The sequence below is a fragment of the Paraburkholderia sp. J94 genome (assembly GCF_905220285.1).
GTDB lineage: Bacteria > Pseudomonadota > Gammaproteobacteria > Burkholderiales > Burkholderiaceae > Paraburkholderia > Paraburkholderia tropica_A.
This window is the reverse complement of sequence record NZ_CAJMZH010000010.1, coordinates 113205-170875: the sequence shown is the minus strand read 5'-3', so window position 1 is coordinate 170875 and position 57671 is coordinate 113205. Positions and strand designations below refer to the sequence as shown.

At 61.6% G+C, this 57671-nt stretch carries 41 protein-coding genes, 2 pseudogenes and 1 riboswitch (1 of these 44 only partly in view); of the genes and pseudogenes, 11 read left to right on the top strand and 32 right to left on the bottom strand.

The genetic code is table 11. The features are described 5' to 3' along the window. Positions 1 to 642 carry the 5' portion of a fatty acid desaturase family protein gene (locus U4Y88_RS22630; protein WP_321786510.1) on the bottom strand. 369 nt of this gene lie to the left of the window's left edge, so 642 of the gene's 1011 nt are visible here — the first part of the coding sequence; the start codon lies at positions 640 to 642; its stop codon lies off the left edge, out of view. 5 nt (positions 643 to 647) lie between these two features. Beyond that, on the bottom strand, positions 648 to 1652 hold the full coding sequence (locus tag U4Y88_RS22625; RefSeq protein ID WP_321786509.1) for an ABC transporter substrate-binding protein: 1005 nt from the start codon (positions 1650 to 1652) through the stop codon (positions 648 to 650). 55 nt (positions 1653 to 1707) lie between these two features. After that, positions 1708 to 1820, bottom strand: a riboswitch (guanidine-I (ykkC/yxkD leader). Between the two features lie 309 nt (positions 1821 to 2129). Between U4Y88_RS22625 and U4Y88_RS22620 the strand changes: the two genes are divergently transcribed. Next, positions 2130 to 2894 carry an SDR family NAD(P)-dependent oxidoreductase gene (locus U4Y88_RS22620; RefSeq protein WP_321786507.1) on the top strand — a complete coding sequence of 255 codons (765 nt, stop codon included), beginning with the start codon at positions 2130 to 2132 and terminating at the stop codon, positions 2892 to 2894. Positions 2895 to 3030: 136 nt separating this feature from the next. Here U4Y88_RS22620 and U4Y88_RS22615 read toward each other — a convergent pair whose 3' ends face one another. Next, complete coding sequence (locus tag U4Y88_RS22615; protein ID WP_321786505.1) at positions 3031 to 3330, bottom strand: hypothetical protein; 300 nt, start codon at positions 3328 to 3330, stop codon at positions 3031 to 3033. Between the two features lie 524 nt (positions 3331 to 3854). Between U4Y88_RS22615 and U4Y88_RS22610 the strand changes: the two genes are divergently transcribed. Next, positions 3855 to 5573 (top strand): site-specific integrase, encoded by a 1719-nt coding sequence (locus tag U4Y88_RS22610; protein ID WP_321786503.1) that lies wholly within the window; start codon positions 3855 to 3857, stop codon positions 5571 to 5573. Between the two features lie 303 nt (positions 5574 to 5876). Here the strand turns inward: U4Y88_RS22610 and U4Y88_RS22605 are convergent, their stop codons facing one another. From U4Y88_RS22605 to U4Y88_RS22570, 7 genes are all read right to left on the bottom strand, one after another. Continuing rightward, positions 5877 to 7085 (bottom strand): glycosyl hydrolase, encoded by a 1209-nt coding sequence (locus U4Y88_RS22605; RefSeq protein ID WP_321786500.1) that lies wholly within the window; start codon positions 7083 to 7085, stop codon positions 5877 to 5879. A gap of 15 nt (positions 7086 to 7100) precedes the next feature. Further along, positions 7101 to 7961, bottom strand: coding sequence for a hypothetical protein (locus U4Y88_RS22600; RefSeq protein ID WP_321786498.1), 861 nt, complete (start codon positions 7959 to 7961; stop codon positions 7101 to 7103). A 10-nt stretch (positions 7962 to 7971) separates the two neighbouring features. Next, positions 7972 to 10662, bottom strand: coding sequence for a type VI secretion system Vgr family protein (locus U4Y88_RS22595; protein ID WP_321786496.1), 2691 nt, complete (start codon positions 10660 to 10662; stop codon positions 7972 to 7974). Positions 10663 to 10989: 327 nt separating this feature from the next. Beyond that, on the bottom strand, positions 10990 to 11796 hold the full coding sequence (locus U4Y88_RS22585; protein ID WP_321786494.1) for a PoNe immunity protein domain-containing protein: 807 nt from the start codon (positions 11794 to 11796) through the stop codon (positions 10990 to 10992). Between the two features lie 401 nt (positions 11797 to 12197). Then, on the bottom strand, positions 12198 to 13061 hold the full coding sequence (locus U4Y88_RS22580; RefSeq protein WP_321786492.1) for a hypothetical protein: 864 nt from the start codon (positions 13059 to 13061) through the stop codon (positions 12198 to 12200). A 65-nt stretch (positions 13062 to 13126) separates the two neighbouring features. Then, positions 13127 to 14917 (bottom strand): hypothetical protein, encoded by a 1791-nt coding sequence (locus tag U4Y88_RS22575; protein WP_321786491.1) that lies wholly within the window; start codon positions 14915 to 14917, stop codon positions 13127 to 13129. A 6-nt stretch (positions 14918 to 14923) separates the two neighbouring features. After that, positions 14924 to 16678 carry an OmpA family protein gene (locus U4Y88_RS22570; protein WP_321786489.1) on the bottom strand — a complete coding sequence of 585 codons (1755 nt, stop codon included), beginning with the start codon at positions 16676 to 16678 and terminating at the stop codon, positions 14924 to 14926. A gap of 758 nt (positions 16679 to 17436) precedes the next feature. On the opposite strand from U4Y88_RS22570, the gene U4Y88_RS22565 reads away from it, so the two are divergent. Both U4Y88_RS22565 and U4Y88_RS22560 read left to right on the top strand, forming a co-directional pair. Further along, entirely contained in the window at positions 17437 to 18441 is a 1005-nt protein-coding gene (locus U4Y88_RS22565) for a CAP domain-containing protein (RefSeq protein ID WP_321786487.1), read from the top strand. Positions 18442 to 18855: 414 nt separating this feature from the next. Next, a complete protein-coding gene (locus U4Y88_RS22560) occupies positions 18856 to 19839 on the top strand; it encodes a hypothetical protein (protein ID WP_321786485.1) in 984 nt (327 codons plus the stop codon). A gap of 160 nt (positions 19840 to 19999) precedes the next feature. Here U4Y88_RS22560 and U4Y88_RS22555 read toward each other — a convergent pair. Both U4Y88_RS22555 and U4Y88_RS22550 read right to left on the bottom strand, forming a co-directional pair. Then, positions 20000 to 20140: pseudogene (locus U4Y88_RS22555) on the bottom strand (integrase core domain-containing protein); the annotation flags it as partial. Positions 20141 to 20187: 47 nt separating this feature from the next. Next, positions 20188 to 20991, bottom strand: a complete 804-nt coding sequence (locus U4Y88_RS22550; protein ID WP_321786483.1) for a hypothetical protein — start codon at positions 20989 to 20991, stop codon at positions 20188 to 20190. A 313-nt stretch (positions 20992 to 21304) separates the two neighbouring features. Here U4Y88_RS22550 and U4Y88_RS22545 point away from each other — a divergent pair, with 313 nt between their 5' ends. The 3 genes from U4Y88_RS22545 to U4Y88_RS22535 all read left to right on the top strand — a co-directional run bounded on the left by U4Y88_RS22545 (position 21305) and on the right by U4Y88_RS22535 (position 23771). Further along, positions 21305 to 21988 carry a putative quinol monooxygenase gene (locus U4Y88_RS22545; protein WP_321786481.1) on the top strand — a complete coding sequence of 228 codons (684 nt, stop codon included), beginning with the start codon at positions 21305 to 21307 and terminating at the stop codon, positions 21986 to 21988. Positions 21989 to 22311: 323 nt separating this feature from the next. Continuing rightward, on the top strand, positions 22312 to 23439 hold the full coding sequence (gene ssuD / locus U4Y88_RS22540) for an FMNH2-dependent alkanesulfonate monooxygenase (RefSeq protein WP_321786480.1): 1128 nt from the start codon (positions 22312 to 22314) through the stop codon (positions 23437 to 23439). Continuing rightward, the gene (locus U4Y88_RS22535) at positions 23436 to 23771 is read left to right on the top strand and encodes a hypothetical protein (RefSeq protein WP_321786479.1); all 336 of its coding nucleotides are present in this window, start codon (positions 23436 to 23438) and stop codon (positions 23769 to 23771) included. The genes ssuD and U4Y88_RS22535 overlap by 4 nt, the downstream gene beginning before the upstream one ends. Before the next feature lie 69 nt (positions 23772 to 23840). Here U4Y88_RS22535 and fabI read toward each other — a convergent pair whose 3' ends face one another. The 10 genes from fabI to U4Y88_RS22485 all read right to left on the bottom strand — a co-directional run bounded on the left by fabI (position 23841) and on the right by U4Y88_RS22485 (position 36921). Then, positions 23841 to 24623, bottom strand: a complete 783-nt coding sequence (gene fabI / locus U4Y88_RS22530; protein WP_321786477.1) for an enoyl-ACP reductase FabI — start codon at positions 24621 to 24623, stop codon at positions 23841 to 23843. Between the two features lie 28 nt (positions 24624 to 24651). Next, positions 24652 to 25833 carry an acetate/propionate family kinase gene (locus U4Y88_RS22525; RefSeq protein WP_321786474.1) on the bottom strand — a complete coding sequence of 394 codons (1182 nt, stop codon included), beginning with the start codon at positions 25831 to 25833 and terminating at the stop codon, positions 24652 to 24654. Between the two features lie 3 nt (positions 25834 to 25836). Then, positions 25837 to 26775, bottom strand: coding sequence for a phosphate acetyltransferase (locus U4Y88_RS22520; RefSeq protein ID WP_321786472.1), 939 nt, complete (start codon positions 26773 to 26775; stop codon positions 25837 to 25839). Further along, on the bottom strand, positions 26772 to 29141 hold the full coding sequence (locus tag U4Y88_RS22515) for a DUF3141 domain-containing protein (protein WP_321786470.1): 2370 nt from the start codon (positions 29139 to 29141) through the stop codon (positions 26772 to 26774). Before U4Y88_RS22515 ends, U4Y88_RS22520 begins: the two co-directional genes overlap by 4 nt. A gap of 454 nt (positions 29142 to 29595) precedes the next feature. Next, on the bottom strand, positions 29596 to 29778 hold the full coding sequence (locus tag U4Y88_RS22510; protein ID WP_321786468.1) for a DUF3562 domain-containing protein: 183 nt from the start codon (positions 29776 to 29778) through the stop codon (positions 29596 to 29598). A gap of 60 nt (positions 29779 to 29838) precedes the next feature. Beyond that, positions 29839 to 30516, bottom strand: a complete 678-nt coding sequence (locus tag U4Y88_RS22505) for a carbonic anhydrase (RefSeq protein ID WP_321786466.1) — start codon at positions 30514 to 30516, stop codon at positions 29839 to 29841. A 17-nt stretch (positions 30517 to 30533) separates the two neighbouring features. After that, positions 30534 to 31850, bottom strand: coding sequence for a DUF2254 domain-containing protein (locus tag U4Y88_RS22500; RefSeq protein ID WP_321786465.1), 1317 nt, complete (start codon positions 31848 to 31850; stop codon positions 30534 to 30536). Between the two features lie 70 nt (positions 31851 to 31920). After that, positions 31921 to 32610 carry a response regulator transcription factor gene (locus tag U4Y88_RS22495; RefSeq protein WP_321786463.1) on the bottom strand — a complete coding sequence of 230 codons (690 nt, stop codon included), beginning with the start codon at positions 32608 to 32610 and terminating at the stop codon, positions 31921 to 31923. A gap of 399 nt (positions 32611 to 33009) precedes the next feature. Then, positions 33010 to 34185: a monovalent cation:proton antiporter-2 (CPA2) family protein gene (locus U4Y88_RS22490; protein ID WP_310632157.1), complete on the bottom strand. Its 1176-nt coding sequence runs from the start codon at positions 34183 to 34185 to the stop codon at positions 33010 to 33012. A gap of 357 nt (positions 34186 to 34542) precedes the next feature. Next, positions 34543 to 36921, bottom strand: a complete 2379-nt coding sequence (locus U4Y88_RS22485; RefSeq protein ID WP_321786461.1) for a CHASE2 domain-containing protein — start codon at positions 36919 to 36921, stop codon at positions 34543 to 34545. Between the two features lie 446 nt (positions 36922 to 37367). Here U4Y88_RS22485 and U4Y88_RS22480 point away from each other — a divergent pair, with 446 nt between their 5' ends. Beyond that, the gene (locus U4Y88_RS22480) at positions 37368 to 38165 is read left to right on the top strand and encodes an EAL domain-containing protein (protein ID WP_321786710.1); all 798 of its coding nucleotides are present in this window, start codon (positions 37368 to 37370) and stop codon (positions 38163 to 38165) included. A gap of 19 nt (positions 38166 to 38184) precedes the next feature. Here the strand turns inward: U4Y88_RS22480 and U4Y88_RS22475 are convergent, their stop codons facing one another. The 3 genes and pseudogenes from U4Y88_RS22475 to U4Y88_RS22465 form a co-directional block, all read right to left on the bottom strand. Next, positions 38185 to 38397, bottom strand: coding sequence for a hypothetical protein (locus U4Y88_RS22475; RefSeq protein WP_310632153.1), 213 nt, complete (start codon positions 38395 to 38397; stop codon positions 38185 to 38187). Positions 38398 to 38709: 312 nt separating this feature from the next. Beyond that, positions 38710 to 39510, bottom strand: a complete 801-nt coding sequence (locus U4Y88_RS22470; RefSeq protein ID WP_321786459.1) for an OmpA family protein — start codon at positions 39508 to 39510, stop codon at positions 38710 to 38712. 103 nt (positions 39511 to 39613) lie between these two features. After that, positions 39614 to 42646 (bottom strand): annotated as a pseudogene (locus tag U4Y88_RS22465) (YadA-like family protein); the annotation flags it as partial. An 832-nt stretch (positions 42647 to 43478) separates the two neighbouring features. Between U4Y88_RS22465 and U4Y88_RS22460 the strand changes: the two are divergent. Further along, positions 43479 to 44210, top strand: coding sequence for a response regulator transcription factor (locus U4Y88_RS22460; RefSeq protein ID WP_321786455.1), 732 nt, complete (start codon positions 43479 to 43481; stop codon positions 44208 to 44210). 133 nt (positions 44211 to 44343) lie between these two features. Here U4Y88_RS22460 and U4Y88_RS22455 read toward each other — a convergent pair whose 3' ends face one another. Both U4Y88_RS22455 and U4Y88_RS22450 read right to left on the bottom strand, forming a co-directional pair. Continuing rightward, positions 44344 to 45051 (bottom strand): response regulator transcription factor, encoded by a 708-nt coding sequence (locus tag U4Y88_RS22455; protein ID WP_224017461.1) that lies wholly within the window; start codon positions 45049 to 45051, stop codon positions 44344 to 44346. Between the two features lie 59 nt (positions 45052 to 45110). Further along, positions 45111 to 47636 carry a CHASE2 domain-containing protein gene (locus tag U4Y88_RS22450; protein WP_321786453.1) on the bottom strand — a complete coding sequence of 842 codons (2526 nt, stop codon included), beginning with the start codon at positions 47634 to 47636 and terminating at the stop codon, positions 45111 to 45113. A gap of 298 nt (positions 47637 to 47934) precedes the next feature. Here U4Y88_RS22450 and U4Y88_RS22445 point away from each other — a divergent pair, with 298 nt between their 5' ends. After that, positions 47935 to 48819, top strand: a complete 885-nt coding sequence (locus U4Y88_RS22445; protein ID WP_321786451.1) for an EAL domain-containing protein — start codon at positions 47935 to 47937, stop codon at positions 48817 to 48819. 83 nt (positions 48820 to 48902) lie between these two features. On the opposite strand, the gene U4Y88_RS22440 is transcribed toward U4Y88_RS22445, so the two are convergent. From U4Y88_RS22440 to U4Y88_RS22420, 5 genes are all read right to left on the bottom strand, one after another. Next, the gene (locus U4Y88_RS22440) at positions 48903 to 49895 is read right to left on the bottom strand and encodes a beta-ketoacyl-ACP synthase III (protein WP_321786449.1); all 993 of its coding nucleotides are present in this window, start codon (positions 49893 to 49895) and stop codon (positions 48903 to 48905) included. A gap of 77 nt (positions 49896 to 49972) precedes the next feature. Next, positions 49973 to 50302, bottom strand: a complete 330-nt coding sequence (locus U4Y88_RS22435) for an acyl carrier protein (RefSeq protein WP_310632148.1) — start codon at positions 50300 to 50302, stop codon at positions 49973 to 49975. A gap of 18 nt (positions 50303 to 50320) precedes the next feature. Further along, positions 50321 to 54190, bottom strand: coding sequence for a type I polyketide synthase (locus U4Y88_RS22430; protein WP_321786446.1), 3870 nt, complete (start codon positions 54188 to 54190; stop codon positions 50321 to 50323). Between the two features lie 32 nt (positions 54191 to 54222). Beyond that, positions 54223 to 55500, bottom strand: a complete 1278-nt coding sequence (gene ccrA, locus U4Y88_RS22425) for a crotonyl-CoA carboxylase/reductase (RefSeq protein WP_321786444.1) — start codon at positions 55498 to 55500, stop codon at positions 54223 to 54225. Positions 55501 to 55574: 74 nt separating this feature from the next. Further along, positions 55575 to 56333 carry an SDR family oxidoreductase gene (locus tag U4Y88_RS22420; protein ID WP_321786441.1) on the bottom strand — a complete coding sequence of 253 codons (759 nt, stop codon included), beginning with the start codon at positions 56331 to 56333 and terminating at the stop codon, positions 55575 to 55577. Between the two features lie 23 nt (positions 56334 to 56356). Here U4Y88_RS22420 and U4Y88_RS22415 point away from each other — a divergent pair, with 23 nt between their 5' ends. Beyond that, entirely contained in the window at positions 56357 to 57607 is a 1251-nt protein-coding gene (locus tag U4Y88_RS22415) for a carboxymuconolactone decarboxylase family protein (protein ID WP_321786439.1), read from the top strand. Positions 57608 to 57671: the final 64 nt, after the last annotated feature.

Below are 57671 nucleotides of genomic sequence, written 5' to 3'. Positions count from 1 at the left end.
GGCAAACGCGTCGTAGGTGTGCTGATAGGCGTCCGCAAAGCGCAGGACCGTGAGGCAGATGAACCACGCCAGCAAGTACAGCAGCAGCGCCTTGGGCGACACCCAGCCGAGCACGCCGAAAAGCGCCGCGCGGATCAGCGTGACAACGACGACGCGCCGCCGTTGTGCGCGCTGGTCTGCGTGCAGGAAGGGCATGGCCATCACGTAGCCGTGCATCACCAGTTCGATGGCGGGCACATAGAGCCATTCGAGCAGCACGATGGCGCGGCGCAAGCTTGCTGGCAGCTTCAACAGGAACGCCTTGGCATCGAAGGCCACGATGTCGGCCCGATCGACATGGTGGCGCATGTGCTTGTGACGCAGCGCGCTGAACGGCGCATAGCAGGCGCCAGTCAGCCACGCCATGGCCGTACCCAGACGCGCGTTGGCCGCGGGCGTGCGAAAGAGCGCAAGGTGGGCGGCATCGTGCAGCAAATAGGCGCCGATGATCATTGCGTGCGCGAGGAGAACGACGCCGATGGCCGCGACCCAAACGACATGCGAGCACAGCATCACCACGCCGAACGCATAACCGCCTAGTGCATAGGCAATAGCGGCGCTATTGGGCACCAGCGCGTCCCGATAACGGTAGATCGCGGCCATGGCGCTTACCTCGCGAGCTGGGTGACGAATTGTGCGTCGATCGTCTTTTCGGTCGGCGGCACCGCACTGATCTGCCCTTTCTTGAGCAGCAGATTGCCAATCACCGCGCCGCTCGTGTAGTAGGACCGCGTGGTCGGCCCCTTCACGAAGCTCTGCGGCATCTCCGCTACGGGGATGTTGTAGACGCCGTCCATTTGCGCCTTCACGTCCGCTGGCGTGACGCCTAGCACCTTGGCGATGATTTTGTTGGCTTCTTCAGGGTGGCTCTTCATGTAGGCCAGGCCCTCTGCGTAGGCTTGCAGAATGCCCTTCACTTCGACGGGATGCGCGTCGATGAACGACTGGTCGAATACCAGCACGTCCGCGATCAGGCCCGGCGCATTGCGCGACGAGTAGACCACGTGAAATTTGCCCTTGCCAGAGTTGACGATCTGCGAGACGTTCGGCTCGTAGGTCACGCCGACCGGCAGGCTGCCGGAGAGCATCGCGCCCGGAATGCCTTCCGGCGTCATGTTCACCGAGTGGATGTCCTTGTCGCTCAGGCCACTCGTTTGCAGCGCGTAACTGAGCAGGAAGTCAGACGGCGAGAGCGGATTGAAGGCGACCTTCTTGCCCTTGAAATCGGTCACCGACTTGATGTCTCCGGTGGCGACGATCGCGTCGGCGCCCGCGGAAAAGTCGATGGGCATCACCACCTTTTCGGAGAGTCCCTTGGCGACCGAGCCGACGACCTGATCGTAGGTGAGCATTGCCCCGTTGACCGCATGGCTGGTCAGCGCGGCAGGCAGCAAGCCGGGATCGGTGAAATACTGGAGTTTGACCGAAAGGCCGTGCTTCTTGTAGAGATCGAGGGCTTCGGCAACGTAGAACGGACCATAGCCGATCCAGACAACGGTGCCGATCTTGAGCGGCTCGGCTGCGTGAACTGCCGGCGAACCGAACAGCGTGGAAGCAACTAGAGTGCTGGCGACGGAGAGCGTGCGCAACGCTTTTTTCATACCGGACGACATACCTGAGGCTCCTGATCAAGAAGGGAATAGACACGGGAGGCGCACTGTCTTGCGCATCTCCCGGGCTTTTATCCCTCCGTGGAGCCCCTTGAAGCCGGAGCCGGAAAACTCTCGGACCAGTCATCCGCGTCGTGCATGGTGCGGACCGGAACCCTAGTTTTCCTGTCAATAGCTGAACTGAACGCTCATCCCGTGACGCCACCTGCTAAGCAGGAAGCTTGCCAGCTCATCGAAAACCTCCTGTCTGCAGGGCTTTTGCATCATTAGCGCGGCTTGAGCGGGGTGATCGACGTACGCATGATCGATCGCCGCCGCCCAACGACGGTGCGCCATGCCCTCTTGATGGGACGTGACACGCGCCAGTGCAGAGCAAGCGGGACGAATCGCGCAATCGGTCGCAATCGGTCGCAAGCGCTGGTCGCCAAAAAAAAGCGAACCTAGAATCGGGCACATCGCAACCTCAAACCACGGTTGATCATGCAATCTGCCGATTCATTCGACCCGGCGCACGATCGCGCCATGACGTGCCTCGTAACGGGCGCTGCAAGCGGCATTGGCCGTGCGATCGCTCTGGCCTTTGCGCGTGAGCGGGCCCATGTGATCGTCAATGATCTGCACGTCGGCGCCGCGCTCGATGAACTGCGCAAGGACATCGAAGCGATGGGCGCGACATGCACGATTGCGGCCGCAGATGTGGCCGACCCGGTTTGCGTCCGCAGCCTGTTCGCGGGCATCGAACGACTCGACGTCCTCGTCAATAATGCGGGCATCCTGCAGGAGTCGCCGGTGACCGACATCACCGACGATGCGTGGGACAGGATGATCAAGGTGCATCTTTACGGCACGTTCCATTTCTCGCGTGAAGCCGTGCGTTTGATGAAACAGCAGCGGCACGGCGCAATCGTCAATATTGCGTCCGACCTCGGCCAGCTCGGTTGCGAGAACCTGAGTCATTACAGTGCCGCGAAAGGCGGCATCATCGCGTTCACTAAAAGCCTCGCGCGCGAGCTTGCACCCCATGGCGTGCGAGTGAATGCGGTCGCGCCAGGGGGCGTGCTCACGCCGATGGTCGAAGCGCTCGGCGATACATACATCAAGGAGGAATCCGCCCGCTACCCGCTCAAGCGCCTCGGCACGCCTGATGAGATTGCTCAGGTCGTACGGTTCCTGAGTTCGGGCGCAGCGAGCTTCATGACTGGGCAGATTGTTGGCGTAAACGGCGGCGGCGTGATGAACGGCTGAGCTGCACCTTTGTGCACCTTTGCCGTCACCACGCCAGCCTCCATGTCGATCGTTACTGACGCGAGCCTCGAACACGTGCTTCACGCTGCGGCCCGCTCGCTCTCCTCTTGCGAACGGATCCAGTGGGCCGCCATGTTCAATGCAAGGTGTGGACACAGCTGATGGGCTCGCCATCAGCGTCATCGGACGAGGCTTGATCAAGGATCGCGCACCGGAAGTCGAATTTGACGCGAAGAATCGCCGACTCGATCCGTACATCGCCGCGATAACCCATCAGGCGAGTATCGATCGCCTCCTCGACGGCTAGAATCGCCTGCTCGATGCTCGCCGGATCGTCGCTATCGAATCCGACCTCGACCTCAACACTCTCCAGCAGGTCCATCGCAGTTGCAATGTCCTCGGAAGCGACAAATAGCGTCGTGGCATCTTCTCTCATTTCTCATCCCCGTTGGGTTGTCTACGGTCTTCAGACAGATGCGAGTTGCACCACTATCGTTACACAACCAGAATAAACCTGCCGGGCAACGAACGAGGCTGTTGGGCTTGAAACAACGGAAGGCTTGCGGTACGCAGCGAAACGGATAGGATTGAATGTTCCAGCTGACCGATGGTCGTTTCGGTCGCCCCGAAGCCGTCGTTTAAGTCAACACAATGACAACGATTGCTTTCAGATTGACTACCCGCCATTCGAGCCAAATGCCGAAGCCGCAAGCAGCTTCGGTTCCAATGCGGTTGCCAGCTTCTTGTTTAGCCTGATTGCAATCGGCACGGCTCTGGGCGCGCGGGTTCCAGAAGTAGCCTGTCACGTGCGTGGCAGGCACAAAGTGGAAAGCCGCTGGGATAGGACACAGCGTTACTTGCGTCGACGGTCAAGTTATCTGAGAAAAACGACATGCTATACGACTATTAGGATAAGTTTTCTTATCATAAGGCACGTGTTTATCTAGTAAACTCGGTTGTATGAAAACGCGTCACACCCTGCTGCCCGCTCCCGAAACTGGTGAACCCGCCGGCTTTCCCGATGCCGATGAACTCGCCGTGCTGCGAGCCTGGTATGCGGGCGTCGCGGTGCGTCAGGCGGTGGAGCGTTATCGCCCTTCCGCACTCGGTGACGGAAAATCCGCGCGTGGCGTGCTCGGACGCATCCGGCGCAAGCTCATCACCGTAGCCCGTGCCGCGCATCGCGAGGATCTCGCCACCCTCCTCTCGCACGCGCCCGAAGAACGCGCGAGCCACGCAAAGCTGGTCGCGCAGGCCATCGAACTCCTCCGCATGGCGCGCCCGCCCGAACCGCAGATCGCCGATGACATCGCGCAATGGTTCCCCCCGCGCGCGGTGCACGTGCTCCAGGCGCATGGCATCGCGACACTCGCCGATCTCACCGTGCGCATTCCGCGTCGTCGACAGTGGTGGAAAGCCGTGCCGGGGCTCGGCATGGCGAGCGCCCGCGCGATCGAAGCGTTCTTTGCTTCATGGCCCGCGCTCACCGAAAAGGCGCGTGCACTCGTGGCCGCCAGTCAGCGCAGCGAGATCGTGCCGTGGGAGGCGCTGAAACTGCCGCAAGAGATCGATGGTTCCGCAGGCACATTCCGCGCGCCGCGCGCGACCTGCACGCTCGATGCCGCCAACGATTACGAAGCGGTGCAGACGTGGCTGGCGCTCCATGAATCGGCGGCCACGCAGCGCACCTATCGCAAGGAAGCCGAGCGGCTGATTCTCTGGGCCATCGTCGAGCGCGGGCGTGCGCTGTCGTCGCTCACCACCGAGGATGCGATCGCGTATCGCGCGTTCCTGCGCCATCCCTCGCCGCGTGGGCGATGGGTCGGGCCGGTGCGGCCGCGCACGTCGGCTGAGTGGCGGCCGTTCAATGGAAGCCTTTCAGCGCGCTCGGTCGCCCACGCGCTCTCGATCATCGGCGCGCTGTTTCGCTGGCTCATCGAGCAGCGCTATGTGCTGGCGAATCCGTTTTCGGGGGTGAAGGTGCGCGATGCCGGCGGCACGGGCCTGATCGATACGTCGCACGCGTTCAGTGAAGGCGAATGGGCGCTCGTGCGAACCATCGCGGATGGGTTGGAGTGGTCGTCGGCGTGGTCAGCGCGCTGGTCGGCGCCTGCTGCGCAGCGGCTGCGTTTTTTGCTGGATTTTGGCTATGCGACGGGGTTGCGCGCGAGTGAGCTGGTTGGCGCAACGCTTGGACACGTCGAGACGGACCCGCGCGGCGATCACTGGTTGCGCGTGACTGGCAAAGGGAAAAAAGTCGCGCGGGTCGCGCTGCCGCCGCTCGCGTGGGATGCGCTGGCGCGGTATCTGGCTGAGCGCGCGCTGCCAGTTACGCAGGCGCGGTGGCAGCCTGCTACACCGCTCGTCGGCAATCTCGAAGCGGACAACGAGGCGGCAATCAGCAGCGTGCGGCTGTGGATGGTGATGCGCCGGTTCTTTCTTCTAGCGGCGAAGGCCATTGAAGCCGATCACGCACCGCTCGCCGAAAAGCTCCGCCGCGCCAGTCCGCACTGGATGCGGCATACGCATGCCACGCATGCGCTCGGGCGAGGGGCGGAGCTGACCACCGTTCGCGACAACCTGCGGCATGCCTCGGTGTCGACCACGTCGATCTATCTGCATAGCGATGAAGTGAAGCGGGCACGGGAGATCGGGGATGCGTTCTCCGGGCGAAATTAAAGGCATATGCTCGAATCGCCCGCTTCCGACCACACACCGCGGCTGGCCTGGGCAACGCAAACACACGTTCCTCGTGCCGCACTACGCTTCGATGCCATGCTGTTTCAGCCAGTCACACGCAAAGTCGACGAGATCATCCGCATGCAGCCAGTCGTTGCGTCAGGAACTGTCGCCCCGGGCAGCATGAATGTCACAAGACAGCCTTCAACGGCCCAGTTACCCAAATAGGTACCGCTCCGCTCCACTGCGCTTCCTGGTGACCGTCGTGCATGGGGTTGCGCTCATGCGTGGATACCAGACAGTTCAAAATTTTCGCTTCTTCAGCGTGTACGCAGATAGTCCGTACTCCGTGCTCGTGTCGCGATCAAATGAGCCTCCGAGCATGAGCCCATCGTCGGATTGTGTCCATGTGCGGCCCGCGTTCGTACTGTAAAGGCTGTAATCTATCGGCGCGCCCTGGCTTGCGTCCGTTGCATAGGCGATCAGCACGCCGCCCACACCCACGACCATTCCGTTGATGGTCAGAGGTGGGGCAAACGTATGAAGCTGCTGCACAGCCGCGGGCTGCGAACTGTTCCATACCCAAACACTTCCGCCCCGGCCCATCTTGTCGTCATTGCGCGGACCTGGACGGCAAAGTACGTAGACCACGTCACCGCGAGTGCCGTCCGGCGCAGACTGCATGCGGACTACGGTCTGGTTTGGCAGCACCGTTTCAGGTTCGAACTGTTGCCGGTCCCAATCAAGCCGGTAGACCGCGCTAGAAGCCCTGATGTCGTGCAGCTCATTGACGTAGTAGGCGACGCGCAGCACTCCGTTCCTGGCAAGGTCTACCCCGTCGAAGGTCGCCCGCGGCTCGCGCTGCCCCGCCAGTGGAGGCACCTGAATCTCCTGCCAGGTCTGCCCCGCATCACCCGTTCGCCAGACACGGGGTCCCCAGCCGATCGCGTATCCGCGCATCGGGTCAAGGAATAGCAGCTGACCAATATTGTGGTTTTCCGGCCATTTCAGTTGGGTCCAGGTGCTTCCCGCGTCCTGCGAGCGCCAGAGCCTGGTGACCTGCGGCGATAGACCATCCGATGGGTTGGGCAACGTGAAGTCTGTCCAACCTGTGCTGACAAAAATCGTATTCCAGTCGCGCGAATACCACCATGCCCCGCTCTGGCCGGGTTCGGAGAACCGACGGACCGTCGCGCCCTGGATAGTGCCTCGTATGAAATTGACCGTCGTACGATTCAGCAATTGATTCGTATCGTTCATCCACGGTTCGGTTGTCTCAAGCGGCGCATTCCAGTCGCCAGGATGCTTATCTGGTTTGAATGTTTGCACCGGTTCCGCGATCTTCAGGCTGATTACCTGGTCACCGCGAATCACGAAGTCACCGCCGCCATAAGGCTTGTCGCCTTTCATGAAATTCGTCGAGATCGTTTCCCACCGGTTTGTCATCTTCTCGTACCCGTATATCGCGGCCACCGCTACAAGCAGCACGCCAAGAATCTTTTTCCACTGCATGGCTGTCCGCGGGCCCTAGTTGAACTTGAAGGAAAGGAGCCGCTGAAGCGTGGAGCTGACTGCATCTCCAACGTCGCCCGCCTTTGTCTTCGCTACGCCCCACCCGGCGTCGACCGCCTGCCCCCAAGTCCGGCCGTCCCCCCATTCCTGTATATTCGGCTGCATGCTGATACGAGCGAGATCAACCGGGCCCAGATCTCCGAGCCCACCGTCGAGATAGGCCAGCGGATGAGTCTTGAAGGCAAAGGTCAGGAATACATCACCATTGAGTTCAAGCTCGTACTGGGGGACGTTCATCGAGAAGGAACCGTTACCTGGCCTCGCGCTGCTTTCCTGGATAGCATTGCCTTTCATATTCAACTTCAGTCCTTTCTCCATATTTTGCTGAAGATAGTGCCGGGCACTTTTTAGCCATAGCTGACCTTCTGGACTGAGTTTGGGATAGAGCTTTGCCCCATAGTTCGAACAGTAGTAGTAGCCGTAACTGACGTAGTAGGCTGGCGGCTTATGCCCGCATCCGATATGACGCATCATGAAATTGCCATGACGCGACCAATCGGAGTCGGTGCTATCTGGCTTGATCAGTTGCTCTCTCCGGTGCAACAGACGGTGGGCCACCGCCTTGTCCTTCCAAGGGTCAAACGACGTAGCGAATGCCTTAACCGTCTCCCACGCGCTCGACAGGCTGACTTTTTCCACCGTCTCAAGATACTCGCCGTGCAACGGCTGATAGTAGTACGGACAAGTTCCGATGATTGACTCTGCGGCCGGCGTTACATTTTTGTCGCAGATCGCAAGAGGTACTTTTGTCTTTCCAGCGTATCCGAGAGGCGTCAGCATCGCGGTACTCTTACCCAGAATTTTCTCATCTGCCATCGCTAAACCTTTAATCACTCAGAAAGCGGATATCGACGTTCGTGGGCATCGTGCCCTGCTGCAGCCCCGTCTCACCAAGCGCATTCGTTTTTCCCTCAGCCAATACGTTGCCTCCAGACAATATCTGAAAGCGAGCATTGGCCACTGGCACCTCGGTGCCCGCCCAATGGGCAATAAACTGATGTCCGTAGCTTCCGTCGTTTCCCGGCAGCGGAGGAAACGAAGCGGCCAGATCCATCGGCCCACTAAAGGCATGTTGCGCGCCTTTGATGTCGACCTTGTTCGGCGCATGAACCTCGATGTTGCCATCCTTGAGTCGAATGTAAGCGCCGCCCGATGTCAGCAGAATTTCCTGATTCGCGGCCATCTGTATGCTGTCCACTGCAGAAATAAGCTTGATGCTCTTCTGTGCCGTGACTTCCACATTGTCTGACTGCGACTGAATCTCCACCTTGCCCTTACCCGCAAAGAGCTTCATACCGGCGTTCTGCACAAACAGACTCAGCTTCTGCGCGGCGCTCGCGATCAGTGACTTGCTCGTCGCTATATGAGTGTTTTGTCCGCTAACCAGATTGATCTGTTCATCGGCGACCATATGCACCGACTGCTGCGTCGACAGCGCGATACCCGACGGACTCGCCATCAGCATCACCGCATCGCTAAACGCATTCGCGCTGCCAGCGCCGCCGCCAGCCGTGTTGCCGCCGCTCGCGCTCGCGGCCTGTTTTGTCGATTGCGTCGCGCTCGTAAATGTCTTGAGCGCCTGCGTGCCGTCCTGCAAGGTTTCGGCCTGGTGCGTTTCGCTCGCCTGCGAAAGCGCATCGATCGTTTCTTGCGCGTTCGTCAATTGCGAATGCGCTTCCGTGACGTCGAGTTGCTGACTCGTCGCGCTTTTCGCGTAGGTGCTCACATACAGACCCTGGCCCGCGTTAATCGCACCAAATGCATCCGATTTCAGATCGAAGCCGCTACCCAGATACGCGCCGCGCGAATTCGCGTTCTGCGCAACCAGATAACCCAGATGCAATTGCGAATTCGCGCTCGTGCTGTAAAGCTGCGCGCGGTTCTGGCCCGTGGCGTCGTCCATCACCAGATGGTTGTAACCGCTGCCGCCGTATTCCTTCGACTTGTAGCCCGAGAGAATGCCGTTCGAATGCCAGTTCGGCGTCGCCGCGCCGTTATAGACGCGCGCCGTCACCAGAGGCCGATCGCAATCGCCATCGAGCCAGTTCACGATCACTTCTTCACCGACGCGCGGCACATGCACGCCGCCGTAACTGCTACCCGAATCGGACGTCGCCACGCGAATCCAGCACGACGCCTTTTCATCGCCCGAATTGAGCCGGTCCCAATGGAAACGCACCTTGATGCGATTGAGTGAATCGGTATACACCTCTTCGTTCGACGGCCCGACCACGAGCGCCGTCTGCATGCGCATTTCCGGCTTGTGATGTTCGAGCGGACTGCGATACGGTACGGCCTTACGCTGCGCCTCGATTTTCACGAGCAGAAAACCTTCGCTACCGTCCGTGGCTTTCACCACCAGTGCATCGCTCTCGCCCTGATTCGCGCTCTTGATCGCGGCCAGTTCGCCTTGCAGGCTGTGCGGGAACGATTGCGTCTGCGCGGTCGTGGCGGGCAGATTGTTTTCGATAAACCAGCGCGCCTCGATCACCGCAAACTGCCGGTCCTGCTCGCTATCCGTATCGTGCAGCGGATGGCCGTCGAGTTCGAACCAGCGCCCCGCGTCGAGATTGCGCACGGCGCCCGCGCCTTCGAAGCGCTTCGCGCGCGACTCCCACTCCTGCATGCGGATTTCGCTGAGCGTATCGCCGCGCGACTGCTCGCCGTAGGTGTATGCGCCCGTGTATTCGTAGACTTCGGCCTGCTGCGGCAGATCTCCCTGCGTGGCCAGCGTCGGTACAGACGTGCCCTTGGGATTCACCGCCGACGAAGGCGACTTGTAGTCGAACGTGCGCGTGGTGAGCGTCACGCTTTGCAGTGTGCGCGAGCCACTCCATTGCACCAGCGCATTCGTTTCGCTATTCACGCCCGACCGGTAAAAATTAACCGATTGCGGATTTAAAGCGGGTAATGCGCCGATATTGTCGGTAATAACGACCGTGTGCGATTTACCATCGGCGGCTTGCTCGAAATAACTGAAGAGGCCTTCGGATTCCATAATCCGCTGGCAGAAATGCCAGTCGCTCTCGTATTGCACGCAAAACGAACGCGAAGGCAATGCGTTTTGAATAGCAAATCGAAATGCACCCTGCGCCTGCGGATGCGCATTGAATACGTCGGTGAGAATGGCGTCGGCGGTTTTATCCTGCCAGATGCGGGCGTCCGAGCGGAACTTGAGGAAGTGCTGCCACGAGGCGAATTCAAGCTGATAGCTCGTCAAACTGCCGTCCGAGCCCAGCCGGCGGGCCGTGTGGACGTAGCCGTGGTGCGGCAGATACGTCTGGTCGGCCTGCTGGAGCCACAGCGTGACGGGCTGCGCGATCAGCTTTTCCAGTTCGACATTTTCGTTCGTGGAAACGACGTCGAGTGTAAAACCGTAATCGCGCCCAATACGCGCATGGCCTACCGCGCGCTGCGGCAGAAGCACATTATCGCCAAGCGGTGTATCGAGCCTGATTAGCCGATCGGTTTGCGCCACACCCCCGGTAATAGCAGCAATCAGATCCTGCGTCCCCACGTTCGCGTCCTTTGCTTCATTTATCTGCGGCCATATTGTACATATCTTCTATGACGCATGACGCTCAGGTCCGGGCGCGTGCAAATCGATGCCTCGCATATTTCCAATTCGTTAATTACGCGTCAGAAAAGGCAAGCACACCCACACGCGACTACTTGGGCAACCCTGTCCCGGAAAGCGAGAGTGCCCCGGCGGACTTGTGGTACGCGACAGCACCCACACCTTCCGCCGCATAGAAGAACGGCGTGCCCATCGGGCTTGGGCCGACGCCATCATCGAAATTGCGCTGGCCGAACTCATTAGCTGCCGCGCACGGCGGCATCGCCATTACCGATTCAAACCGTCATAGCCGCGAGCGAAGTCCACAAGGTCTTTCGGATAAAGCCAATGGTTGCGTAAGGAATGGTCGTCTAGCTGCAGCAAGAATGCCACAGCTGCCGCTTCGACGGCCCAGTAACCCACATAGGTCCCCTTGCCATTCTTCCGCGCTTCCAGATGGCCATCGTGCCATGACGTCGCGCTCATACCCGGATACCAGGCTTCGAGATATTCCTGTATGTCGTCGACAGATTCATTCGCGGTCTCTCGATACAAGCTGAAAACGAGCGGCCGGTACGGTACATCGTGATACCAGCTATCGACATCGATTCGACCTTCCAGTTCATAAGCAAGCAGGTCCTCATACAAGGCATCCTTGCTCCGATATGAAGGGTCAAACAAACCGGCAATCCGTGGAAGCAGATCACGCCGATGCAGCAGATAGCAGAAGCCGATGAGTTGCATCGCTGTCTCATACTCGCCAACCTCCTCGAATAGCAGTGGCGGTTCGCTTGCATCGCGCTGGCTCAAGCGCTGGGCGGTCGTGTACCGTTCGTATGCGTCGAGAACAGAATCGAACGCTGCGCGCATCAGGTTGACATCTGCGCCTCCCGTGTACATGAGCAGAAAGCGCCGATAAACGTCCGAAACCCGATAGCGCTCGGTCAGCGCCTCTCGCTCAGCATTATCGCTTCCGGTTGGCGCGGTATTGTCTGACCAGTACGCGATCCCTTCGTCCAGCAGATTCAGCCGCCAGTTAAAGTAATCTTCGTCGAGATAGCATTGACGCCGATTCGAATTGAAGTCGCCACTCATATCGGGAAACTTGCCTCACCAGATTAATTACCCACGCTCATCGGTAAGCGCCTTACACAGTCTAACGGCAACAGACGGTCGCGGGCGACAAGCCAGTGCGCGCGTTGCTTTCGTCGCCAACGTAATAGCAAATGCACGCCCTGACAGTTTGCCGACGCCGTTGTCCTTTGCGACAACTCAGCGATGCAATCCGCATTTTTTATCGCTTGCCTTCAAAATCCGGCAACGCCGCGATAATTTTTAGGTGCTCGAAATCGCAACAGACCATATTTACAGATGGCGACGCCGATCTTGTCCGCAGCGAGCGCGTTGAGGTTTAAGCACCATTCCAGCCAGCTAAACTGGCTCGTCCCAGTTGCCCTCTTGTTCCATGAGCCCTCTCGAACAAAACCGCGCGCTGGTCAATACGAGACCGGCGTGACCAGACTGGGCGCGCCAAACTCGACCAGATGCGCGTGTGACGACTCGAAATAACCCTGCCAGAAAGTTCGCAGATCGTGGATCGTCTTCGAATCGCGATAGCCATCGCGCTGCGCCTGCGTACCGCTGGTCGAAGGCGGCATCACCGCACCGCCAAGCACATAGATCTTCGCTCCGCCGAGATCCGCGAACATGCCATTCGCGCGTGCCTTCGCAAGCTCCGCCGACGGGTTGATATCGCGCACACCACCACGCGCATAAAACGACGTGGTCCGCGAATTCTCCAGTCCGTCAGTCACGACGAACAGCACCTTGTCCGACGCAGTATCACTGCGCACCGCCTGGCCCAGCTCATCAAGCGCGGCCATGATCTCGGAAGCATTTAATGTCGAAGTCGATTCGCTCATCGCTTGCTGCGTGGTCGTGGCGGCCATCTTGCGCGCGAACGCGAGCTGTTGACCGAAGCAAGCCTTGATCTGCGGCGCCTTCGTGATCGGCAGCGTGTTGTAGGCGTCTTCGGGCAGCGGCTGTTCGACATAGCCGGTATGCAGCACCTTGAGGTAATGCGCTTGGGCAAACGCGGAAAATTCGGCGATCACGAACTTCGCGCCCGGCTGGATCATGCGATCGACGTTGTCGAGGACCGATTGCCGAAGCGACTGATCAAGCAGCACGGTTTGGTCGATGAGGACGTACACCACGCGCGCGGGTTGCTGTGGCGCGGCCGCGAGATGAAACGCGCCATAGCAGCTCGGCACGTCGTTGACGAGTCCTGCGTGCGCCACAGTGGCAACGTGGAGCGCGGCAAGCGCCGCGGCCTTGCTGAGTGTCTTGAGAATCTTCATATGCGGTAAGTCAGTCGGTATGCCGCGGCGCCTGCAAAGTGTGCCGCGGCGAGCGTCCGGAAGGATCAGTCGTCCAGCAGATCGCTGTACTTCTCGGCCGTTTTCGCTTGGCGCTTGCGGCGTTTGATTTCCTCGCTCAACGCCGCGAAGTCATCGCTGGAAAGCACTGTCGCCTGCTTTTCGAGGAATTCGCCCTTCGCAACGTTGTCGGGCAACACTGCGAACGCGTGCGCGAGCGCGTCGATATCGGCCTCCGCCTGAACAGGCGATGTGGGGCGCGCGCGTGCCGCCTCGATTGTCGCCTGCGCCGCCTTCATCGCCGCCTGCTCGTCGGCTTGTACGGGCGCATGCGTTTCGGCTTGCGTCGTCGCCTGCACCAGCGTCTGTGCGAGCGGTCGCGTGGCCGTCGGCTTGCTGCGAATACCATCGGTACGCAGAATGGCGGCCTGATACGCCTTGATCACCTGATCCTGCTCGCTCGACGAGAAGTTATGGTTTTTCAACGCGAGTTCATAGCGCAATTCACGCTCGCCTTCGCTCTTGCCCGTCGCCACGTCGGCGGCAACCCTGTCGATCACGTTGTCGCGTGCCTGTTCTTCGCGCTGCTCGCCGTGCTTGAGGAACGCCTCGAACGTCAGCGTGCCCGTGCGGTGATTGCGCTTCTTACGCGCTTCACGCAACTGCGCGAGGAAACTTTCGGCGCGCGTGATGCGCGGTTGCAGGAAGCGCGCGCGGAACGTTTCGAACGACGGCTGATTGCGCGTGAAGTCGTAGGCCGCTTCGCCCTGCCCGCTGAACGTCGATTTGAATGCGACGATAAAAGCCGTGAACTGCGTGACGAGATAAATCAGCGCGAGCATCAACGAGGCCGCGATACCCTGAACCTTGTAGTTTCCGCCCAGGCTTTCGGCAACGTCCTTGCGGCTCGCCTGCTGCGCCTGAGCGACGCTCGGCGGCAAGGCCGACGACGTGCCCGCCGAATCGAACGGATTCGCGTCGCCCGCGCCCTGAACGCCATTCGTCTCCATCGAGACGATCTGGCGCGTGGCTTCGCTCTCGACGCCATTCACGCGAATCACGTAGATCGCCACCATGATCGCGATGATGATCGCACCGGAAACAACCAGCAGGATCGGCCCTTTGACGCCCGGATCGTCCACGCGGTTGGCAAAGCGGCGCGGCAGCGGATTCTGCCGCACGGTGCTGGAGTTCGGATCGATGTAGTAGGCGTCCTGGTCCTGATCGTCGCCGAGATCGATACGCACCTCGAGACCTTCCGAGCCGTGGCGCTTGCGAAAGTGCGAGAACTTCGCCATTTCCGCGCCCGTCGTGTGCGTGAGCAGCGCCAGGACGATCGCCACCGCGAGCGCCAGCACGCCCGCCGCCAGGTTCGCCTGGGACGGCGTGATTTCGGTGGACATCCACGGCGCGAGCACATAGCCGGTGCCCACGGACTCGGCGAGAATCAGCACGAACAAACCCACGCGCGCCATCATCGAAGGCGGGTGGATATCGGTCTGCTGCGTGATCTTCAGATAGTTCTTCGCACGGCCGAACTGGCCCGCGGTCACTTCCGTGTTGCTCGAGCCCGAGATGACCGACTTGAAGGTCGTGCACAGCGTGAGTTCGGCCTGGACGAGACCGTCGTCGACCGTCGAATCGCCGCTCTCTTTCGTGAGACGCTGGAATTCTGCGCGATGGTCGTTACCGAACGCCCACCAGCGCTTGTAGGCGAACGCGGTGAAACGGAAGCTGTCGGCACGAAGCCAGAAGAAGAACGCTGCCAGAATCGTTGCCAACGTCACGGAGACGAGGAACGGCAGCGAAGACAGCGCTGAGATGATGGCGTGTTGCACGATGGCTTATCCCTTCGATGAGAAATTGACGACTGCCTTGTATTCCGCGTCTTTCCACGGATAGACGACGAGACCGCTGCCCGAGGCGGACTTCGTGGGCACGCGCAGATCGACACATTGCGCGGAGCCTTGCAGGAAGACGCGATAGAGCGTCGCGTCAGCGCCGCGATACACGTTCACCGGCGCGTCCCGGAAGCGGGCGATGGGCGCGGCGGCATAACCGCCGCCCTCGCGGCGGTATATCTCGGCGGTGACGGGTGGCACGGGCGCCGCAGCGTCACTCGGCACATAGACGCGCAGCAACGCCACGGCCGCATCGCCCTGGCTACCGAACCACGGCTGGCCGTACAGGCCAGGCAGCGAATCCTCCACCTTGAGCGGCTGGTTGGTGGCGAGTGAACGAATCGGCGTGCTCGTGTGGGGGTGGTCCTGCAAACACGAGCCGATAATGACCGGCGTATCGGCGTGCGCGGCCGTGATGAAACTGAACATCGACGACTTGTCGCTGGCCGCCCCCAGATTGACCTGATAACCGGTCGTGCCAAGCGGCTTGCCGTCGAAGCCGAAGCCCCCCGCTGCGCCCCCAGAATTGCCTGCGCGCGCAGTCGTGGATGCGACGGCCTGCGCACTCGCGGCACCCGGCACGCCGCTCGTGGCGGCGCTCGACGGGGTATCCGCCGACGGTGCTGCACTGCGCGCAATCTTCTTGCGCGTGGTCTTGTGCGTCGCCGTCGCGGTTTGCGTTGTCGTCGATGCTTGCGCCGCAGCCGGAGTGGGCGTCGTCAGGCTCGCGCCGGTGGGCGCGAGGTCGCTCGTGTGCAAATCGTCCTGGCCTGACGCGCCGGGTTCAGCCTGGCGCGCAACCGCGAAGTTCGCGGGATTGGCTGAGCGATTGCTCGCATACGCCTTCAGTGCATCGAGGCTGGGCACGTCGACGACCTCGACGCGGTTGTTATCGCTGCGCCCCTGTGCCGTACCGTTCGACGCGATCGGCAGCGAGTCACCCGCGCCTTGATACGCGATATTGGCGGCCGGCACGCCATGCTGGCGGAACACCTCGGCAACCGCCTTCGCTCGCGCTTCCGAAAGCCGTGCGAGATCGGGACCCGACATGTTGTCGCGTTCATCGCTGTGGCCCACGATCAGCAATTGACGCTGTGCAGCCGCGCCTTGACTGGCGGACTGTGCGGCCGCGCTCTGTTGAGCGTTCTGACCATTGCGCGCCTGCGCATCCAGCGACGTCGCGACCAGCTTCGGGTTGTACTGGTCGGCCACCTTGCCCAGATACTCTTTCGCGCGCGGCGTGAGCGTGGCGGTGCCGGGCAGGAACTCGTCATCGACACCGCCCATCTGCACGTCGAGCCCCACGACGTCATTCTGGCCGTTTGCAGCGTCGATGCTGGCAGCCTTGATCGGCGCGCTCGCGAGCTTCATCTGATACTGCTGCGCAATGTGATAAAGATTGCAACGACGCTCGTCCATCGCGTGGCCGATCATCATGCCGACGATCGCGCCAAGACCGGTGCCCGCCACCGTGGCCGCGGCGTTCTTGCCGAGATAGTGCCCGAGTACAGCGCCCGCGCCCGCACCAATGACTGCCGCGATGTTGCGGTCGTTATTCGAACAGGGATCGGGATTGTCGAAAACGCTCTTGAATTCTGTCTTTACGGCCGGAGAAAATTCAGGCTGCCCCGTTTGCGGATTGACTGCGCAACCCGCGATCACCGTTGTCGATACGCCGACTAATATGCATCGTTTCATGCGTTATTCGTTCTCTTTTTCACGTGGCTCGCGATCGTGTCGCACGCGCTCTCAGACCGTTGCGATCACAACTTCCAATTCGACGCGACAGTGTCGCTCTTCATATATCGGTATCGCGCGTGCAATCTTGAGTGCTGAATGGGCTCATTCAGCCTTCATTTGAATGGTCGCTCGAGAAAATCCGGCGCATCAGGCGATTGCCGTGCGATAACAACGACGCTCATCCAGGCGAACGGGCTATCGGAATACAGGTATGCCGATCACGGCGATGATCGCGTCTTTACGACGGAATGCGTAGCGTCACCCCTCGTAGTCGAAGGCTAACGACTTATGCGAATTGAGTAGATTTCACTCTAAACCCCGGGTCTGTATATTCATTTTGATTGACGCAAACTTTAGCAGGAAAACAGTGACGATAGCGCGTCAGTCCGTCCACCGAGTGAATTTAAGCGCAAGATGGCCCGCGAAGGAGCCCCGAAACGATTTGCTCATAAGCATGATTCGCGCACACTGGATAGTCGCTCATCATTTATATAAAGCAAATTCAAAAACATAGGAAATCGCAGTTTTTCGCCATGTAAAACGTTTGCGAAATCATTCAAACGCTCACATTTCAAAGACGAGACGGCCTTTATCCGAGAACTTGCACTTCACGCGAACGGACTCTTATCACGCTCTATTCCGTCTCACCCTCTAAACCTGAAACGAATTTTGCCGATAAGAAGATTAAACATACCAACACCGAATCGATTCTTGCGATGTCTCACCGAACACTCGCGGCGATCCCGCTCGCTGCCGCGCTCGCCATTCTCAACGCCTGCGCGACCAAGCCGGCCGTGACGCACGTTGCCGAGCCGCCCTACACCGGCCCGCGCATTACCCTTCACACGGCACCAGGCGTAACCGCTCTCGTCATCGAGCCTGCTGATCCGCTGCCCACGGCGATCAGCTATCTGAATGCTCGACGCGCGGAACTCGGTCTGAACGCAATCACCTCAGACCCGCTCGTGGCGCAAGCCGCTGCTGCCCACGCGCACTACCTGGAAGTCAACCGCGCGAGTAGTCACGATGAGAGCGAGAATCTCCCCGGCTTCTCGGGCACGGATGTGACGACGCGTGTGCGTCAGTACACCGAGACCACGGGCGCGAGTGAGGTGTTCGCCGTCTACGGAGGTCAGCGGGTGCCGGCTCTTCCAATCGAGGAGATATTCGATTCGCCGTATCACCGGGGCGCCATGCTCTACGACTGGGCGCGCGCCGGCGAAGCCGTTGCGTCGGGCGATAGTCAGATCACGGTCGTGGACTTTGCGGACCCCAAGCCGGCGATCGGTGATACCGAGCTCGTGGTCTATCCCTATGACGGGCAGAAAGATGCACCGCTCGCCTGGCAGAACATCGAACAGCCCGATCCGATGGGGCCCAATTCACGCTACCGGGGCGCGCTGCTTGGCTATCCCCTGACTGTGTCCGGTGGCACCAACGCACATATCCTGCTTGAGAAGTTCGAGCTTCGTGACGGTCGCGGAAAACCCGTGAGCTGCCAGATAGCACCGCTCACGAGCGCCGACACTGGCCGCAACACAGCGGTTTGCACACCGTTCTCTCCGTTGCGTCCGGGCACGACCTACACCGCGCACGCGACGGGGCGGTTGACGCAGCAGTTTGGAGTCGCCAACGCGCCCTTCGATGTCCGGTGGTCGTTCGCGACGATCGCAGCCCCCGTTCAGATGGACAACGTCGTCGCACAAGCCGCAAATCGCTGAACCGCCTGGATCTTCGTCGACACCAGTAGCACTGGTCCGACGACGTGTGCTCGAAGTTCGGGGTCACTCCGGACCGTGTCTTTCCGGAAAGCCTTGAAAGTAGGTCTTGCGCAAGTTTTCCTATCGCTGTTTGACGCTGTGGAGCAATGCCCTCAACCAAAGCAGATCGGCCTCGCACCCCCACGGATCGGGGAAAGTTTTCATTTGGACTTCCCGGCCGTCGACTTACCCACGGGAAAGTAAAAAGAGCGACTTAATGGGAATCCAAACAGGGTGCTTTCGCCCTACAATTCGAACTCGCCGTTACTTCTGGCAACGTTTGCACACTGGCGTGAACGCAAAAATATCAAATACGTCCTTCGCGATCTGCTTGCCGAAGATTAATTCTAAAAATTTTCTGAGAAAGGTTGGGGAATGGGCCTCATTAAAGGTTCACTCAAGCTCGTGGGTAACGTTGTAACGCTGGGCGGCGTCTCCCGAATGGAAGACGCGCAGAAAGCCTACGAGCAAAGCTACGGCGCCTACATGGGCGTTCATGAAGAGGCGAAAACCGTCGAGACCCATATTCAGGGGCATGTCAAGGATATCGGTTTGGCGCTCACCAAAGCAAAAAAAGCGTTGGACAAGGGCAGCGTGCTACTGCACGGAAGCGTCTTCGACGAAGCCGTACCTTCTGAGGACGCGTGCCGCGTCGATCAAATCGCGACCTCTACGGCCGACTACAGCAGTACGTCCACGCTGGCACAGATTTCCAGGTTTCAGAAGGACTACGAGTCGGTCACCTCGATTGGTGCGGGTGTCGCCACGGGTAGCGCAATGGCTATTGGATCCTGGACCCTCGTTTCCACGCTCGGTGCGGCTTCCACCGGGACGGCTATCGCGGAACTGTCGGGTGCAGCGGCCTACAACGCTACGATGGCGTGGTTCGGCGGTGGCTCACTCGCTGCTGGCGGCGCAGGCATGACCGGCGGGGCATTCGTCCTGGGCGGACTCGTGGCCATTCCTCTGGTGTTTGTGGCGGCTCGAGGCACGCACCGCAAGGCCAAGGAAATCGAAGAACACACCGTGAAAGTGGAGAGCGCCACGGTCACGCTGCGCGAACAACTTGATACCTTGAATCAAATGTTGCCGGTGGTTCAGTCGAAAAAGCATGAATCCGAAAACGCTTGCACGGAGTTGATGGAAGAAGTCAAGCGCCTGCGCAAGATCATTCGGCCTTGGGGCGTCCTCAGCATCCTCAAGCAAAAAATCTTGCGCGCGTTCGGGAAAGAGCCGTATTCGCCTGTGCAAAATACGGCAATGTTCGACCTGAAGTGTGTGCTTTCCGGGTTCCTTACCTGGTTCAATGGCAGCAAGACGCTCCCTGGCGCAGATATCGCCGGGTTCCTGTCGGAATAGCGGAGCCGTCGCCAACGCGATATCCGACCTCGCCGACATGGCCATTATCAGCTGGAGCGGGCGGACTGCCCCACCGGATTGGACGTCACGAAACCGGCTTCGCCGAACGGCTGAACCACTCCGGTTTCCTGGACACATTGCAATGTGAGTGTCCAGCCTTTCATGAGCTTTCGGCCTTAGGCCGAAAGCTGTGCTGCCAGGCGAACTCGCCCGGTGTCAGTTCGTTGAGTGCCATGCGAGGCCGGGTCTCATTGTAGTCCCGCCGCCATGCCTCGATCTCGCGTTTCGCCTCCGCCACCGTCGCCTCTCCGCCAACCAGACCGAACTGCTTCTCCGCCCGTAGCCCTATTATTCCGAAGCGGCCACGGGTGCCTGAGCCACCTCAGACGCACCTGTAGCAACAGCCGCAGACGGAGCTTGAACAACAGTGCCCTGGGCCGCCAGATTCTGAATCTCCTGGGCGCAGTCATCCGAGGCGACGACATGTGCTCGAGCCAATAGCGTTTGAAGCCCGTTGATCTTTCGCTGATCTTCAAGCAATACAGATTGGCATTGAGCCTGCACCTGCTCCAACCCCTGACGATCCAGAATCGACTGGAGATGCTGGGCCATCTGCGCGCGGTTTTCCACATTAGGCACCTGGAGACCGAGCACTCGCAAACTCTCCAGGACCGCTGGCTGGCACGCGCCCGTGTAGTTCAACACCTGATCGCACACTGGCGGCAGGACCCACGTGGGAGCGCTTCGTGTCTGGGTAGCCCACGGCTCTTGCACCGTCGCCACACGTTGAACATGGTGGACCTCGCCGTGGTGCACCGAGTGTTTGTGAAACCGCACGCGATGCAAATATCTGCGCCCTTCTGAGTGGGCCATCGCCACTCGCGTGTGTTTCGCACGTTCCTCGTGTTCAGTGCGCTCCTCGTGTTTCGAGCGCGCGACGTGCCGTACGTGCTCAGGCCTGCGGTGTTCGTGTGGCCGCGCCGTGACCATCGGATGACGGGCTTGCTGGATGTGGCGCACCTCAGCGTTATGGGCTTTAGCGCCGTGATTGACCTTGGTCTCGGTGATCGCATAGGCTGCCTGAGCCACCAACGAGCACCCCATCATCACCACCACTGCGTTGATTCCCGTTCTTTTCCTGTTGCAATCCACTGCCCGACCTCACATTCCTTGTGCACAGCCATCTGTTAACGGCAATTTTCGGCCGGCCTTTAATCCCGTTGAACGGCTAGAAGCTGACATGACCAGGTGATCGTCGTGGCAACGCGCAAAGCATGTCATCGTCGATACCCTCACGATTCATCACGTTCGTCCGCCCAACCTAAAGGATCCTTCATTTTTAATTTCCCGCTATCTGGCACCATCGGACACTCCGTCTTTTGAGTTTGCCTTTCCCATGCGCACCTCACGCTTCGCGAAACTCCGAAACACCACTGCGCAACTCGTTGTGCTTACAAGTGCTTCCATGGCCGCCGCCTCGGCCTTTGCCGCCGCGCCCAGCGCCACGGCAAACCCGCTTCCTTATTCGAATCTCTCGACCCTGCACGTCAAAGCGGCGCAATTGCAGCCCTTCCTGCAAGCGCTGCGTCACAACGCGGCCAATGCGCGCGAAGAAGCGGGCAATCTCTCTTTCACGGTCTTTCAATCGACGACATCGCCGACCACCTTGTACGTCCTCGAACAATGGAAAGATCAGGCCGCCTATCAAGCTCATATGAAACAGCCCGCCTTGCTAGACATGCACAAGGCCGCGAATGCGGACCTGGACGGCGGCATTAGCCATATGCGCATCGTGCCCGCCACATCGGACGCCGGCATTCAACCCAAACAGATCGATCACGCCGATCAAACCAGCAACGTGCTGGTCTTCCTCTCCGTGAAGCCCGACGAATCGGCGAAATTTCACGCGGATGTGAACGAAGTCTCGCCGACCTTCCGCGCCGCGCCCGGCAACGTCTCTTTCGAGGTCTATCAGAACGCGGACGATAAGAACCAGATGGTGCAACTCGAACGCTGGACGACCGAGTCGACGCATCAAGACAATCTGAAGCGCCCGGTTATCCAGACGATCCGCAGCGGCTACGCCGTCACGCTGGCCAAGCCGATGCTCGATGGCCGCGTGCTGCTCAAGGACGTCACCAACGACTAGCGCGAATCGCGCCGAAGACCGTCAACCGCTCGCTGCGGTTGGCGATGCCATGAGCCATCGACTTCAATTGCGTCGGCTGGCCAGACACCATTCCCATCCCGCACTGCGCCCGGTAACGCCCATCCACGTGCCCGCCCGCGTGCGAACCCCTTGCGTCGATCCGCCGCGACCGCCCCCGCAGCGCCCGCCCCGTATGGCATACCTCGCGCAGGAATAAGCTATTGCCTGCTCATTGGTAGGGAGAGCGCGTCCCGTCTGCTGTAATGATCGCCATGGCTGCTCGAGCACACGAAGCCGGCCTTTCCCAACGGAAGCGAATCCTTATGAGCCTCGACATCTTCTGGTTTTTGCCCACCTCCGGCGACACGCGCTATCTCGGCAAATCCGACTCCGGCCGCGCGCCGACCAACGCGTACATGCGGCAGATCGCGGTCGCCGCCGAAGAACTCGGCTACGACGGCCTGCTGATCCCCACCGGCAGCAGTTGCCTCGATCCGTGGGTCACGGCCGCCAGCCTCGCCCCGGTCACGCGGCGCATCAAGCTGCTCGTGGCGCTGCGCACGTCGCTCGGCAACGTGACGGCGTCCGCGCGTCAGGCCGCGACGCTCGACGAGGCGTTGGGCGGACGCCTGTTGCTGAACGTCGTGCCGGGCGGCGATGCCGCGGAACTGGCCGCCGACGGCGTGTTCCTCTCGCATAACGAGCGCTATGAGCATGCCGCCGAATTCCTCACGGTATGGCGCCGGCTGTTCAAGGAAAAGCAGGTCGATTTCGAAGGCAAGCATATTCGCGTCGAAAAAGCGCAGAACCTCATCGCGCCGGTTCAGAAACCGCATCCGCCCTTGTATTTCGGCGGCTCATCCGCTGCGGCTCACGAGATCGCCGGCGAACATATCGACACGTATCTCACGTGGGGCGAACCGCCCGAAGCCGTGGCCGCAAAATTCGCGGACGTTCGGGCGCACGCGGAGAAGCACGGTCGCAAGGTGCGCTTCGGCGTGCGCTTGCACGTCATCGTCCGCGAAACGAATGAGGAGGCGTGGGCCGCGGCCGACGCCCTGATCAGCAAGCTCACCGACGAAGATATCGCGCGCGCCCAGCAGAATTACGCGAGCATGGATTCCGTGGGCCAGCGCCGCATGGCCGAGCTTCATCAGGGCCGTCGCGACAAGCTGGAGATCAGCCCCAATTTGTGGGCGGGCGTGGGCCTCGTGCGCGGGGGCGCGGGCACCGCGCTGGTGGGTGATCCGGCGACCGTCGCGCAGCGATTGCGCGAGTATGCCGACATCGGCGCGGAGTCGTTTGTGCTCTCGGGTTATCCGCACCTCGAAGAAGCGTGGCGTTTCGCCGAACTCGTTTTCCCGCTGCTGCCCGGCAAGCAGCCGGTCACGATCGCGGACAACGTGCAGACGGGCGGCGCGTTCGACGGGCGGGCGCAAGCGGCTTCGTGAGCGGTTTCCTGAGCGGCTTCCTATGCAGATCACGCTCCGGGAAACTCGCGGCACGGCAATTGCTCTATCGTCTGCGCAAAGCCACGAACCTACCGGAGCCAGCCATGCAATTCATGTTTCAGTCGTGTCTCATCAGCACCAGCGCAAGCATCGATGACGGGCGAATCGTGGCTAACGCGCGCATTTTCTCGCCGGCATCCGATGGTTCGTTCGAGGACGATGTTCACGATCTCTGCATCGATGAGAATTTCATCGACGAGCACGAAGCCCTGTCCTTCGCACGCGAGCGCGCGATGGGCTGGGTCGAGGAGCACTGCGTCAGTTCGATTTAACCGCGCCAGAAGGGGCTGAAGCGCCCCACGAGGCGTTGCGGAACGCCGGATGTTCGAGTTCGAACGCATCTACGCCATGATGTGAACGCCGCCGTCGACGTACACCGTCTCGCCCGACAACCGGCGCGCATACGGCGTCGCGAGCCAGGCACAGGTAAAACCGACATCCATGATGTCGACCAGTTCGCCGAGCGGCGCGCGTTCGGCCGCCTCGGTCAGCAGCAGATCGAAGTCCTTCAACCCAGACGCGGCGCGCGTTTTCAGCGGCCCTGGCGAAATGGCGTGAACGCGAATACGCTGCGGGCCGAGTTCATAGGCCAGATATCGCGTGCACGCTTCGAGCGCCGCCTTGACCGGCCCCATGACGTTGTAATTGGTGACCACCTTGTTCGCGCCGTAATAACTCATCGCGAACAGGGAGCCGCCGTTCTTCATCAGCGGAGCGGCAAGCCGCGCCATGCGCACAAATGAATGGCAGGAAATATCCATGGCCGCCGCAAAGCCCTCTGCCGAGCAATTGAGCAGGCCGCCTTGCAAATCGTTTTTCGGCGCCCACGCAATGGAATGCACGAGGATGTCGAGTTCGCCCCATTCGCTCGCGATCCGCTCGAATACCGCTTCCATTTCTTCATGTTTCGATACGTTCAGCGGCATGAACACCGGCGCCTCGATCGCGGTCGCGAGCGGCTCGACATAGGTTCGGGTCTTGTCGTCGGCATAGGTGATCGCAACGTCGGCTCCCACTTCATGAAACGCTTTCGCGCAGCCCCATGCAATCGAAGAATCGTTGGCGATGCCCGTCACCAGCGCTTTCTTGCCCTTGAGAACGGGATGTTGAGTGCTCAGGTCCATCAGACTCCCCTATGGCCGTGATGCGGATTCACGCGATACCCGTCGCTTCGCGCGTATGACGGGCGATCATGAGTTCTTCGTTGGTCGGAATGACCCAGACCGATACCTTGCTCGACGCCGCACTGATACACGGCCCGCCCGATTCATTGGCATTCCTGTCCAATTCAACACCGAACCAGCGCGCAAGCTCGCCAACCCGTTGCCGAATTTCCGGCGAATGTTCGCCAATGCCCGCCGTGAAAACCAGCGCATCGAGTCCCTGCATCGCGGCCGCGAGCGATCCCAACTCGCGGCCGATCCGATACGTGTACAGGTCGATCGCAAAGCGCGCCCGGGGATCGTCGCTCGCGAGCAGCGTGCGCATGTCGCCGGAAATACCCGATACGCCGAGCAGCCCCGAGCGTCGATACAGCAAATCCTCCACGGCACGCGTATCCATCTTCAGTTCGTCCTGAAGATAGAGAATGACGCCCGGATCGAGATTGCCGCTGCGCGTGCCCATCGGCAATCCATCGACCGCGGTGAACCCCATCGTGCTCGCGACGCTGCGGCCCGCGTCCAGCGCGCACAGGCTGGCACCATTGCCGAGGTGCGCGACCACCGTGCGGCCCTTCGCGGCGGCGGGCGCAGCGTCCGGCAACGTTCGCGCGATGTACTCGTAGGAGAGGCCGTGGAAGCCATAGCGGCGCACGCCTTGCTCCGTCAACGCCGCCGGCAGCGCGAACGTCGAGGCCAGCGCGGGCTGCGTGGCATGAAACGCGGTGTCGAAGCACGCGACCTGCGGCACGTCGGGATTGCGCGCGGCAATCACGCGAATGGGCTTCAGGTTGTGAGGCTGATGCAGCGGCGCGAGCGGCGTGAGCGAATCGAGTTCGTCCAGCACCTCCGGCGTGACGACCACGGGCTTCGAGAACGTCCGGCCGCCGTGCACCACACGATGCCCCACAGCGACGACGCGATGGCCGTCGCGATGCTCGCGCAGGAACTGGCCGATATAACTGACGGCCTCGTCGTGACCGATACCGCTCGATCCCCAATCCTTGTCGCCGGTCGGCTGGCCTTGCGCATCGAACGCGACGAAGCGCGGCATGGAACCGAGCCCGTCGATCTGACCGCGCGTCACGAGCGCCAGCTCGCCGCCATCGACACGAAACGCGCGGAACTTGATGCTCGACGAGCCCGCGTTGAGCACGAGAATAACGTCGGCCATGTTTTACCCCGTCACCCGCGCATCTTCCCTGCGCTTTTCGGCCACGAGCGACGCCACGGCGCATGAGGCGAGCCGCGTAATCACGCTATCCGCGCGGCTGGTCAGGATCACCGGCACGCGCGCGCCGAGCACGATGCCGGCGGCATCCGCGCCGGCGAGAAACGACAGACTCTTGGCGAGCATGTTGCCCGCTTCGAGATCGGGCACCATGAGGACGTTGGCGCGCCCGGCGACCGGCGAAACGATGCCCTTGATGCGCGCGGCTTCGGGGTCGATCGCATTGTCGAGCGCGAGCGGGCCGTCGACGAGCGCGCCGCGGATCTGGCGGCGATCGACCATCTTGCACAAGGCAGCGGCCTCGATCGTGGACGGCACTTTCGGATTGACCGTCTCCATCGCCGAGAGCAGCGCCACGCGCACTTCAGGCAGACGCAGCGCGTGCCCCAGATCGATCGCGTTCTGCAGGATATCGCCCTTCTCGGCCAGCGTCGGCGCGATATTGATGGCGGCATCGGTGATGATCAGCGCGCTTTCGTGCCCCGGCACATCCATCACGAAGCAATGACTCACGCGGCGCGCCGTCCGCAAGCCGCCCTCGCGGCTGACGACGGCGCCCATCAGTTCGTCGGTGTGCAGGCTGCCTTTCATCAGCGCCTCGGCGCGCCCCTCGCGCACCAGTTCGACGGCTCGCGCGGCGGCCGCGTGACTGTACGGCACATCCTCGACGGCGCAGCCGGTGATGTCGAGATCTTCGCACTCCGCAATCTCCTCGATGCGCCCTTGGGGCCCCACGAGAATCGGCGCGATCAGACCGAGCGTTTTCGCCTGCAACGCGCCTTCGAGCGAGCTTCGATCGCACGGATGCACCACGGCGGTCGCCAGCGGCGGCAGAGACCGGCAATAGTCGATCAGCCGGTCGTACTTTTCGTGTTCACGATTCACAGTGTCTCCTTGCGTCCGAGCTCCGTATGGTCCGACGACGTCTCGGTCACGGCAGGCTTCGCAGCGGTGGATCGCGAGGCGGACGCGCGCTCGATCGGCAACAACGCGCGGATCGTATCGAGCATGGCAAGCTGCGCCGATGATGGTTCGGCATCCTGAACACGTCGATCGGCCAGCAGTTTTTCAGCCAGTTCGAGCAGCTTCTGGCGATCCTTCCTGTCCTGAAGCAGATGCGGCAGCGTCGCGAGCGCCGCGTCCGGCTCATAGCGCACGATGATTTCCTGCTCGCCGCGCACGCGTCGCCATTGATCCTCGGGCAGCGACGGCAGATACGCCGCGTAATCCTTCGCGAGTTCACGCTTCAGCGCAAGCCGCGCGAGCGGCAGCGGTTCGCCTCGGCGCGCGAGCAGGCACGCGGCGCGGGCGAGCGCCTCCGTGTAACCGCCCTCGTTGATCGACGCCAGGGCGTCTTTTACGAAAGGCAGATCGCGCGGATTATCGGTCGATTCGGGGTGCCGCGCTGGCGCATCGCCGCCGTGATCGTCGACGGGCAGATTGCCGTAAAACGAAAAGAACGCGCTCTCGGTCATCGCGTCGCGCAGCGCGCGATAAAAGTCGAGCGACGCGCTGATCATCTGCGATCCATAGTGCTCGAACGCTCTCGCAGGCGGCGCTTCAGCCGCTTGTGCATCCCGTTTCGTCTTGATCGTGTGCGCCGCCGGTCCGAGCCAGGCGAGCCACGGATTCATATCCGACAACGCCCAGCGTTGCGCGCGCAGCGGGTGAAACTGCCGTTGCAGATGCGCCGTCGATTCGTTCGAGAGCGCCCGCACCCACGGCTGCAGCATCATCTCGTACGCGCGCTGATTCAATTCGGACACGCGCTTGACCGCTTCGAACGGCTGTTCGTCGACGCGCTCGAAACGGTTCAGCCGCTCGGTGACTTCTTCGAGTCGATACTCGCGAAACGTCACCTCGTAGTGCGGCTTGCCCTCGCTGTCTTTCTCCTCGCCGATTTCCATGCCGTAAAGGCCCGGCGGAAACGCTTCAATCGCCTCCAGCACCGAGGCGATCTGCTGGTGCTCCTTTTTCGCCACCTTGCCCGACACGAATATGCCGAGATGGCCGATGCTCTGATGCACGAGCCCGACGATGACCTGGCCGCGCGCCTTGATTTCCTCCGTGCTGCCGTAGACGTCGGCGACCCAGTTGAAGGCCTGTTGCGGCGGCGTGATGTTGTCGCCGAGCGAAGCGAACAGAATGATCGGCGACTTGATGGCCCGCAGGTCGAAGGCTGCGCCGTCGAGCCCGCGCACGTCGCCCGACCACAACGCGTTGCCGATGAACAGATTGCGCGTGATCCACTCGATCTCCTCGCGGTTCATCAGGTAATAGCCGCCCCACCAGCGCTCGAAATCGAGGAAGCGCGGCGGCTCGGTATCGATGTTGTCGAACAGGTGATAGTACTTGTCCCAGAAGCTGTTGGCGGGATTGAGGTTCTCGAAGTTCTGCACGAGATGGGCGCCGTCGAACTTGCCGTTGCCGAGATCCGCACTCAGCGAAGCCAGCCAGCTGCCGCCCAGCATGCCGCCCGAGTAACGCATGGGATTGTCGCCCTCGCCTTCGCTCCACGCGCCGCTCCAGTACGACATCGGCGCACCGTTGATGACGAGCGGCCCCGTATGGTCCGGGTCCGAACTCGCGAGCATCATCGCGGCCCAGCCGCCCTGGCAATTGCCGACGATCGCCGGCTTCGCGCTGTCCGGGTGCAGCTCGCACACCTTCGCGATGAACTGCTTTTCGGCCGCGCACACATCGAGCAGCGTCTGGCCCGGCTCCGGGTCGCGATAAAAGATCACGAAATACACGGGATGACCGGCCTTGAGCGCCACGCCCGCCTGCGAATCGTCCTTGAAGCCGCCAATGCCGGGACCGTGCCCCGCGCGCGGATCGATAATCACATAAGGACGTTTGCGAGCATCGATGACCACGCCGTCGGGCGGCAGCAAACGCACGAGCGCGTAATTGACGGGCCGCACCAGTTGCCGGCCATCGACGACGAGTTCATGGCGGAAATGCAGAACCGGCTGAAGATCTTGACGCGTTTGATCGACGAAACCATTTCCCCGCTGGCGCAAGGTGTCCCAGAAGAGGACGGAACGCTCGGCCATATCCATCGCGTAGCGATAACCGTTCCAGGGATTCCATGCGCTGTCCGGCGTGCCGGTCTCGCTGAGCCGCTGCGCCGCATCGCTGCAACGCTGATTGAATTGCGTGAGCGCCACGTCCCATCGTTTGGCGAAAAGCCTCGAAACCTTGTCGCCGACTTCCTGGTAACGCGCGTATTGATTGGCTATGTCGGTCATTGCATCACCTTCCGGGCCGCAATTGAAAGGAGGAGAACAGGTCCGCCGCATGACGGTTCGAGCGGTTGAATACGTCAGCGATACCGCGCGACGGCCGCAGATCAGCGCGTCTTTTGAATAGCGCCAAAATGAAAGGAATACTTATGAATGAATCGGGTGGAAACTTTGTTGCGATGCAGTCCCGCCCCTCATCCGCCTCGGTACACCCTGGCAGACGCATGTGACAGATTCGTTACACCAACTGGCCGAAACGGCCATTTCGGCCGTCTCGGCGCTATCTCCCCCGCCTTGTGCATTCGCACAAACTGCATCGTGCAGACCTTCGCCGCCTTTCTCTATAGGACCATCGGCCGATAGACAGCCGATGCGATCGTGGCATCATGAACCCCGGCGAGCGGCCTGGTGAAGCGCTGGACGAGCGGTGTCCGCGCGAGTCATTCCGATTCGCTCCGATTCACTCGTTATCGGCGCGCAATTTCGACGCGCCTCGTAAGGCCTCGCGCACGCGCTTTGCCGCAAGCAGCGGTATATAGTCGAGAACGCGCGCATCCTTGCGAAAAGCCTCGAACGCCTCCGCGTACATCTGCGCGACGACGTCCTCCGACGTTGCCGTCAAGGCGGCAATTTCGCGGATCACTTCCTGAATGTCCTGAGTCTTCATGGTCTCCCCCGTCACGCGGAGGCGTGGCTCGCCGCATCATCGCGCGCGCGAAGCGAGACGCGAAATCATCCGCTCACCCATTTCGCGATCGATGACCTGGAATGACCGGCTCAGTCGCTCATAGGCGTACATGTCGCCCTTCGCGATATCGAACCACCAGCCGCTCAGGACGAGCGCGCCTGCATTGACCTGCTGACGAACGATCGGATAGGTCATGAGGTGCTCGATCTGCACGAGCACGTTGAGTTGCGATAATTGATCGTGCGGCTTCAGGCTGGCGTCGAGCGGCCCTTCCTGCTCCAGACGAAACGCGGCGTTGTGCGCGTGGCACAGCCACTTATCGAGGTTCGGCGATTTGAGTTTGGCGCTGCGCGAAAACACGGCTTTCATCGCGCCGCATTCGGAATGCCCGCACACGACGATATTCGCGACCTTTAGCACCAGCACCGCATATTCGATCGCGCTGGCTTCGGAAAGATCGCCGGTCGAGATGCCGTCGGTCGTCGCCGGGGGAATCAGGTTGCCGACGTTGCGCATCGTAAATAGCTCACCGGGAAGCGTCGAGGCCAGCAGATCGGGCACCACGCGGCTATCCGCGCAAGTGACGAACAGCGTATCCGGCGTTTGGCCCAACGCGAGTTTGCTGAATTTATCCGCGTAATCCGGCAAACGCTTTTCCCGGAATTCGACGATGCCCGCGATGAGTTTGCGCATGGTGGCCTCGCAAATAGCTAATTCGACCCGCGCAAGCTGGCCGACCCGCCGAGCCCCTGCGAATCGGGAATGCGCGCCAATGCGAGGTCTTCGGGAAACAGATGCTTCCCGGCAATCGCACGGTCGAGCAACGATAACTCGATGAGCAAGGCTTCGTGACGATGCTCCGGCAAGCTTTGCAGCAGATTGTCGATCGCCGCGCGCAGACGCCGCGCGATTTGAATGCTGCCCGCGCCGCACTGCCGTATTTCGCGGAAAGCGATGTGTACAAAATCTTCCCAGTCCGGCGTGCGCAAAATCACGCGCGGATGCCCGGCACTGTCCGCAATTTCCTCGGTATGCAGGGAGCGCTTGCCCACTATCCGCAGCAGCCGTTGCAGTTGATCGATCGCCAGCACCGCCGTGGTCGGATCGTTGATAGCGGCCGATAACGCTTTCAGCGCAATATCCACGAGGATGCGAAACGCAAACACGGGGTCCTGCTCCATCGTGCGCTCCGACCCAAAAGCGACCTGCGAACGCAGCCGCTTTTCATCAACGACGCCGACGTTGCTGCCATAGAGAAAGAATAGCGGCTCATCCACGGAAACGAAATCGCCGACTTGCGGCACGAATTCGATGACCGAATCCGTGCGCCGCGCCTTGGCGACGAGGCGCTCCAGATTCACGGCCAGCACGATGCCCGGTTTGCCGCGATGAATCACGACGCGATCGGGTGTTCCGCGCGCGCTGCCGCTTTCCAACGCCATCACGCCACTCGCCGCCGGAAACGGATACACGCTGTCGATCACCTTGATGCCGTGCTGGCCCACGCGCGCGACGAGGCTCACGGGCCGCAGCGACTTCGCGGCGTAATCGATCAGGAACAGAAACGCAACGACGGAAGCGAACCCGAATAACGCGGCGAGGAACACCTGAAGCTGGTGCACCTCGTTCTCTCCCATCAAGGCGAGCGTTCTATTGGCGAACAGCAATGTGAAGACGAACAATCCAGAGACGCCGCGAATAATGTTGTCACACAGCAGCGTGGTGGCGATGATGCGCGGCGTGTATTGACCGCCAGCGACCTGGATCGCGACGAGCAGCGACCCGAACGTGAACACCAGAAACGCCATATCGGCCGACACGATGTCGCCGACCAGCGACCGCGCACCCGTCATCGTGAGCCCGAACAAGCCGTTCTTCGGATCGAGAATTCCTCTGGCGACCAACCATCTTCCGAACATTTCCGTCGACGGCTTCACCACCATATAGATCGCGACAGCGATGAGCGGCACCGTCCACAGCGACGTCTTGAGATAGCTTTTCAGGCTGTACCAGCGATTCCAGTCCATGTTGCTTTCCCCTGCGCTGCGCCAGGCGATCTCTGCGGAAAATAGCAACCCTTGTGCTGGTCAGTCCGGATCAGGCGAGAGGAACCGCGCGTGCGTCGGCGGCATGCCAGGCATCGCTGGCGTCCGTGCGTCGACGCGACGGTGCAGGTGGATCGATCAGATCGCAATGCGAGTGAAGATGAACCAGATTCGCCAGCGAATCCGCGCCCATCTTTTCCATCACACGCGCCCGATGAATCTTGATCGTTTTCTCCGCCGCGCCCAGTTCGCACGCGATGATCTTGTTGGCGCGGCCCGACACCACGAGCGCCATGACCTCGCGTTCGCGCGGCGTCAAGGTCGCGACGCGACGCTGGATTTCCTCGCTGAGTTCGCGTTGCTCAAAGCAACGCCTCGCGCATTCGAGCGCGCGCTCGGTGGCCTCGAACAGCACCGACTCATGGACGGGTTTGATGAGGAAGTCCATGGCGCCAGCCTTCATCGCCGCGATGGCGGGACCGAAATCGCCGTGCGCTGAAATGAATATGATGGGTATCCTGCCGTCGAGCTGGCGCTGCAACTCGATGCCGCTCAGATCGGGCAACTGGAGGTCGAGCAAGAGGCACGCGGGCGCGCGTCGCAAGTCCGCGCCGTGCATGAACGCACTCGCGCTTTCATAGGCCTGCACGCAATAGCCGTTCGAGCGCAGCAAACGGGACAAGGCATTGCGGACGTGCTCATCATCGTCCACGACGAAGACCACCGATGCCGGCGTATTCATGGGGACTCCCACGAGCCGCCTTTCACGCGCGCGCTCATCGGATAATTGGATTGGCAGAAACGCGCCATGATCGGGAGCGCTTTAATCGTGAGTTTTTCGTTCTCGATGTCTGCTCTGAGCATACTGATCTCCGCCAGCACGACATGTCGTCAGCCCGATCTTTTCGATCAATGGCTACTTAACCCATGTGCAGGACGTTCGCCAGTTCATCTTTACATCTGGCCGCTTCTGCTTACGCAAAGGAAAGTATAGGGAAGAAATTCCGCGTGACAATCAGCTTCCTGGATTTTTTCTGGAAATTTTGACCGCCGGAATGTGCGGCAACCCACACTCGATCGCGCTCGCAGCAGATTTTCTGTTTCGCCAACGAGCGCGAGCGGTGGTTTGAATCGGGCCGCATTATCCGAATTCACGACTGACGAATGGCTGCAAAAGCCGGCGATGCACCAGCAGCAGCAACGGCGTCGACACCATCGACAACGCGACGACCACGGTCACCAGTGACGACTGGCGCTGATCGACGACACCGGCCGCCAGCGACGCGGCCATCACGACAAAAGCGAATTCGCCGCCTTGCGAAAGCAGGATGGCAAAGTAAGAGCGTTGCGAAGCCGGCACGCCGAACCGGTTGGCGAGCAGCCATTGCGCGAGCGTTTTGATGCCGACCACGGCCACCACGAGCACCGCCACGCGCACCGGCTCGCGCATCAAGATGCCGAAATCGATCGACATGCCGACGGCAATAAAAAACAAGCCGAGCAAGAGCCCCTTGAATGGGGCCATTTCGACTTCGATCCGATGCCGGTATTCCGAATCTGCGAGCAGCACGCCCGCCACGAACGCGCCCAGCGACATCGAAAGATGGACGGTCTGCATGAGCAATGCAATGCCGACGATCCACAGCAACGCAAACGCGGTGAAAATCTCGGGCACGCCAATGCTGGAGATCACGCGCAGCACGACATGCAGCAGGTAACGGCCCGACAGCGCAATGACCGCGAGCATGGCGATCGCCTTTACGGCGACCAGCCAGCCAGGCTCGGCGGAGACGGCGATGGCGGCCTTCGGCGCGAGCAGCGGCAGCAGCGCGATCAGCGGAATCGCCGCCATGTCCTGAAACAGCAGAATGCCGAACCCGGCGCGGCCCGTGGGCATTTCCATGAGCTTGCGCTCCTGAAGCTCGGACATGACCATGGCGGTGGACGACAGCGAAAGCGCGAGGCCGCCTGTCAAGGCAATGCGCCACGGCAATCCCAGCATCACGAAGACGGCCAGCAGCAGCGCCGCGCAGACGGTCATCTGCATGGTGCCGTAGCCGAAGATGGTGCGCCGCATCGACCACAGCGCATCGACGCGCATTTCGAGTCCGATCACGAACATCATCAGCACGATGCCCAGTTCGGAAAAATGAAGAATCGAGTCGATGTCGGTGACGAGCTTCAGCCCCCACGGACCGATCATGACGCCCGCAACCAGATAGCCCAGCACCGAGCCAAACCCAAGACGCACGGCGAGCGGCACGGCAATCAGCGCCGAGGCCAGAAAAATCACAACGTCGATCAGTAACTTGGTCATCCGACGCCTCTAATCGATTGCCTGCTTTCAGAGACTATATGGCAATTCAATTCGACGGCGTCGGATATTGCGCGGCTGCAACACAGATATCTGAAACGGTTTCAGCGCGGCGACCAGGTTCAGAGATCGTCATTAAGCGTATACATTTTTCCCCATTCTGAAGGCACGATTTGCGTTGCGCGGCCGCTGCCGTTCGCCCACTACACGTTCACCTCGGGGCACTTCGTAGGACCAAAGTCCTATAGACAGCGTGACGGCGCATGACACCACGCTTGATTGTTTTGCTGCCTTCTTGTTGATTCAAAATCGATAGAGGTGGAACCAGGCGTCCGGCTTTATCCACTCACCGATATGGGTTCAACGCGGGTTCCATTCCATCGCACTCTCGTCGTCCGCGGCAACCGATTTCAAAAGACGCACGGTAAACACACTGCCTTTTCCCAAACTCGAACGCACGAAAACCTGCCCGCCGATGGTCTCGACCACCGACTTCACGAGCGCCAGTCCCAGTCCGTGTCCCGACTGCGCCACGCAGTTGCCGAACTGCGCGAACTCGCGGAACAGCCGTCGCCGGTCGAGCGCCGAAATGCCTTCGCCTTCATCGACGAACGAAGCAAATAAATAACGCGCAGTCTCCGTGAGACGAATCGTGATCGTCGCGCCGCGAGCACTATGCCGGATCGCATTCGAAAGCAGATTGCCGTAGGCGCGCCGCAACATCTGCACATCCGCGATCACGCTGCATCCGGGCTCCGCGATCAATTCGACGGCAATCGATTTCGCGCTCGCCTGCGGCCAGAAATCGTCGACGACATCGCCAAGCACCAACGCCGGGTCCACCCAGACGAGTGTCGGCCCGACGCATTCCGCACGCGCCAGAAACAGGAAATCGTCCGAAAGGCTCAATGCGGTTCTCGCATAGTGCTCGACGAGTTCGATGAAGTGGCGCACAGTCAGGCGCGGCGCCGCTTCGCGCATCTGCTCGACGAGCGCCAGCACGGCCGCCTGCGGCGAACGCATGTCGTGAGACATGAATCGCAACGCCATATCGCGCTGCCGCTCCGCACGACGAATCGACGACACATCGGCCACATGAAAAATCAGCGCGCGACGCGAACCGTCCTCGTCCCGGATCAGCGCGCATTTGATCAACAAGGCGCGGCCGTCGAGGCCGCTGGTCACTTCGATGCCTTGTGAGCGCGCCACTTCCGCGCGCGCGAACGCCGCGCCATCGTCGACGGAATGCGCAAGCAGCGCCAACGCCTGCCCTGCGAATTCGACCGCGCGATGAGACGCCGTGATGTCGAATAGCACATCGGCAACGATACGGCCCACCGGCGACGGCATCGTTGCTTGCGTGCCCGATGGCGATGCGAGCGCCGTGACCTGCGCGTTCGCGAGCAGAATGACGCCCTCGCGATCGGCGACGAAGGTCGCCTCGGGCAACGAGTCCACCCACTGCGCAACCAGATCGCGGTAACGATTGACGCGGCCGACCAGCGACGTCATCACGTCGAGCCGATGCTGAACCGGGTCCGCCATGGTCGGACGCGACGCCGCATCGGCGCGCATCGCCGGATCGCGCAGCGAGCGCTGCGCTTCGCGCGCGAGATACGCGAGCAGCGCCTCCTGACGCCGCCACGCCCAAAGCGGCGAAGCCGCGAGCGCGGTGGTGAGCGCGACGCCAGGCGGCACGAGCACATGCCCGCACACGAGGCAAAGATAAGCGGCCAATACCATCGCGAGCGCGATCCCCACCGAAGCGACGAGGCCCGCGCGCGGGCTGAGCAGATAGAGCGCGAGACAGACGATCGGCACGACGCTCACGCTGAACAGCATCTGCACCCAGGTACTGGCGGGACGAATCAGCGTTGAGGTTTCGAGCGCGTTGGTCGCCTCGGCGAGAAACTCGATATTGTTCAGCGACTCGCCGCCCACCAGCGGCGTCGCCAGCCGTGTGTCGTAGCCATAGGCCGTCACGCCGATCAGCACGATACGCCCGCGAAAGAAGTCGGGCGGCACATTCGCGCGCAGTGCATCGACATAGGAAATGCGCTCGAACGACGGCTTCGCGCCGAGCGGAACATAACGCCGACACCCCGCGCCTTCCGTGGCCACGCGCCGAACTTCACCCACCGAGCAAGGCGCAGGCGACGCACCGCTCGCGCGCAGCAGTTGCGTCGCCACCAGTTCGTCGTAGCGGCCCTCGCCGGAGAGCATGAACACGCTGCGATACAGGCCGTCGAAATCCTGCACAGCCTCGAAGCGTGCGCGGGCGAAATCGGCGCTCGATTGCGAGTGCGCCGCGAGCGATGCTTCCGTTCGACGCAGCACAGAAGGCGGAATCACTACCTTGCCATTGCGCCGGATCGCGGCCACGAGCGGCATGAGACGCTCAGGCGGAAAACTGCCAATCGCGCGGTTCCAGGGTGCGAACGCGACGGCGGCCGCGCCGCTATCGGTAAGCTGGTCGATTAGCGTGGCGTGCGTCGTGGGCGCGAACGGCAATCGGCCCATGACGTCGATCGTATGATCGTCGATGGCGATCACCACAACGGGCTTGGCCGCCACGCGGTGCACCGTGTGAGACGCGATATCGAGAAAAGCGAGATCGGCGCGTTGCAGCGCCTTCGTGCACGACAGGACCGCGCACAGCAAGACGAGTACGGCGACTAACGCAGGCCACTCGCGTGCGAGATCAGGATTTCTCGCACCCATCACCGACCTTGGTTTCATGACCCGGCACGCGCAACGGCGGCGATAACGCCAGAAACAAACGCCGTGGCCGAAGCCTTCGAAAAAATCGGGTGAAACGCTGACACAAGCATCGGACGATAGAAACGCGATAATCGTGAGGCGTGCTTGCCTCACTGGCGACGTCGAATTATCCAAATCGTTAACATTCAGTCAATCTATATATTTGCGATCGACTATTTTTTATTATTCGTATGATAATTACCGCTGAGAACTGAGCAATAAACAACAATCACTATCATCGAATACGGCATGTTTCTGAGCTTTTTCTCTTCAGTCGTTCAGTTGCCAGCGTGGCAGCGCCGTTTTCGTCCATCTGCTGTGTTACGCTTTTCTCTCAGCGTTGTTGACGCTTATCCACGTGTTCGAGAAATAAGGCCAGATAAATGAAGCCCCGTTTTCTGGCGCGTCGCTCGACTGCGGCTCGCCTGCCCGAGGCGGCCACAGAAGCGCATCCTCACGCGGGACATCTGGGGTCGGCCCGGCGCGGTCTTGAACGCAATGAATTTTCCTTCGCGTATCAGCCTAAATTCCGGCTTCCCGAAATCGGCCTCGTGGGATTCGAGTGTTTGATCCGATGGCGGCACAATGGCGACGTGCTGCTGCCCGCGCATTTTCTCAGCATCGTCGACGACTCGTCGCTTTCGCCCTCGTTCACCGAGCTGATTTTCGAACGCGCGGGCCAGATGCTTCAACGCTGGAAAGCGGCGGGCCATGCGCAACTGAATCTCGCGATCAATATGAGCGCAAAAGAAATGACACACGGCGATATGGCGCAGCGAATCAGCCACGTGTGCCGCGCTTACGATATCGCGCCCGAGCGCCTCGAAATCGAATTGACCAATGCGGGACAGGCCGATCTGCTGGATCAGCTCGACAAGGCCATTCGCGCGGTTCAGGCGACGGGCGCGCGTGTCGCGATCGACGATCTCGGCGGCGCATTCAATTCGCTGATGCTGTTACAGCAATTGCCCGCCGATATCGCCAAGTTTGATCGATCTTTTCTGGCCGATGTGCCGGCGAATGGCGTCGCCACGAAGAAAATTGAAACGCTCGTGCAATTTGCGACCGGCAATGGAAAGGAAATCGTGCTGTCCGGCATCGAGACGCAAGCGCAACTCGCGTGGGCGAAAACCTTGCAAGGCGTCGATGTGCAGGGATTTCTGCTGGGTAAGCCCGCCGACGAAGTCCAAACCGACGATCTGATTCAGCAATATCGCAAGTGACGATGCATGCGGCGGCGACTCAGATCGCCAGCTCGGCCTCGAATTCGCGAAGCACCACGGCTGCGTCCTTGCTGGCTGCGGCCTCATCCGCGTAAGTCTGCTCGCTATAGGTGAGCACGCGAAATCCGCTGCCCGCTTCACGCGGAACCGTGATGGCCCAGTGCCATCCGTTGTCCTGTTCGAACACGTGCATCGTCGGGTCTTGCTGCACGCGGCGTTCAGCGGCGCTCATGCTGATACCGCTCCCCAAACTCGCTTGCCGCGCCGGTCTTCCGTCATGGGTCGATTCATCATTTTTTCTGGATGCAGGCTGTCTCAGGCCCGCGCGTCTGCATTATTCGATCTGACCATCATTATGCTCACGGCATGAACCACTCGATGCGTGAACAACGTATGCACTGGTTTACGGTCGATTCGGCAAACTCTTTATATCAGCCACGCGTCCAGAAATAAAATAACCCCGGGTTCAGTTTCACCGAACACCGGGGTTTGACTGCCGACGATGACATAGACGATCGCTACGGCATCGCCAATCCGCACCGTTTTAGTGCTGCGCCGTGACAGCGATCGTGACCCGCCGATCCGGCTTCAGGCAGGCAATGACTTCGCGGCCCTCGCCAGCCGGGCAATGCGTCACGGACTGACTCGCCCCCACGCCCTCGGCGTGAATGACATCGGCATGAACACCGTGCGCAACCAGATAATCCCGCACCGTATTCGCACGCGCGAGCGAGAGGCGCTGATTGAGCGAATCGGTGCCGATGCGGTCGGTGTGTCCCACCACGTGCACGGCGCTCACGGCCTGATGCTTGCCGATGCGCGCCACCGCGCCGTCGAGCGCCTTGCGGCCTTCAGGCTGAAGCGAGCCGAGATCTGACTTGCCGAATGCGAACAGCGCGTCGGTTTGCAGCGAGAATTCATCGACGGTCGCGTCTTTCTGCATGACGGGCGCGGCAACCGGTTCGGCTGCTGCACCGTTCACCCACGCAGCACACGCCGGATCGCGCCAGAACGTTGCGCTCACCTGCATCTGGCGATCGAACTGCACCTGATATTGGCACGACACGATTTCATCGCCACGGCGGAAATCGAACAGATAATTCCACACGTGATTGCCGACGAACCACTCGTTGAAATGCGGCGGCCCGATCAGATCGCGCACCTGATCCTTGTTCAGACCGATACCCATATTGCGCAGATTAGTGGCATTCACAAAGGTGCCGCCCGCAGGCGATGCGGCGTGCTGATCCGGGAAACGCGGCGGATTCTGCGGAGCGGCGCAGCCCGCAATCATGGCCGTCGTTGCTAGCGCAACAATCTGGGCGGCAATAGAAATGTTTTTCATGGTCGGTATCGCTTTCGATGTCGAAGAACCGGTTGGCCGCGAGCGGCAACTGCATCAATGCAGACGCCGCTCGCGCGCACCGGCTGAAATTACCTGCGCCGGATTACCACTGATAGCCCGCGCCCACCACCGCGCCGTAGTAGCTGCGCGTATTCGTGGTCACAGCGGCCTTGTAGACCCAGTGGTTGTTCTCCGAGATCGTCGAGATCCCGATCGCCTGGCCCGATTGCCCGTGGTAATAGCTGCCCGCAATCGCGACCATGCTCTTGCCCGGACCCGACGGCTGCGGCAGACCGGCCACCGCCATCGCGGCCGCGGTGCCCGCGTCGGCATCGTGACGCAGCTGCTGGATCTGTCCGTCCGTGTAGCTGTTCGCCTGCGAGATCGCGCTGTTCAACTGCTGCACGTTGACGGCATCGGTCGACGCCGTGCCGGCGGCCACGTTGGTGATCTGGCGTGCCGATTCGGCGCTGCCGACCGACACGACATTCGTGCGGCCATCGTCCGTGCTGCCCGCGCCGATGGCGACCGAGTTGTTGCCCGTCGAGGTCGCGCCCGAACCGATCGCCGTCGAGCTCGTGCCCGAAGCCGTCGACGACGTGCCGACCGCCGTGCTGTTCGCGCCGGACGCCACCGCGCCCGAGCCGCCCGCCGACGAGTTCGAACCCGTCGCGGCAGCGCTGGTCGTCGTGCTCGTGGTGTTCGACGGGAACGTGCCGCTGCTCGACGAACTGCCCGACTGATTGGCGATGAGCGTCTGCAGTTCCTCGTTGACGGCCTGCAACTGGCTCACGTTGACCGCGTCCGTCGCCGCCACGCCCGCCGCCACGCCCGTGATCTGGCGATTGCCGACGTTCACCTCGCCCACCGACGAACTCGGCGTGCTCAGTCCATAGCCGATGTAATTGCTGAGCGCGCCGACCGTCGTGATCGAGCCCGCACCAATCGCCACGCTGTTCGCATAGGTCGATTCCGCGCCCGCGCCGATCGCCACCGCATTGAGCGCCGTGCTTTGCGCGCCCGAACCGATCGCGACACCGGCCGCGCTGGTGGCGAGCGCGTTCGCGCCTTGTGCGATCGACTGCGCGCCGCCTGCCGTCGCGCCGCTGCCGAGCGCGAGCGCATCGGCCTGCGCCGACTCCGCCTTCTCGCCGATGGCGATGCCGCCCGGCGCCGTCGAATCGACGATCGCACCGTTGCCGATGCCCACGCCGCTATCGCCGTTGACCACCGTGGTCGGGCCGACCGCGATGGACTGATCGCCCACGGCCAGCGAATCCGCCGCCGTGGAATTGGCGTGGAAATACATCGTGGTCGTGGTCGCGAACGCCTGCAGCGCGCCGCTCAATTGGCGCACCGTGACGGCGTCCTGCGCCTGCGTACCGTCCGCGACGTTGATGATCTGGCGATAGGTGTTGGTCGACGCGTCGCCCACCGAGACCGCGCCGAGCAGCGTGCGGTCCGAGGTGTTGTACGGAATCGCGGCGCTGCCCGCGGTGATCGAGCCGATGCCCGAGAGCACCGCGCGATCGGAGACCGAACCCGAGCCGAGCGCCACGCCGTCCGCGACCGACACGACCGTCTGCGCGCCGAGGCTCGTCGCATTGGTGGCCGTGGCCTGCGCGCCGTCGCCCGCCGCGAGGCTGCTCGTACCCGACGCGACCGCGACCGGCCCAATGGCGATGCTGTCGGTGCCGGTGGCCTGCGAATCGGCGAGCGTCGAGTTCGCGTGGAAGTATTTGATGCCGCTGCCGTTCACGGCGGCATCGATGGTGTTTTCGATGTTGGTCAGCGCCGTATCCACGCCGCCGAACGCATCGCCCACGCTGTTGTACGTCGTGCCCTGAATCGTGTAGCTCGGTGCGGAAACGCCGCTGCCCGCCGTATAAACCGAGCCGCCGCCGAGCGCCGCCGCGACGGTCGTACCCGTCGTGTTCGCGGCGCTCGCCACCGAGTACAACTGCGAGCCGTTGATCGCATCAGTCGAGGTCGCCGAGACCACGCCTGCCGCCACGTTCTGGATTTGACGCTCTGCGCCCGCCGCGCCCACGGAGACGACCGAGGTCGGCGAGGTCGCCGCCGCCGTGCCGCCCGTGAGATCGAACGTGCCGGTATGCGGCGCTGCCGTGGTCGAGTTCGAACCGAGCGCGACATCCGAGGCGTTGTTGGCCACGGCGTTCGAGCCGAGCGCGACGCCGTTGGTCGCCGCGGCCACCACCGTTGCGCCATTGCCGATAGCGACGCCGCCCGCCGAATTGGCCGCCGATGCGTTGCCGAGCGCGACCGCGCCGATGCCGGTGGCGATCGTGCTGTCGCCGATGGCCACCGCGCCCTGGCCGGTCGCCGTGTTGTTCGCGCCGATCGCCACTGCGCCGTCGCCCGTTGCCGTGTTCGGATCGCCGATGGCGACCGCGCCGTTGCCGCTCGCCGTCTGGCCTTCGCCGAGCGCGACTGCGCCCGTGCCGCTCGTCACCTGCGAGTTGTGGCCGCCGGCGATCGAGCCGGTTCCTGCCGCCGCCGCGACGGTGACGGCATTGCCGAACGCCACGGTCTCCGCGGCAAGCGCTTGCGCCAACGGGCCCATTGCGGTCGCGCCCGCTGCTGCCGCGACGGCTGCGTAGCCGAAGGCCGCCGAAGTCGTGCCGCTCGCAGTGGCGGTGCCGCCGAGTGCGGTGCTGAACTGTCCGGTCGCGCTCGCGTTGATGCCGAGTGCTGACGCGTTGAGCGCGCTTGCGATTGCGCCGGCGCCGAGTGCGGTCGTGGAAACGTCGGTCGCTAGAGCGGCGTTGCCGATGGCGATGCCGTATTGGGCCGATGCCGTCGCACCATTACCTATTGCGATCGAACTGTCCGCGCTCGCCGTTGACATTGCGCCTAGCACGGTCGAATAGTCTCCAGATGCATTTGACCGGGGACCGACGGCTGTACCGTATTGAGCAGTGGCCGTCGAATGTTCGCCGAGCGCCACGCTATTAAAGCCCTCCGCGTCAGCCGCGAAGCCCAAGGCCGTACCACCGCTCCCAGCGACAGTCTGACAACCAATACTGGTTCCATTGTCGGACGCGGTACTGGCTGAGCAATTCGTTGCATTGACGATGACGTCACCGGTAGTTGCAGCCATAGCAACGCCCGGAGCAGCCGCGAGCACAAGACCCACGACAGATACGATCGGACGCAGCTTGAGCGGCGTCGCCTTTCTCTTCCGGCTTTGTTCGAGATTCTGTTGATTTATGCCAGTCATGAAAACCACACTCCAGATGGTCGGTCACCCGATTAATTTGGCTATTAGTTAGTAACGCTATCTAAATGAGATGCTCGATGAATTCCCTTCAACTCATCTGTCCATCAGTGGCAAGCGGTCAAACCACAACTAGCGCGCGGTCGAATTTAATTTTTTGATGTCAGCGCTTGAGGCGCGTGAGCCGTCGTGACTCCGATGCGCGTTATATGCGCTTCGAGTCATACAAAGTGATCGACGGTGTACTTTCCAATCCCTACAACAACTTCCGGCAGCGAATCTTATTGGGAGAGCCGGGAAATAAAAACTGAACTTTTGTCACATTCAGAAAGAATTCAGGGGACGCCAACGGACGGAATCAAAAAACGGGGGGAAGCGGGAAATTGGCGTAACTACCGCGCATCACAGCGTTAGAGCCCGTTTTCGCGCGAATAACGCATTCCTTCCACCCGCGCAACTGCGTGGTGTTGTTCAGAAAACACAAATATCTGGGAAGTTTTTGGAATGCGTTTTCGGATTGGTAAAAATCGCACTAAAACAGCGCCGAAACGAGCGAATAAGCGGATTAACCGAACGGACGATCATCGCAATAAGGCAGGCCAAAACAATCAATCCGCATGCGCCGGCCACAATGTCACCCAAAAGTTCACAATTGTTCACAAACGAATATCCGCCCCGCCAATATGATTTCGTCGCGTGCATTAGCGCATCACGACAAGGAGATGATCCGGTGCACATTCTGGTGGTGGAGGATGATCCCGTTCAGGCCGACGGAGTCGCGGATGTCCTGTCGCGGCTGGGTTATGCCGTGCACTTCGCGCGAGATGGCGAAAGCGCGATCCGGGCATTGCGGACGCAACCGATCGATGCCGTCGTACTCGACTGGCATTTGCCGAAAATGTCGGGAATCGATGTGCTTAACTGGATCAGAAACGGCGTAGGCGGTAATTACGGCGTGCTGTTATTGACGAGCCGCGTGGAGGAATGCGATGTCGTCAGCGCGCTTGACGCGGGCGCCGACGATTATCTGACCAAGCCCTTCCGCCCCGACGAACTGGCGGCGCGAATGAAGGCACTCACCCGTCGCTCAGCGCGCAATGGCACGCCGCAGAATTTGATCAAGGCTGGCGAGTATGTGCTCGATCGGCAAAGCCGAACCGTGTCGCTGCACGGTCAGGCGATCGACTTCACGCCGAAGGAATACGACGTGGCGGCCGCGCTGTTCAACAATCTCGGCAAGGTCATGTCGCGCGACATGCTGGCCATGTCGGCGTGGGGGCGGGAAATGGACTCGCGTTCACTCGATACGCATGTCTACCGTATCCGCCAGAAGTTGCAATTGCGCCCGGAAAATCGTCTGCGATTGTCCTCGGTTTATACCGTTGGATATCGGCTTGATGAAACCATGGCAACTGCCGCGAACCTCAGCGCAGATCGGGTTATTGTCGGCGAATGCGTTTAATGCGTCTGAACTAGCGCATTCAATATCGATGGAGATTTAATCACTTTCTCTCGGCGTAGCGAACCCCGTCGCTGCGTCTTTCCGGCCGGAACGCCATACTCCGGCCGTCTTTTTCCCTCTTTATTCCCGCCTTTTACGTCTCAGACCCGGCCACCGGCTGCGCGACTGATTCAAGACGATAACCCGCCGTATAGACCGAACTCAGCCGCACGCCATTCTCAGGACGAAGCTTCAACTTCTGCCTGATGCGATAAATATGCGTGTCGAGCGAGCGCGATTCGGCACCGAGTTCGCGTCCCCATGCGGTCATGGCAAGCAATTCACGCGAAAGGATTTTGCCGAGGTTATTGAACAGCGTCGCGGCAAGCTGAAATTCCTTTGTCGTTAGCGAGACTTCACTACCGCGCAGTGCAATGCTTCTCGACTGTTGATCCACGACGTATTCGCCCGCCCGTATGATTTTGTTGTTCGCGTTCCGCACGACGCGGCGCACCAGTGCATGCACGCGCGCCACGAGTTCATCGGAACGGAACGGCTTGGCGAGATAATCGTCGGCGCCCTCCTCCAGCGCACGAACGACATCGAGTTCCTGAACGCGACTGGTCAAAAACAGCACGCCATATTCCGCGCAAGCGACATGGCGTATCCAGTGCAAGACTTCGACGCCGCTCATGCCGGGCAAATGCCAGTCGAGCAACACCGCATCGACCGTTTCGGTTTTCAGAAAACCAATCGCCGCTTCGCCGTCGTTCACCACACTGACGCTGAAGTTATGTCGCGACAACACGCCCGAAACGGCCTGCGCCTGAATCGGATCGTCTTCGACAATTAAAATATGCATGCTTTGAATCCCAGACTTCCGTTCAAACCAAAAAACCTTTCCGCTGCAACGGCAAACATTTAATCGAACCTCGGCAGACGCACCGTGAACACCGTGCCTTTTCCTGCGGTCGAGCGCACAAAAACACTGCCGCCCAGGGCGTCGACCACGGACTTCACAAACGCCAGCCCCAACCCATGACCGGAATGCGGCCTCGCGGTGTCGAGTTGGCCGAATTCGAGAAATAGCCGCTGCCGGTCGAGTTCCGCGATGCCGATTCCCTGATCGACCACCGAGACCTTGAAGTGATTGCCCGCCACCGACAAACGCACGCGGATCGCCGACGACGCCGGGCTGTACTTGATGGCGTTGCCAATCAGATTACCGAACGCGCGACGCAGCAATTGGGCGTCGGCGATCGTGTTGATGCCCGGCTCGGCGATCAGATTGACATCGATCGATTTGGCGCTGGCCTGCGGCCAGAAGTCGTCAACCGCATCGCCCAACGCCAGAGCCGGGTCCACCCGGCTAAGATTCGGCGCGACCGATTCGGCGCGCGCGAGGAACAAGAAGTCGTCGGAGAGGCTCAAGGCCGTCGTCGCATAGTGCTCGACGAGTTCGACGAACTGCCTTTGCGTGAGGCGCGGCGGGTCTTGCCGCACCTGCTCGACAAGCGCCAGCACGGCCGCTTGAGGCGCGCGCATATCGTGCGACATGAAACGCAAGGCCATGTCGCGCTGGCGTTCGGCGCGGCGAATCGACGACAGGTCGGTGACATAGAAAATCAGCGCACTGCTTCGGCCCGCGCCGGGACGAATCGGCGCGCATTTGATCAGCAACGAGCGCCCGTCGCGCGCACTGGTAATTTCGATTCCCTGCGACAGCACGCTCGCGGCGCTCACCGGCCAGGGCCGGCCCGCGCGCTGCAAGTCGAGCAGCGACAAGGCCTGCTGCGCGAAATCGACGGCACGATGCGACGCGGTAATTTCGAACAGCACATCGGCGGCCTGACGCCCGGTTGGCGATGCTTTGACATCCTTATCATCGGGATGCGTCGACAAGGCGATGACCTGGGCATTGGCGAGCAGCACGACGCCCTCTCGATCGGCCACAAGCGTGGCTTCCGGCAGCGTATCCACCCAGTCCGCGACCAGTTCACGATAACGATGCACGCGCTCCACTAGCGAGGTCATGAGTTCCAGCCGATGCTGGATCGGATCGACAAAGCGGCGAATGCGCGTCGAGCCCTCCGGCAAGGTGGATTCGCGCAGCGACCTCGCCGTTTCGCGCGACAGATAGCTGAGCAATGCCTCCTGACGCCGCCACGCCCAGAGTGGCCACGCGACCAGCGCGGTCACGGCGCCGGCCGCCGGTGCGAGGAAGACATGCCCGAATCGCATGCCAAGCCACGCCGCGAACAGGTTCATGCACGCGAGCCCAGCCGAAACGCACAGGCTCCAGCGCGGCCCGAGCAAGTACAGCGCAATCCAGAGCAGCGGCACGACGCCGAGATCGAATAAAAGCTGTTGCCAGAAACGCGCGGGCTTGACGAGCGTGGACGTCGCCAGCGCATTGGTGGCTTCCGCGAGGAATTCGACCACGCTCAGCGATGTCCCATCGATCAGCGGCGTTGGCAGCCGCTCGTCATAACCGCTGGCCGTCACGCCGATCAATACGACCTGGCCGCGCAGAACACTGGCAGGAATGCGCCCTTGCAGCACATCGCGATACGACACCCTGTCGAACGACGGCGCAGTGCCCAATGGCACATAGCGCACGCAACCTCGGCCTCCATCACGCTCGTTCGCTTTATCGTCCGCGCTGCAATCGGGCACCGTTTCGCCCGCCGCGCGCAGCACGAGTGCCGCGAGATGAGCGTGCCCCTCTTGCGCGCCCGACCAGAGCTGCACGCTGCGATAAAGACCGTCGCTGTCCTGCCGCACCTGGGCAAACGCCTCGCCATAACTCGCGCTCACCAGCAATTGGTCGCCGCGCGTGTGCGGTTCTGGAATGGGAATCACCACTTTGCCGTTGCGTCGAACCGCGGCGACGAGCGGCATCAGATCGGCCGTCGATGCGCTGCCGATGGCGCGCCCCCAAGGCACGATCGCCACCGCCGCGACGCCGCTTTCAGTGAGGCGATCAAGCAGGCGCGCATGCACGCTCGGGGAAATTGGCAGATGCCCGAGCGTGGCCACGGTTGGGTCGTCGATCGCAACGACCAGCACGCGCGTCGGCGCAATCTGATGAATGGAACGCGAAGCGAGATCGAAAAACGCGAGGTCCGCGCGATGAAGCACCCGCGTGCACGACAGCGCGAAACACGCCACGACCAGCGCAAGCAGCAAACCGGGCCATTCGCGCGCGAGATCGGGACAGGCGCGCTCGGCGAAACCGGGCGCGTCGCGAAAGCGGGAACGCGAATCGAGAAAGAACCGGCCTCTCATATCAGCGCAGCGACGGCAAATATCTGCCGCAGTGGCGCGAGGCATTGACCAGGTTTCGTCGCGAAGTACCTGCTGGGCGAATGCGGCAAAATTCTGACACGGGTGAATTTGAATGGAATGGACGACGGGTGCCGCATCGTCGGTGACGCATTGGCCCAAGCCTGAATTATCCAAATAGTTAAGCGAGCGTCAGCATTTGTCACAAAATGAAACAAAATGTCTATTCGTCAGACATTTAAGTTCATAAGCACGAAAATTCCAAGTCTCTTTTAAGTCAACAGGATTAAACCTTCTGGAAAAGGCAGCCGAAATGCGGCAGCCGCCTGCGAGTTTCATCGAAGGCAAAGTGCTTCTGTGATCAGATTCAATGTGTTAGGCTCGACGGCCAACACCCGTTGCGCATAAACGCACGCCCCGCAAGAATACGTGCCGCACCGTTCACGCCCGCCATCCGTCTATGCGATTTCCGGTCAAACCCAGGTTGAGTTCGCTCTGGCGCCCCGCTCGCACTGCGCTCGATGAGCCACGACCGTCCGCGCGGATACAAACAGCGCAGCCTCGATGCCTGATCAGCGATGCGCGGCTTGGGCTGGAACGCGGCGAATTCTTTTTCGTCGCGCAACCCATATTGCGTTTGCATGAGAAACGGCTCTCAGGATTTGAATACCTGATGCGATGGCGGCATCCCGACGATGGAATACTCGCGCCCGCGCGCTTTATCAGCCTGGTCGAAGATTCCATTCTGGCGCGCCGCTTTACGGAATTGCTGATCGAGCGGGCCGCCGACACGCTGCAACGCTGGCAGCAATCCGGCCACGGCGATCTTTCTCTGGCCATCAATCTCGGCGCGGCGGAATTGGCGAGCGCCGACCTGCCGCAACGCATCCAGTCCATTTTCGCCGCGCGCGAAATCCTGCCGGGCCGGCTCGAAATCGAATTGACGGGCGCGGTTCAACCGGATCGGCTCGACGGTCTGGCCGAGGCCATGCGCGCGGTTCAGGCCATCGGCGCGCAAGTCGCGCTCGACGATCTGGGCGGCGGCTACAACTCGTTGACGCTGCTCCAGCAGTTGCCCGCCGACATCGTCAAATTCGATCGCTCTTACCTCGCGAATGTCCCTGCCGACGGCGAGGCCACGCGCACGATCGAAATGCTCGTTAAATTCGCGCGCGGCCATGGAAAACAGATCGTGCTATCGGGCGTGGAAACGCACGCGCAATTTGCGTGGGCCCAATCGTTGCAAGACGTGAATGTGCAAGGGTTCTATATCGACAAGCCGCACGACGAGACCCGCGTCGGCGAATTGATCAATCGATATGGGAACCCTTCGACGTGCTTTTAAACTAAGCGAGCGGCGGCCCGATAACCCGAGCCGCCGCGCGCGAAGTCAAATCATGATGTCCGGCATGGCAGACCTGCCGGACGCTACCAGCGAATCAAGGCCGCGCCCCACGTAAAGCCCGAGCCCATCGTGGGCGTGAGCACCAGATCGTTCTCCTTGATGCGTCCGTCGGCGACCGCTTCGCTGAGCGCGAGCGGAATCGACGCGGCCGACGTATTACCGTGATGATCGACGGTGAGCACGACTTTCTCTTTCGGCAAATGCAGCTTCTCGCCGAGCGTCTGCACGATGCGCTGATTCGCCTGATGCGGCACGACCCAGTCGAGATCGTCCTGCGTCATGCCGTTCGCGGCGAGCGCCTGCTGCGAGGCCTCCGCGAGATTGACCACCGCGTGCAAAAACACTTCGCGCCCCGCGAGATGCATCACGCCAGCGGTCTGCGTGGAAGAGACGCCGCCGTCCGTGTGAATCTTGTCCTGGTGCCGCCCGTCCGAATGCAGGTGAGTGGAAAGGATGCCGCGCGGCGCGCCCTCCACGTGACGCTCGGCGCGCAGGACCAGCGCGCCTGCGCCGTCGCCGAACAGCACGCAACTATTGCGGTCGTGCCAGTCCACGACGCGCGACATCGTTTCCGCGCCGATCACGAGCGCCGTGCGCGCCTGACCGAGCCGGATCATATTGTCGGCGACCGAGAGCGCGAACACGAAGCCCGAGCACACCGCCTGCACGTCGAACGCGACGCCGCCCTGCATGCCGATCGCCGCCTGCACGCGCACGGCCGTTGCGGGCATCGTGCGATCCGGTGTGCAGGTCGCGAGCACGATGAGATCGACATCGTCGCCGCGAAGGCCCGCATGCCTGAGCGCCGCATTCGCCGCGCCGATCGCGAGATCGGACGTATTCTCGCCACGGGCCGCGATGCGCCGCTCCTTGATGCCCGTGCGTTGCGTGATCCACTCGTCCGTCGTGTCCACCATGCGCGCGATGTCGAGATTCGTCATGCGCCGCTCCGGCAGCGCCGAGCCGCAGCCGACCACGCGCGACATCCAGGTGCCAGCCCGGTTTATTTCTGCCATCTCCAGTACTCCGATAAGGATCGAACGAAACCGAAATGCGCCGCGCGCGCCCGACGGCACGCGCCAGCGCGCACGCCTTACCAGCTCCCCGCTTCCGTTGATTCGCTTTCCTGATCATCTTTATCCGCATGAGGCTGAATCAGCGAAACGAGATGATCGGCAAGCGAGGCGAAAGTCGGATAGTCGAACAGCACGGTCTCGTCGATCTTGATCTTGAGCCGCTCCTCGAGGAAGAACGCGAGTTCGACCGAATGCATCGAATCGAAGCCCGCATCGGCGAACGTCTGATCGAGATCGGTCGGCACCTGGAGATGATTCGCTTCGGTCCACTCCTGGATCCACGCGAGGATGGCCTGCGCGGTCACTTTGGACCCGTTGACGGTTGCAGCTTGAAGTTGAGCGCTCATGACATCGATTCCTTACAGTCAGATGGTGGAAAGTGAAAGCGTGGTAACGGCCGCGTCGACGTGGTCGACGAATAAGCCGGCGAGTCGCCGTGCAGCGGGCTCGCGCACGATGGATTGATGGTCGTCGTCGAATACGCTTACGGTGATGCCGCCGCGCGTTAGCATGCGCAGTTGCTGCGCCGCGTGCGTACCCGATACGGCGCTCTCGTTACGCGCTGCGAGCGCATAGTCGATACGCGCCCCGACCTGCTGCGGACGATGACGCGCCAGCGCCACCGCGCTCGCCGCGTGCAACCGCGCGAGATGCGCGAACGTGTCGGCGTGCGCGCGGCGTCGCGCCTGAGCGAGATGGAAGTCGTGGTCGAGCATCGCGTCGAAGCGCGCGTCCGCGAGCCATCGATCGACCAGCTGCGCGTCGTCCAACGTTTCGAATTCGCGCGCAAGCTCGCTCAAGCGCGTCGCAAACGGGCCTTCGAATAGCGGGCTGTCGACGATCAGCAGCGGCGGCGACGTCGCGCCTTGCGCTTCCCATTGCGCGGCCATCTCGTGCGCGACGATGCCGCCGAACGACCAGCCGCCGAGCAGATCGGGCAGCTTGCCGTACGTGGCGATTAATGCCGCGCGATAGCGTGCCGCGAGTTGCCCGATCGAGAGATACGCGGGCGTGCGATCCTGATCCGCATAGGGATGCCGAAACGCGACGATCGTCGCATCGCCTGGCCACGCGGCAGAGAGTTCCTCGTAGCAGAGCACGTCGCCGCCAACCGGATGCACGAGCGCGACGAGCGGGCCGCGGCCCCCGCGCAAAGTCATGACGAGCGCACGATCATCGCGTGTTTCAGGCGCTTTCGTCGCTTCGTGCGTCGCGACGGCGCTCGTCGCCGTACTGAACGATGTGCCATACCACGCCGCGAGCGTGTCGATCGACGCGCCACGCGCGAGCATCGACATCGGCGGCATCTTCCCGAAGCGCTGATGCAGACGCACGCGCAATTCCGTCAACGCCAGCGAATCGAGCCCCTGACTGACGAACGAGCGTTCATCGGCGAGGCTGACGCCCGCGGCGGCAACCGAGGCCGCGATCGTGCGCAGCGTCGCGAGCAGGTCGTCGGCGTTCGGAGACACCGCGGCTTGTGCCACCGCCGGTTCCATCCCCTGGCCCGCAACCGCATCGCCCGCGTGCTGCGCGATCCGTCGCGTGATGGCGCTGCGCGCGACATCCGCGAACGGCAGTTCGAATCGCTCGCCGTCGAAGCAATAACTCGGCACGTCGGCAGGCCGCGGTGCGTTGCCGTAGAGCTTGCCCCATGCGATCGTCTGGCCCGCGCTGTAGAGATGCGCGCAGGCGTGCGCAAAGCCGGTGTTCTCGCCTTCATCGTCGCCTTCCGGGCCATCGGCCAGCGACGAGACCGCACACTGCCAGTCGCCGCCGGACTGCGCGCGTGCGAGCCTTGCCAGCGCCGCGCCCGGACCGACTTCGAGAAAGAGCGTCTTGCCGTCGCACGCCGCAACCAGCGCCTCGTGAAAACGCACGGGCTGCTCGACGAGATCGAGCCAATGCTCGACGGTGCCGATCGACTCGCTCGCCAACGCGCCGGTGAGCGTGGACACGATGGGAATCGCGGCCGGCTTGAGCGTCAGCGCTTCGAGTGCCTGTTTGAAGGCTCCGCGCATCGAACGCAGCATCGGCGAATGACCCGGCGTGCCGTAGGTCTTGAGCAGCGAGACCCGTTTGCCCGCCGCCACCATCGTGTCCCGCACCTTCAGGACGGCTTCTTCTGTGCCGCTTACGACGGTCTGCTCCGGTCCGTTGAACCCGGCCACGAACAGGTCCGTGCCGAATGCGCATTGCGCGCGCAATTCGTCGGCGCTCGCCGCGACCGCGAGCATGGCGCCCGCAGGCGTGGCGCTATCGAACAGACGGCCGCGCGCCTCGACGGCCTGGATGCCGTGTTCGAGCGACATGACGCCGCCGATCACAGCCGCTACATGCTCGCCCAGCGAATGCCCGATCAGCAGATCGGGCTGCACGCCCAGATCCATCCACGTGCGCGCGAGCGCGTAGCAAACACTGAAGTGCGCGAGCTGGCCCGGATGATGGCGCACCGAGTGCGCGTCGCGGCCGAAGATCGCGTCGAGCACGGCACGCGCCGTCTCCGCATCGAGGTGACGCAGGCACGCGTCCACATGCTTGCGGAAAAAACCGTTGCCTTCGTAGAGCTCGCCGCCCACGCCCGGCTGCCACGCGCCCTGACCCGGCACGAGGAACGCGAGACGCGTCTTGCGGGTCTGCTCGCCCGCGTGCCATTGACCGGTCGGATTCGCCGCGAGAAAGGCGTCGAGCCCCGCGATGAAGTCCTCGTGCGTCGTACCAATCAACGCGACGCGATGATCGAAGTGATCGCGCCGCACGCTCGCCGTATGGCATGCATCGCGCAGCGCGGCAGTGGGATGCGCGAACCACGCGCGCCATGCCGACGCCAGACGCTGACGCGCACGCGGCGACCGCGCCGAAAGCGTCAGCACCCGCTCACGCGCGACGTTGGCAGCGGCGTTTGCAGCAACCTCACTCGCATTCGCAGACTCCGGCGCGGCAAGAATCATATGCACGTTAGTGCCCGTGATGCCGAATCCGCTCACGCCGACCAGCGCATGGCCGTCGTGGAGCATCGCGCCTTCTTGCGCCACTTCGAGTCGCGAACCTTCCCAGTGAAAGCGCGGATTCGGCGTCGTGAAGTTCACCTGCGCGGGCACGCGGCGGTGACGCAATATCAGCATCGCCTTGATGAAACCGGCCATGCCTGCTGCGCCTTCGAGGTGACCTAGCTGCGATTTCACCGAGCCGACGAGAATCGGTTTGTCGCGCGTGACATCACGCGCATAAACGCTTCGGAGTGCGGACAATTCGATCGGATCGCCGAGCGCGGTGCCGGTGCCGTGCGCCTCCACGTAGGCGACCGCTTCAGCGCCCACGCCCGCGCGCGCCAGGGCGCGCCGGATCACCGCTTCCTGGGCCGCGCCGTTGGGCGCGGTCAGGCCGTTGCTCGCGCCGTCACTGTTGAGCGCGGAACCGGCCAGCACCGCTTCGATGCGTTCGCCGTGCGCCATGGCATCGTCGAGGCGCTTCATCACGATCACGCCACCGCCTTCGCCGCGAATATAGCCATCGGCCCGCGCGTCGAATGGACGGCATTGCCCCGATGGCGACATCGCCTGAAGCCGCGCAACGCCGATGGTTTCCTCAGGCCCGAGAATCAGGTTCACGCCGCCCGCGATCGCCACATCGCAGTCGCCGGCCTGCAGACTTTGCGCGGCAAGATGAATCGCCACGAGCGACGACGAGCAGGTCGTATCGACAAAGATCGCCGGTCCGCTCAACCCGAGCACGTGCGCCACGCGGCCCGGCGCCATCGCGCGCAGATTGCCGAGCTTCGAATAAGTCGTGATGCCCGCCGGGTCGCCCGACCAGACGGTGCGGCGGCCATAATCGGCTTCGCCCGTCGTCATGAAAACGCCGACGCTCTTGCCGCGCAATTTGCCCGGCGCCAGGCCCGCATTTTCCAGTGCCGACCACGCGAGTTCGAGCATCCAGCGCTGCTGCGGATCCATCTCCACGGCTTCGGCCGCCGACGTGCGAAAGAACGTGTGGTCGAAGAAAAACGGATCGTCGACATAACCGGCGACACGCGAATACGTGGTGCCCGGTTCGTCCGGATCGCTCGAATAAAACGCGTCGATATCGAAGCGCTCGCGCGGCGTGTCGCGAATCGCACTGCGCCCCGAATTGAGCAATGCCCAGTAGCTCGCCGCGCAAGTCGCGCCGCCCGGAAAACGGCACGCCATGCCGATGACGGCGACGCGCCCCGAGGCTGCGTTTGACTGATCCATTCGATTCTCGCTGCTGAAAGATTTCTGCATGTCTAGTGGCGGCGCGCCGCGTCGAGATCGTCGCTGCTGCTCGCCTGCACCAGCACGGCCATGTTGCCGGGCAGATGCTGATTGGCGCGAATCTTCGCGTGCGCTTCGGGCAGGCGGTTCCAGGCGAACACCTCCGAAAGACACGGGTCGATCTTGCCGCTCATGACGAGCCGGTTCGCCTGCGCGGCTTCCTTGAGGCTCGCGAAGTGGCTGCCCTGAATGCGCTTCTGGCGCATCCACACATAGCGCGCGTCACAGGTCAGGTCGTAGCCGCTCGTCGCGGCGCAGAACACGACCATGCCGCCGCGCTTGACCACATAGCAGGACGGCGCGAAGGTGTTGCGGCCCGGATGTTCGAACACCATGTCGACATCGCGCTTCTCGCCGAGCGCGTCCCAGATCGCCTTGCCGAATCGCTTCACGCTGTCGATATAAGCCGTGTAGGCGGCGGTTTCGTCGACTGGCGGCGGCGCGCCCCAGCATGAAAACTGCGAGCGATTGATGACGCCGACCGCACCGAGGCTCTTGACGAATTCGGCCTTCGAATCGTCGGACACCACGGCAACGGGGCGCGCGCCCGCGAGCGCCGCGAGCTGAATTGCCATCGTTCCCAGACCGCCCGCCGCGCCCCAAACTAGCACCGATTGCCCCGGCGACAGCGCATGCGGCTTGTGGCCGAACAGCATGCGAAACGCGGTGGCGAGCGTGAGCGTGTAGCAGGCGCTCGCGGCCCACGTGAGATGCTTCGGACGCGGCATGAGCTGCGTGGCCTGCACGCGCGCGAATTGCGCGAACGAGCCGTGCGTCGTCTCGTAGCCCCAGATGCGCTGCGAAGGCGACAGCATGGGATCGCCACCGTTGCATTCCTCGTCTTCGCCATCGACCTGCGAGCAGTGCGCGACCACCTCGTCGCCCACCTTCCACTTGCGCACGTTCGCGCCCACGGCCCACACGATGCCCGCCGCGTCGGAACCGGTGATGTGATACGGATCGTCGTGCAGATCGAGCACCGAGAACGGCTGGCCCAGCGCGGCCCACACACCGTTGTAATTGACGCCCGCCGCCATGACCAGAATCAGCACCTCGTTGGCGCCGATCGACGGCACCGGCACGACTTCCTTCGTGAACGCGCCTTGCGGCTCGCCGTGATTCTCGCGACGAATCGTCCACGCGTGCATGCGCTTCGGCACCACGCCGAGCGGCACCGGACGGCCGATTTCGAACAATTCCGGCTGGCCGACACCCGCATCGGCGACACAATCCAATACTTCGGTATCCATATCGATATCCATGAAAGATCAGCTTCGAAAGGCGTAGCGCCCGCGCTACGAAACGACTGACAAGCTCGACCGGGTCAGGCCGCGATCATGCCGCCGTCCACCGACAACGCGGTGCCGGTCATAAAGGAAGAGGCGCTGCTCGCGAGGAACAGCACGCCTTGCGCGATTTCCTCTTCCGTACCCAAACGCCCCACAGGATGGAAAGATTTGATCTGGTCGGTCATCTGCGTTTCGTCGAGGAATTTCTCGACCATGGCAGTCGCGACAAATGCCGGGCAGATCGCGTTGACGCGAATATTCTGTTTCGCATATTCGAGCGCCGCCGCCTTCGTCAAACCGATAATGCCCGCCTTCGAGGCGTGATAGGCGCAGCCGCCAAACGCAGACGCCACCAGACCGTAGGTGGACGACATATTGACGATCGAGCCGCCGCCCGATTTCAGCATCTCGGGAATTTCATATTTCATCGCGAGAAACATCCCTTTGAGGTTGATGTCCACGACGAAATCCCAGCTTGCTTCATCGGTCTGCGCAACTGGCTTGCCGAATTGCTCGACGCCAGCATTGTTGAAAGCGATATCGAGCTTGCCGAATGCCTTGACGGTCTGCTCCACTGCATTCGCGCAATCATCGGCTTTCGACACGTCGGTCTTCACGAAGATCGCTTCACCGCCTGCGCGCCGAATTTCCTCGACAACGGCCAGCCCTTCCTCATGGCGACGCGATGCAATCGCGATCTTCGCGCCCTCTCTGGCAAACAGCATTGCCGTGGCCCGGCCGATCCCCGAACTTCCACCTGTTACGAGGGCCACCTTCTGTTGAAGCTTCAGCACTGCGTTCTCCCGGTTACGTTGACGTGACAGAGCATCCATTCGGCATCGGCCGCAATAAACAGCAGCGCGATTCGAGGACGATTCTAGGCGGCAAAAAACGCAAACCGATCGATTTTCACAAAAGTTCAGAATTGCAAAACATCCTCGCGAATATGATGAAGAACGTCATTGACCTCCACGTTCATTCGAATTGGATTTATATGCATGCACAACGAATATCCCGTCACGATCTGGGCATGTCGACGATCCTCGCGATCGGCGATGAAGGCTTTAACCGCCTGAGTGCCGCGCTGGATAAACTCGACCCTGATTTCAAAAAATTACTCGTCGAAGGGGCTTATGCGGATATCATCGCGCGCCCCAATCTCTCGCTCAACTATCGCGAACTGATTACGGTCGCGGTCCTGACTTCGATTGGCAATGCCGAAGCCGCGCTCAAATATCATGCGGGCGGCATGTTGAATACGGGCTGGACGCCCGAAGCCGTGCTCGAAACCGCGATGCATACGCTCGCCTATTCAGGCGCGCCCGTGGCGATGGCGGGCGTGCGGCTCGTCGTGATGCTGCTGCATGAGCGTGGTCTCGCCGTTCGAAACGATGCGTATCGCCATCTGCGCGATGCATCGTCGATTGTTCGTCTGCTTCTGTCCGGTCACGCGCCATCGGCAGCCCTCACGCAAAAAGACCGTCAACTCGCGACGCTGGCCATCGTCATGGCGCGAGGGAATCAATACAGTGCGGTTCGGCAGCATTTGAAGGACTGCCTGCGCCTCGGCTGGACGCGCAGCGAATTGACCGAGGTATTGATTCAACTCACCGGCTATATCGGCTGGCCGGTCGTGTTGCCGTTGACGCGCATCGCGCTGGAGGTGTTCGAAAGCGTCGGCACGGACGCGCCGGAGGACGTCACCAACTCCGCGCAAAGCATCGCGGATATTTCTGCGGAAATCGAGCGGAGCATGGTGGAACTGGACGTCGGCAATGCGCCGTTTGAATCACCCGGACACGCAAAGACGCGGCACCTCACGGATATCGCCTGCCTGACCTGTCTTTCGCGCAACGCCGATGCGGAAACACTCGCCGCTCACGTGCACGAAGCGCTCTCTCTTGGCGCGACGCGGCGCGAGATCGTCGGCGCGATCATGCAAGCGCTGCCCCATGCAGGCGCGCTTGCGGTGGGATCGGCATTGCGCATTGCGGAGCCCCTGTTTGCGCTGCCTGGCGTGGACGACACCACGAAGCACGACAACGCAGCAGCGCTTCAATCGGCTTGAATCCGCGCGCACCGTTTTCCGTGCCTCACCGAAAATACTATGCAGTACCAACCATACAGGAACT

Coding starts and splice junctions, on each gene's coding strand:
- U4Y88_RS22435 (WP_310632148.1), bottom strand. CDS start 50,302: ATGAGCGCTCAACTTCAAGCTGCAACCGTCAACGGGTCCAAAGTGACC.
- U4Y88_RS22620 (WP_321786507.1), top strand. CDS start 2,130: ATGCAATCTGCCGATTCATTCGACCCGGCGCACGATCGCGCCATGACG.
- U4Y88_RS22560 (WP_321786485.1), top strand. CDS start 18,856: ATGGGCCTCATTAAAGGTTCACTCAAGCTCGTGGGTAACGTTGTAACG.
- U4Y88_RS22490 (WP_310632157.1), bottom strand. CDS start 34,185: ATGACCAAGTTACTGATCGACGTTGTGATTTTTCTGGCCTCGGCGCTG.
- U4Y88_RS22585 (WP_321786494.1), bottom strand. CDS start 11,796: ATGAGTGGCGACTTCAATTCGAATCGGCGTCAATGCTATCTCGACGAA.
- U4Y88_RS22570 (WP_321786489.1), bottom strand. CDS start 16,678: ATGAAACGATGCATATTAGTCGGCGTATCGACAACGGTGATCGCGGGT.
- ssuD (WP_321786480.1), top strand. CDS start 22,312: ATGAGCCTCGACATCTTCTGGTTTTTGCCCACCTCCGGCGACACGCGC.
- U4Y88_RS22430 (WP_321786446.1), bottom strand. CDS start 54,190: ATGGATCAGTCAAACGCAGCCTCGGGGCGCGTCGCCGTCATCGGCATG.
- ccrA (WP_321786444.1), bottom strand. CDS start 55,500: ATGGATACCGAAGTATTGGATTGTGTCGCCGATGCGGGTGTCGGCCAG.
- U4Y88_RS22615 (WP_321786505.1), bottom strand. CDS start 3,330: ATGAGAGAAGATGCCACGACGCTATTTGTCGCTTCCGAGGACATTGCA.
- U4Y88_RS22605 (WP_321786500.1), bottom strand. CDS start 7,085: ATGCAGTGGAAAAAGATTCTTGGCGTGCTGCTTGTAGCGGTGGCCGCG.
- U4Y88_RS22485 (WP_321786461.1), bottom strand. CDS start 36,921: ATGAAACCAAGGTCGGTGATGGGTGCGAGAAATCCTGATCTCGCACGC.
- U4Y88_RS22470 (WP_321786459.1), bottom strand. CDS start 39,510: ATGAAAAACATTTCTATTGCCGCCCAGATTGTTGCGCTAGCAACGACG.
- U4Y88_RS22500 (WP_321786465.1), bottom strand. CDS start 31,850: ATGGACTGGAATCGCTGGTACAGCCTGAAAAGCTATCTCAAGACGTCG.
- U4Y88_RS22475 (WP_310632153.1), bottom strand. CDS start 38,397: ATGAGCGCCGCTGAACGCCGCGTGCAGCAAGACCCGACGATGCACGTG.
- U4Y88_RS22455 (WP_224017461.1), bottom strand. CDS start 45,051: ATGCATATTTTAATTGTCGAAGACGATCCGATTCAGGCGCAGGCCGTT.
- U4Y88_RS22525 (WP_321786474.1), bottom strand. CDS start 25,833: ATGGCCGACGTTATTCTCGTGCTCAACGCGGGCTCGTCGAGCATCAAG.
- U4Y88_RS22445 (WP_321786451.1), top strand. CDS start 47,935: ATGCGATTTCCGGTCAAACCCAGGTTGAGTTCGCTCTGGCGCCCCGCT.
- U4Y88_RS22580 (WP_321786492.1), bottom strand. CDS start 13,061: ATGAAGATTCTCAAGACACTCAGCAAGGCCGCGGCGCTTGCCGCGCTC.
- U4Y88_RS22565 (WP_321786487.1), top strand. CDS start 17,437: ATGTCTCACCGAACACTCGCGGCGATCCCGCTCGCTGCCGCGCTCGCC.
- U4Y88_RS22610 (WP_321786503.1), top strand. CDS start 3,855: ATGAAAACGCGTCACACCCTGCTGCCCGCTCCCGAAACTGGTGAACCC.
- U4Y88_RS22600 (WP_321786498.1), bottom strand. CDS start 7,961: ATGGCAGATGAGAAAATTCTGGGTAAGAGTACCGCGATGCTGACGCCT.
- U4Y88_RS22545 (WP_321786481.1), top strand. CDS start 21,305: ATGGCCGCCGCCTCGGCCTTTGCCGCCGCGCCCAGCGCCACGGCAAAC.
- U4Y88_RS22625 (WP_321786509.1), bottom strand. CDS start 1,652: ATGTCGTCCGGTATGAAAAAAGCGTTGCGCACGCTCTCCGTCGCCAGC.
- U4Y88_RS22505 (WP_321786466.1), bottom strand. CDS start 30,516: ATGCGCAAACTCATCGCGGGCATCGTCGAATTCCGGGAAAAGCGTTTG.
- U4Y88_RS22495 (WP_321786463.1), bottom strand. CDS start 32,610: ATGAATACGCCGGCATCGGTGGTCTTCGTCGTGGACGATGATGAGCAC.
- U4Y88_RS22515 (WP_321786470.1), bottom strand. CDS start 29,141: ATGACCGACATAGCCAATCAATACGCGCGTTACCAGGAAGTCGGCGAC.
- U4Y88_RS22440 (WP_321786449.1), bottom strand. CDS start 49,895: ATGGCAGAAATAAACCGGGCTGGCACCTGGATGTCGCGCGTGGTCGGC.
- fabI (WP_321786477.1), bottom strand. CDS start 24,623: ATGGACCTGAGCACTCAACATCCCGTTCTCAAGGGCAAGAAAGCGCTG.